Origin of the sequence: Lentibacillus daqui (genome assembly GCF_027186265.1) — a bacterium.
Lineage (GTDB): Bacteria > Bacillota > Bacilli > Bacillales > Amphibacillaceae > Lentibacillus_C > Lentibacillus_C daqui.
Window position 1 is genome coordinate 2,594,425 of the sequence record NZ_CP114176.1, and the last position, 57,671, is coordinate 2,652,095.

Consider the following 57,671-nt stretch of genomic DNA (forward strand, 5'->3'; position numbering starts at 1 on the left):
ATTTTTCAAACTCCCTTCTTAAAAAATCACGCCTGATTGAAGGATAATATTTGCAAAAGGTGTATTTTATCCTGTACGAATAACTGCTTTTGCATCTAGTATCTTCTTTTTCAGCAACTCGCGCGAAATGTATGCTTTCGGTATTGCGTCACGACTATCCAGCACTTGTACATGCAATGATTGATTTTCTACTTTTATTTCGTCTGCCATAGTCATTTTTTCAATCTCCATATCACCCATCACCGCTTGCAATACAGATAAAAAGTTCGGTTCTCCTTGTGTAATGGATAAATCTATACACCACGTTCCATCTGGTATGGGTATAGCCCACAATCTGCTATGATAATACTATCCGTGTGGCCCATTTTTGCCAATACCGCAGCTATTTCTCTATTTAATATTCCTTTCTTTTTCATCAGCATCATCTCTTCTCCCCGCTATAAATCTCTCTAGTTGTATTCGTGTTGGCATCCCGTTTTGCGCGCCGATTTTTGTTACGGATAAAGCAGCGGCAACCGCTTGATTTGCACCCTTGCCTCCAGGATAGGTAGCAAACGACCTGCCTAAGACAGTTTCTCCTTGTATTGGCGCCATATCGGCTGTAGTAGTCATATTCATATTTATACTACCTACCACACGTATATTTGGGGTTCTCATTTTAGTTTACCTCCTTGCCGATTGACGTTCGATCAATGCTGCCTTGAATTCAACCGAACCCATCATTTTCTCTGGTTGATTAATTTGTTCCATCAACATTTCTGCAGCTCTTGCCCCCATATCATAAATGGGCTGTGCCATTGTCGTTAATGACGGGGTTGTCGTTTCCCCCAGGGATATGCCGTCGAATGCAATAACGGATAAATCTTCCGGCACTCGTATTCCCAGCGATTGTGCTGCTTTTAATACGCCAACTCCCATCAAATCGTTAGCTACAAATATACCATCTGTTTGTGGGTTGGCAGTTAACAAATCAATTGTTGCTGAGTATGCTTCTTCAAATGTATAATTGCCCGACTTGACATGCGTCTTTGTAAACCAGCTTTCCTTCTTGACAACGGCCAAGTAACCCTCCATCCGTTGCACAGCATTTCGAACATTTTTCGGACCGCTGATATGGGCAATTTTCGTGCAGCCAATAGCTTGTAAGTAATGAACCGCTTCCCGTGCACTATCGTAATTATTCACGGTAACAGATGGGAAGCTATCGTTGATTTCCCGATCAACTGCAATAATTGGAAAATTAGCATTGACCACATGTTCGTTTGTCATCGTGCTGGATACAATAATAATGCCATCTATTGATTTTTGACTTAACGTATTCAAATATGCCAGTTCTTTTTGCAGATCATCATCGGTATTGCATAAAATGAAAGTATAGCCGTGTTTTGTTGTGATATCTTCCACTGCCCGGGCTAATTCGGGAAAATATGGATTCATAATATCCGGAACAAATAAAGCAATCATTTTCGACTTACCTTTAAACAAACTCCTCGCCACATCGTTTGGCCGGTAGTTCAACTTTTCAATTGCCTTTTGAACCCGGTGTTTGGTACACTCATTAACATTTGCCGATTCATTTAGCACGCGCGAGACGGTGGCAACTGAAACCCCCGCTAGTGTAGCAACATCCCTTATTGTAGCCATGTATCCAACCACTTTCTATTTGAATGATAAACGTAGTGTAACCCGTTACATAAATAGTAAAAAACAAAACGGGTTAGAAAACATGTAACCCGTTAACACATAGAATAAAACGTTTTCATTCCGTTTGTCAATACTTTTTTTATGTATGAGGATGATCATTTATAATTGTCTCTTGGACAATTTCCCTGAAGACATCCTGTTTTAATAACAGTATCTCTGGAACAGCTTCGATAACGAGGTCAGCAGTTGAAACGCTTGCAATACTAGTTGGTGTTATTTACCCTTTATATTTGCATGTCGTTCTTTGAGATCGTTCAGATGATATAACCAAAACAAAGGACTGTTTTTTATACCTACGGGCGATGCTTATTTCTTACTAAATAATTACAACCCGTCAAAAGAGGAAGACAGCTTAAGAAAGTAATCCCTCATAAACCGGCTGTGGGATTGTTTATTGTGGGTATTATCGGAAACGATAAACATTCTGGTTCATCACCATTACGACTCCCCAATCATCTTATTAATATTGTCCTGGTTATCATCGATCCACTTTTGGGCAACTTCTTTTGCATCCGCCCCATCATAAATTTTGTTGGTTAGGGGTACAGTGCTTGTCCAAGCGAATACACCAAATTTAATCATCCCTTCATCCTTACCATCGTCTTTTGCTTCGATATCTGTTGAATACAGGTAGCGATTAATAATAACAGTAAGACAATGATAAAGCTGCCTATGATTTTTCTTTTCACAATGATCATCCTTCCAGAATAATTGTAACTTTCGCTGTCCGAAAACCACAGAAAAAACACGAGAATATGTTTTTCTTTTTTAGGCAATGATTCCATCTCACTTGGAGCTGTATCTTTTGTGATAGTTAATTTTTGAAGGAAGAAAAATACAGTTTTAGTGGATAGCGGAAACAGTTGATGAGAATGGGTGCCGGGGAGGTAAAACATTTGGTTAGACGTAAAACGTATTCTAAACTTGGCTAAGGTGTCTGACCCCAAACTCGTAAGGCTGGAAACTTGGAATAATTTCATATATAATGGATATAGATAAAGGGAGAAGCGCTATCAACACTTCTCCCTGCAACTACTACCCTCCGGGGGGGTGGTTGTCAACAATTATTTACATTTATTGAAAACCACCCTTTTTCTTTCGACGGAGCAGGGTGGTTTTCTCCTTTTCAAGAAAAGCCTTCTTAAAGAAGTGCGTACTGATTGCACGAACAATTCCTTTTAGAACTTCTCTGAAAAAGTCGAAAAACGTTTCCATGATTATCACCTCCTTTCCGATCGATAATGATCAGGAAAGAAGTGCGACAACCAACCACCCTTACCATATACAGTTGCTACTTTATTTTATCACACATTAACATGGTATCATTTAATCATTTTTCGACAAAACATGACATAGTTCAGAAAGCGACAGGCGCCCTACAACATTAAATGCCTTTTTGGGGATCATATAAGAAAAACCGGGCAAACGCCGCCAGGTCCTTTTCTATCCACCAAGACTAGAGAAAATCTGTAATTTATATTCCTGTCCATGTATGCCTTTATAATACACTGGATACATTTCTCCCCCACATTGTTCACAGGTGAATCTCGGTGGTGTAGTCTCCTCCATCCATTAAGTCATAAGGAATTTCCTCCTCATCATGACACGTCAAACAATGATAATTGACAAACGTCTTCTTGGGACGCAGATGGTCGCTTCCTTTTTGCCGTTGAATCATGGTCTCCACTTGGCAGAGCGAAGTATTTGTATGATCCGGTACTGATGCAGATCGGCGAGAAATATAAAAAATTAACCGTTTCATATACCTCTTCAGCATGCACTTTGTATACGCCCAATCCCAATTGTGGGATCTTTATGCTATTATTTACTTGTTTTTTCGTTTGCATATCCATCATGGTTCCCTCCCTATTTTCCAGTTATCGTATCAATGACCAACTTCCACTGCACTCGACCGTTTCTTTATTGGTAAATCCCTTCTTAAATGCCAAATGAATCATTTTCTGTGTCTTTTTGCTAATCGCTTTTGATAAATCGTTTGGTTTATACACTATTTTAATCCTCCGCTAATTTATGAATCCTTGTTCAGTATGCGGGATACACGATTTAAAGTAAGCACCTTTCATAAGGTTGATAAAAGCAGACAAATGAAGCTAGAACTATTATGATAAAATATTACAATTTGATTACAGTTATGTCTTATCTATTCAATATATCTGAAATTTTGCTACAATTAATATATATTCATATCGGAGGTGTCCACGATGAATCCTGTCATATCATATATTAAGCTGACCCAAGAGTTCAAACACAAATTAGGGAGAGACTTAACAAAAAAGGAAAGTGATTTCATAAAGTGGATGGTACATCAAGAACTGGAAAAACAAAGGAAATCCGGGGAAAAATACCCTTCGTAGTCGAATACTGCAAAAATAAAGCAATGATAGGAATGCATCTGCCCCTTTATCAAACTTTTATGACAGGAAGGGATAAAAGGATTGACTCTATGATAGATTGTTACATGAAAACTATACTCCCCTTACAATACAATCGTCACAAATGCCTCATTACATAGCGCTGTCTGTGGATCCAAATATTTTGGACAGATTTTTTAATTCTTTGGCGTCATTCTGTCACGCCTCTGTTTCCCGACAGGATTCCCTCATTGCTAAGAAATTTTCACTCCTTAAACCCAATGCTATTAATCAACTGGGCAATTCGTTTTGGCGACTCATCCATGCCGTTTGCAACCCATTGTTTTATAACATAAATGCTCCCGCTGATGAGAAAGGTTATCGCATATTCGGAAATATCTGCATCTACATCATCGTTGTTAACCAAACTTTGAATCAGAAAGGACCGAGCAACGTCCATCACTCGTTGTTCAAAGGAATGAGCGGTATGTTCATTGAGAAGTGTTTGGATTATTTCATATTTGGAGACAAGATATTCTAGGAGTTTTTCGGTCATCTGTAGTGCTTCTTGTTCCAGCTCGAAATTATATTGATTTAAATAAGCGTTAAGATCCGTGATGATTTCTTCTTCTATTTGCTCGAGCAAGTCAAATTGATCTTTGTAGTGCGTGTAAAAGGTAGAACGGTTAATATCAGCCTGTTCGCAGATTTCTTTAACGGTGATTGCGGAAATTGGTTTGCTCTTCAAAATAGCAATTAAACTATCCTTTAAGACTTGTCGGGTATATTTCTTTCGTCGATCGAGTTTTTTGTTCATCAAATTGTCACACTTTCTTTTTACTTTTTGCCAACATAATTACGGCATGTGTTGGCTTTTATACTTAAATTACAAAACTGTTTGTTGTAAATCCAACACGGTGTCGTATATAATATTATCGTATTTGAACAAATGAAGCAATAAAGTGAAAGGATGAACATAAGACCACAATGACAGAACGTATTATAAAGCATAAAAAATCGATTGTCATCACCTTTATGGTTTTGACGATTGTCAGTGTGGTGGTGCAGTTTGGCGTCCCGGTCAATCATGATATGGTCGACTATCTACCGGATGATGCACCATCCATGAAGTCTATGGATGTGATGGATAAGGAATTCGACGATGACGTGGCCAATACACGGGTTATGATAAAAGACGTCAGCATCCAAGAGGCCCTGGCATACAAGGAAAAATTGGAAGCCATTGATGGTGTTTCCGGCGTCATGTGGCTTGATGATGTGATCGACATCAAGACACCAATTGAAATGGCCGATACGGATACCGTTACATCGTACTATAAAGATGGCGATGCACTGTTCTCCTTTGAAATTGAAGATGGAAAAGAAGTGGAGGCAACAGATGCCGTCTATGATTTAATCGGCAAGAGCAACGCGATGTCGGGGGATGCACCGGATACAGCACTCTCGCAGAAGATGACGGGCGAAGAAGCGATGAATGCCGCATTAATTCTCATTCCCATTGTGATTTTGATTCTGCTGCTATCAACAACATCATGGATGGAACCGATCTTTTTCCTGACAGCCATAGGAGTCTCCGTTCTAATAAACATGGGGACGAACATTTTTATTGGGGAGATTTCCTTTGTGACACAGGCTGTCGCACCAATTCTGCAATTGGCCGTATCCCTTGACTATGCCATCTTCCTGCTCCATAGCTTTACCGATTATCGGCAGACGGCTAAAACTCCGGAAGAAGCGATGAAACTGGCAATGAAGCGGTCATTCCCAGCCGTCGCAGCGAGTGCATCGACTACTGTTTTCGGGTTTATGGCGCTGATGTTTATGAAGTTTGGGCTTGGTGCGGATTTAGGCCTGAACCTGCTGAAAGGAATCATACTAAGCTTCATCAGTGTAATGATTTTCCTCCCGGCACTCACGTTGATCTTGTACAAATGGATTGATAAAACGCAGCATCGACCGTTCCTGCCCAGCAAATATAATATTGGGAAATATATTATGAAGCTGCGTATTCCGGTCTTATTGATTGTGGCAATTCTTATTGTACCAGCCTTTTTGGCGCAAAGTCATACGAACTTTCTTTATGGAACCGGAGAGCATCCGCATGATACAAGGGCCGGTCAAGATGCTAAGAAAATAGAAGATGTATTTGGTAAATTTACACCAATGGTTCTATTAGTTCCAAAAGGAGATCTGGCACGAGAAGAAGAAATGGTGCAGGATCTTGATGAACTGGATGACGTGAAAAGTACAGTTTCCTATGTCAATACCGTTGGTGCAGGCATACCACCAGAGTATCTCGATGAGTCGGAAACCGAACCATTCTTTTCGAAACATTTCAGCCGGATTACCTTAAATACCACAACGGATACGGAGGGTGACGAGGCATTTGCCCTTGTCGATAAGGTTAAAGAAATTGCCGCTGATTATTATGGTAATAAATACCATGCTCTGGGAGAGAGCGTTACCCTATACGATATGAAGGATATTGTGGAAAAGGATAATACATTGGTCAACTTACTGACGGTGATTACAATCGCTATTGTTTTGCTTATTACATTTCGGTCCATTTCCTTCCCAGTTATCCTATTACTAACGATCGAGACGTCAGTATGGATTAATTTGTCATTTCCATACTTTAGCGATTCACCGCTTGTTTTTATCGGGTATTTGATTATCAGTACGGTTCAACTGGCGGCAACGGTTGATTACGGGATCCTATTCACCGAAAACTATACGCTGCTCCGTAAAAAAATGAGTGCTATCGATGCCGTAAAGAAGACCATTAATGAGAAGATTTTCTCCATTGGAGTGTCCGCATCTATCCTGTCCAGTGTCGGATTTATTTTGTGGGCAACGTCATCCGATCCAATTGTCTCATCGATTGGTCTGTTGCTCGGACGTGGTGCATTATTGGCGTTTCTACTTGTTGTGTTGTTACTGCCAGCACTGTTGCTCGTATTTGACCGCGTGATTGAAAAAACAACCTGGAAACCAAATTTTTACAAAAGGAAAGAAGAGTGATTCGATGCGATTCAAACAAATAGCAACTGTAATGATGGGTACCGTTCTGGTGTTTGGCTCGCTTCCTGTTTCTGTATTCGCCAAGGACAATGAGAATGGAGATACGGGATCCGGCAAATACTCCACAAAGGATGAAGCCATTTACGGCAATTTGGGAGCAAATGGAACGCTGGAGAATATGTATGTGGTAAACACGTTTCACGTCACAAAACCTGGCAAAATTACGGATCACGGTAATTATACCAATGTTCGCAACTTGACTAATTTATTGGATATCAAACAGACAGCTGACAATAACGTCCGTTTTCAGGCGGAAAAAGGCGATAATGACTTTTATTATCAAGGTGACATGGTCAATCAGCCATTACCATGGAATATTGCTATCACCTATAAGCTGGATGGAAAAGAAGTGGATCCGGATAAATTGGCTGGAAAAGACGGATCACTGGAACTCCAGATAAAAACCTCCGGCAATGATGATGTCGATCCAACTTTTTTCGAAAACTATATGATGCAAATCTCTCTGACGCTTGACCCGGCTAAATTTGCGGATATCCAAGCCCCGGATGGAACCAAAGCCAAATCCGGTAAAGATACGCAAGTGACATTTACCGTCATGCCCGAAAAAGAAGAAACCTTCATTGTATCTGCTCATGTAAAGCATTTTGAGATGGATCCGATTGACATTTCGGCAACGCCCGCTTCCATGCCGATTGATGATCCAGATTTGGGCGATGTGAAAGGTGACATGCAGTCATTGTCTGATGCTATTAAGAAGATTAATAGTGGTGTCGGCGATTTGAACAGTGGTATTTCGAATCTGAATGATGGGGCGGCGGATTTGAGCAACGGTTCGAGCAGCTACCTGAATGGCATTAATCAGCTGGACCAATCATCAGGAGAACTGGTTAACGGGTCTTCGGAAATTAATGATGTTCTCCAGCAAGTAAGCGAGGCGGTGCAGGGTGCTCCTGAAGATGCTCCGGACATTAGTCAGCTTGAACAATTGCCTGATGGGATTCGTAAATTAGCAGACGGCTTGGAGCAATCTGCTGACGGACTTGATCAATTGCGTGATAACTATCATAAAGCATACAGCAATTTGGATGATGCCATGAACGAGATTCCAGCTGGCGATATTGATGAGGGCCAATTGAAGAAACTACTTGGAAGTGATGTCGATCAGGAAGTCGTCAACCAATTGATTGAAACCTACAAGGCGGCCCAAAAAGCCAAAGGAACGTATCAAGCGGCTTCTGAAGCATTCGGTGCAGTGACGGAAACATTGGATGACGTTTCTGATTCAGTAAGGGAAATGGCTGACAAAGCAAAATCCACTGCAACTGAAATTGAAAACGGCATGGACAACATGAATGGGTTGGATGCGCTGAAAGATCTGCAGTCGGGAGTATCGAGTCTCGCATCCCAATATCAGTCCTTCCACGATGGTTTAGTGCAGTATACGGATGGAGTTAGTGAATTGGCAACTACCTATCAAGATATTAATACCGGTATCCAAGGGCTGGCCGATGGTACTTCCTCTCTTAAAGATGGCGCTGGTGATCTGAAAGACGGTACAGAAGAACTGGAAGATGAGACCAGTGATTTGCCCGGTGACATGCAGTCCGAGGTAGATGAAATGATGGATGAATTTGATACATCTGATTTTGAACCGAAATCGTTTGTATCTGACAAAAATACAAACGTCGACGTTGTACAATTTGCCTTGAAAACCGAACCGATTGAGGTAGAAGAACCAGATAAGAAAAAGGAAACAAAGGACGAGGAAAAAGGTTTTTGGGAACGATTCATGGATTTGTTCCAGTGAAAGACTCCAAAAAAACAGCCATGCTTCATTCGTATAAAGTAAATTGATAAGGAAAAAATGAAGTGTTGAAAAACAGGAGTGGGTTCTATCCTCACTCCTGTTTTTTCTACTTTTCTACTAAAAAATCTCTGCCAAATCAATAGAAAACCTGCTAAAAACTTGGATGTGATTTCCCCCGTCCCGCATTGTACGTCATTCGGATCGCAACTCAATATCATAAGGTGCCGGAAATAACTCGCAATCCCTTCCATCAAGAAAGTTCCCGAATGAAAGCTGCAACTTACTGGAAATCCGCTGGTGTTTCGTCGATGGTGATGGGGACATATAAACGAGTCCATCAATATATTCCAGCAATGCATCATCTTTTTTGCGAATTTGCCAGTATTCATCTACTGTCATCGGATCATTGCGATACAGATACATACCCTTTTCACACTCCTTTTCCCTATGAAGTTTTGAGCATCCTCTGTGTTACTTCCCTGCTTGCTTAATAATCTCAATCACCCGATTTTTAGCTTGTTCACTTTGATACTTTTTCATATAATCGATCATGATTGGTGCCTGTTCTTTTAGACGGAGCAGCTCTTGAACCAGGTTATCCGCTGAAATTCGTTCTTCTTCCAATACCCGGGCATATTTCTTCTCATGGAACGATCTGGCGTTGACAATCTGGTCCCCCCTGCTTGCTTGTCTTGACAATGGAATCAATAGCATCGGTTTCTGCAATGCCAAAAATTCAAAGATGGCATTGGATCCGGCACGTGATAACACAAAATCGGTAGCGGCAAACAAATCCTTCAACGCTTCATTCACATATTCAAATTGGACATATCCATCCCGGTTGATGCTGGAATCAATTTTACCATTTCCGCAAATGTGAGCAATTTGAAAGACTGGTAACAAGTCGTCCAAACTCTCCCTTACTGTGTTATTGATTTTTTCCGAGCCACCACTGCCGCCCATGATAAGCAACACTGGTTTCGAGCTTTTAAATCCACATAGTTTTAGCCCATTTTCCCTGTTGCCCTGAAATAGTTCATCCCGGACAACGGCACCAACGTATTCTGCTTTCTTTTCCGGCAAATAGTTCATGGTTTCCGGGAATGTTGCCAAGACTTTTTTGGCAAATGGAATAGCCAGTTTATTCGCAAGCCCCGGCGTGTAATCCGATTCATGGATGATTGCTGACACACCGCGTAATTTAGCAGCCATGATGACCGGTACAGAAACAAATCCGCCTTTGGAAAAGATAACTGATGGCTTTCGTTTACCAATAATCCGCCATGCCTGCATCGTTCCTTTTAACACTTTAAAGGGGTCTTTCAGATTTTCTTTGGAAATATAGCGACGTAATTTTCCCGTGGAAATCGGATGATAGGTTACACCTTCCAATTGTTCAATCAAGGTGCGTTCGATCCCTTTTTTTGATCCAATATAATCTATGTCCCATCCTTCTTGCCGGAACACAGGAATCAATGCCAGATTCACAATAACATGTCCGGCAGTCCCCCCACCGGTAAAAAGGATCCGCTTCTTTTTCATAAAAATGTCTTCCTTTCTAAAGAACAAAGGTGGAAGCGCCCGGTTAGCAACGTACAAACTGGAAGACTCCTGACGAGATAAAGGAAACACGATGAGCGATCAGCGAATCGATGTTGACTTATCGTAGGAAGGCGTCTGAAGTTTGCTAGTTGCTGGGCGCTGGAGCCAGACGAGGCTCGCCCTGTTCTAAACTGAGTAAAGCGCAAATTTTCATATTTTCTTTTCTAATCTTAAAACGAATATGCTGTTGCGATCATCTTTAATCCTACTGGAAAATCAACAAAAACGGAAGAAAATTAACCCGTGCCAGGCACGCGAACATTCTGAATAGTTTCGGTTCCTGGCACGCATATATTTATCGCAGTGTAACTGGCTGTAAGGCTCTCACTTCAAGAATAGAGAAAATATAAAAATTCTAAGTGAGAGATCCAACAGCCAGTAACGGCCCGATTGGTTAGGAAGTTTCACTTTATAAGAATAACCCGGCAACGGTTGCTGATAAAATGGAAGCAAGTGTTGCTCCAACCAACAATTTCAGGCCGAATGACGAAACTTGCGCTGCCTTTTTTTGATCAATACCTTGTACAGTACCGGCGATAATTCCAATCGATGAAAAGTTAGCAAAGCTCGTCAGGAACACCGTTACAATCCCGATTGTTTTTTCCGACATTTGCCCAAGCATCGATTGGAAATCAAGCATGGCAACAAATTCATTGGTAACAATTTTGGTTCCCATCACGCCACCAGCTTGAATGACCTCACTTGGCGAAATACCCATTAAAATCCCGAGCGGTGAAAGTATATAACCAAGAATTTCTTGCAAAGTGACACCCGCGAAAATGAGCTGGATCAGCCAATTCACCAGGTCTAGTGACGCAATAAAAGCAATCAGCATGGCAGCAACGATTAATGCTACCTTCCCCCCGTCCAGTGCACCATTTCCCATTGCTTCAAAGATACTTCCATCTTGGGAAACATCTTTCACATCAACCTTATCCTCGGCTTTAGGTACCTTGACCGGTGCAATAATTGATGCGATCATCACTGCACTAAACATGTTTAGCGGCAATGCAACCAGTACATATTGCGCCGGAAGAATTTGAATGTACGAACCAACAATGGATGCCGACACCGATCCTATCGCCGAAGCACTGACAATATACAACCGGTTTTTATCCAAATGATGAAACTGCGATTTAATCGCCAATAGCGCTTCTGACTGACCGAAAAAAACACTGTTTACCGCGTTAAACGATTCAACCTTTGGTACTCCGGTAATTTTAGACAAAATTCCGCCAATATATTTAATAATCAATGGCAAAATTTTCAAGTAAGTAAGAACAGATAAAAGGGTAGAGAAAAATATAATTAATAATAGAACATTAAAGAAAAACACACCACCCTCTTCCAAATTAAAACCACCCACAACAAAATTAATGCCGTCTTGGCCAAATTCTATCAACTTATTAAAACCGGCAGAAATACCATTAATGATTTTTTGGCCCATTCCCGTTGAAAACATAAACCAGGTGATCAGCAGCTGACACACTAACATAACGATAATTCCTTGGTAATTAATATTCTTCTTGTCATTCGACATCAAATATGACAAACCAAGAACGACAATAATTGCAACAAGTCCCAGCAGAATATCCACGGGGCAACCTCCTCCAGACTAAAAATAATTGTAGAATACACATACAATTGTAAATGCTTTGGTTTACACCGATCGACAAATTACAACCCCATACGTTTCCATTCAACATTTTAACAAGATATCCGCCACTAGGCAACTAGAAAGTGTAAACGGTTCCTTTCCTCCAAATCATTACAGCTTGTTTTCTCCTCTTGGTACGGACTATTTGTATTGCTCAGCTCAATCAAAATGAATCACTCCTATAGATAATCCTAGTGCGCTGGGAAGAAAACCATTTGCAGGACAAAGATGACCCCAAATAGGTAAAGAATCCAATGAACATCTTTTCCTTTGCCACTTACCAATTTCAATAAAGGGTAGGTTATAAATCCGATCGAGATCCCTGTAGCAATGCTTGACGTCAAAGGCATTGTCAGGATAATTGCAAATGCCGGAAAAGCTTCGTCGAACGATTTCCAATTGATTCGTGCCAGCCCTTCCATCATGAAACAACCAACAATGATTAATACCGGAGCAGTAATCGCAGACAAGTCGGCAATCGCACCAATAATCGGCGTAAAAAATATCGAAATAGCAAACAAAATAGCGACAACAACCGAGGTTAACCCGGTTCTTCCCCCTGCTGCTACACCTGACGTTGATTCAACATATGCCGTGGATGGACTTGTCCCAAACATGGAGCCGATGGTTGTTGCCGTTGCATCAGCCAATAGTGCTGATTTGGCTCGTGGCAGCTTGCCGTTTTTCATAAAACCAGCCTGTTCAGCGACCCCGATTAACGTGCCCGTCGTGTCGAAAATTGTGACAAGTAAAAAGGCAAAAACAACTGTATAGAGCCCATTACTAAACACACCGGCAATATCTATATCGAAAAACACGGGAGCTGGTGGCGCAGAGATAAATCCATGAAACGACAATTGCCCAGTAAAAAAGCCAATAACACCGGTTACGACCATCCCGATAAACAAGGCTCCCGGTACATTCCACGTCATTAGAATTAATGTGATAAACAGCCCTGCCAATGTTAATACAGTTCCGGGAGCATGTAAATCACCAAATGCCACCATTGTTTCTTCATTAGGTACGACGATTCCGGACATTTTCAATCCCATAAAAGCGATAAACAAGCCAATCCCGGAAGTAATACCGAACTTCAATGATAGCGGAATGGCTTCGATTAGCGTTTCGCGCAATGTCGTCAAACTTAAGATAATAAACACAATACCCGCCAAAAATACAGTTCCAAATATAACCTGATACGATAAACCTTGCGTAGCTACCACACTGGCAAAATAAGCATTCATTCCCATCCCTGGTGCAATGGCAAACGGATAATTCGCAAAAAGCGCCATGCATAACGTACCTATGACAGCTGATATAACGGTAGCCATAAACACTTGATTAAACGGTACGCCCGCAGCTGATAGAATAGCCGGATTGACAACGATAATATAAACCATCGTCAAAAAAGTTGTTACACCGCCAACTATTTCAGTTTGGATATTTGTATGATTCTGTTTTAATTTAAATAATCTTTCCATCACACACACCTTCATTTACGAATGATTATAACAACTATTTAATATAATATTCGTTTTCCGCGATTTATGCAATAGACATTTCAGAAAAAATAGTCAAAATTGAGTTTTGACTATCTTTGACATCCGGAAACCATTATTTTCCTCTGTTGATTTTACAAATTTGAACTGGGTTAATCCTTTCAAAATGGCATTTCATCAAGATGACTAATTCCTTAAACATGCTATAATAGAGATAAATATTAGAAAAAAGGAGGCTCTAAAAATGCATGAAGATATTCAACTAGTTTTAACAGAAATAAATAAATTAAACAGTAAGTTCGATTCACAAGAAGGTAAGCTGGATTCCCTTGAAAAACGGTTTGACGTCCAAGAAAATAGGTTTGACTCACTCGAGAAACGTTTCGATACCCAGGAGGATAAATTCGATTCACTCGAGAAACGTTTCGATACCCAAGAGGATAAATTCGATTCACTTGAAAAACGTTTTGATGCCCAGGAGGATAAATTCGATTCACTTGAAAAACGTTTTGATGCCCAAGACGATAGGCTAGATGCAATTGATAATCGTTTTGATGCCCAGGATGATAGATTTGACGCAATCGATAATCGTTTTGATGTCCAAGACGATAGGTTTGATGCAATTGACAATCGTCTTGATGCTCAGGATGGCAAGTTTGACAAAATTGATAGTCGTTTTAATGCCCAGGATAGCAAATTTGACGCAATTGAAACGAAAATGGATTCACTCGAGAAAACAATGAATAGCGGCTTTAAAAACCTCAAGGAAGAAATGGCAATGAATCATTCACTCCTCAAAACAAATCATAGTATGGAATATAACCTTCTTAGACAAGTCCATCACGATGTTAAATATACAAAAGATCAGGTTGGCAAAAATACAGAATTAAAGGCAGATGTGGATACACTAAAGGAGACGGTTTCTGACATGCAATCTGATATCAAATTACTTAAAAGAGTAACTACAACACAGCAATAATCCTCCATTCATTTGACATACAAAAGCCCCGTCATGGTATTTAACCAAGATGGGGCTTTTATATTTACATTAGCCTTCTAACAATAAATCATATGGGTCTTCTAACATCTGTTTAATGCGTACCAGGAATTGTACGGCTTCCGCGCCATCCACAACACGGTGGTCATAGGATAGGGCAAGATACATCATTGGCCGCACTTCAATGGAACCATCCGGCATTGCCATTGGTCGTTTTATAATGTTATGCATTCCCAAGATACCTACCTGTGGTGCATTTAGAATCGGTGTTGACATCATCGATCCGAATGTACCGCCATTTGTGATTGTGAATGTACCACCTTGTAAGTCTTTTAATGACAGTTCTTTATTTTTGGCCTTCACACTGAGTTCACCAATCGCACGTTCAACACCGGCGAAATCAAGACGATCGGCATCACGAACAACTGGTACGACCAATCCCTCTTCTGTTGATACAGCAATTCCGATATCGTAAAACTTCTTCAATACCAGTTCATTGCCTTGAATTTCCGAGTTGATTTCCGGAAATTCTTTTAGTGCCCCAACAACTGCTTTGGTAAAGAATGACATAAAGCCAAGTTTAACATCATGTTTTTTGATGAAATTCTCTTTCCGTTCACTACGCAATTTCATCACTGCGGTCATATCGACTTCATTAAAAGTTGTCAACATGGCAGTTTCATGCTGTACAGCAACAAGATTCTTGGCAATCGTTTGGCGACGTCTGGATAGCTTGATGCGCTCAACAGGCTTGTCAAATTCCGTCTTTTCGGATTGCTTTGTTGCTTCTTGTTTGGCCGGCTTTTGCTCTTGTTTTGGCTCATTTTCAGCCTTGGCTACTGCTTCAACATCTTCCGGACGAACCCGGCCCAATGGATCGCGAGTACTAACCTGGCTCAAATCAATGTTTAATTCACGCGCGCGTTTTCTAGCTGCAGGTGAAGCAACCACATCTTGTTTGTTGTCATCTGCCTGTTGATCTTTTTGTGGTTCCGCTTGTTTTGGTGCCTCTTGTTTTGATTCTTCCTGTTTCGGCTGTTCATCTGCTTTCGCTTTGTCTTTTGTTTCGGATGAAGACGTGTCTCCAGAAGCTTCCCCATTTTCGTCAACTTTGGCGATCACATCTCCAACTTCGACATCATCACCTTCATTGGCGACGATTTCGGTAAGTACCCCAGCGGAATCAGCATTAACCTCCACGTTTACTTTATCTGTCTCCAGTTCAACAACGGCGTCACCTTTTTCAATCTTGTCACCTTTTTTTACTAACCATTCGGCGATTGTTCCTTCTGTAATGGATTCTGCCAGCTCCGGTATTTTAATCTCTTTCACGGGTATCTCCTCCTTGTGGTTCTCTTATTGCTTCTTGGACGACTTGGTTTTGTTCAGTTTTATGCACATTGGGTTCTCCAACTGCTGGAGCAGAACGGTTTGGACGACCAACATATCGGATGGACTGGCCTTCTTTCACCAATTCTTTCAGATATTCAACAACAATGACCCAGGCACCCATATTTTGCGGTTCTTCCTGGACCCAAACGATTTCTTCCAGGTTAGGTAGCTGCTCCAGTTCTTTCACCAATTCTTTTTTTGGAAATGGATAGATTTGCTCCAATCGCAACACACGGAGCCAGTCAAATGAGTTTTCAGATTTATCGATTGCGTCCTCAATGTCGACCATGACTTTTCCGCTGCCGATCAGTAGTCGTTTAGCATTTTTCTTGCTTACTTTCAAATTAGGCTGTGACCGAAGCGGCTGGAATTTACCCTCTGTAAATTCCTTCGCTTCTGATGCAACACGCTGATTTCTTAATAAACTTTTTGGTGTCATTAAAATCAATGGTCTAGCTTCCTCACGCCCACGCATCGCTGCTTGACGACGGATTAAATGGAAAAATTGTGCTGACGATGTCACGTTGGCGACAATCATATTATTTTCTGCAGCCAGTTGCAGAAAACGTTCCAATCGTGCACTGGAGTGTTCTGGACCTTGACCTTCATAGCCATGTGGCAGAAGGACAACCATGTTTGATTTTTCGCCCCATTTAGCACGGGAGGCGGAAATAAACTGGTCAAAGATCACTTGTGCGGCATTCGCAAAATCGCCAAATTGTGCTTCCCATAAGACCAATGTGTTTGGTGATTGAACGCTGTAGCCATATTCAAAGCCCAATACGCCAGCTTCTGAAAGTGGACTGTTACGAATATCAAATGATGCCTTTGCCTCATCCAAACCATGCATTAAGCAATACGAATCACGTTTTTCGACATCATGCAATACAACATGACGGTGTGCAAATGTTCCACGCTCGGAGTCCTGACCGGTCAAGCGAATTGGAATACCGTCCTTTAAAATGGAGGCATAGGCCAATGCTTCCCCGGCACCCCAGTCGACCTTATTTCCTTTATCCAGCATGCTCTCACGCCGCTTTAAGATTTTCTCCAACTTCTTAAAACCAGTAAAACCCTCTGGACGTTTTAGCAACCCTTCATTTAATTCCTTTAATTGGTCAAGTGGAACTGCCGTTTCAAAGCGGTCAATACCATTGGTCAGTGCTTTTGGCATGCTTTTTGCTTCTGCATGGCCATTATCATTCTCTTTCATACCTTCAAAGATATCCCGCAAATCACCTTGTACTTTTTCTTTCATTTGCGACAAGGCATTGTCTTCCAAAACACCTTCTTCTTGCAAAGCATTCGCAAACACAGTAGCAACAGTCGGATGTTTATCAATCTCCTGATAAAGCTGCGGCTGGGTTGTTCTTGGTTCATCCATTTCATTATGGCCATAGCGGCGGTAACCTACCAAATCAATTAAAAAGTCTTTATGGAATGTTTTCCGATATTCATAGGCAAAGTTCATAGCTGAAATACAGGCAATCGGATCGTCGGCATTAACATGAATGATCGGGATCTCAAACCCTTTTGCCAAATCACTTGCATAACGAGTAGAACGTCCGTCTTTTTGATCAGTCGTATATCCGACAAGGTTGTTGGTAATTAAATGCAAGGTTCCACCAGTTCGATAACCTGGCAATCCGCTCAGATTTAAAGATTCCGCAACGACACCTTCTCCAATAAAAGCGGCATCCCCATGAATTAACACATTAAATGCTTTGTCCAAGTCTTGTTTTGGATAACCCCTTTCACTCCGATCGTCTTGTGCCGCTCTGGTAATCCCTTGAACAACCGAATTGACAAATTCCAAGTGGGACGGGTTATTTGCCAATGTAATGCGTGTCGACTCGTCGTCACCATCTCTGACCTCCGTTGTTGCTCCCAAATGATACTTCACATCACCAGTCCAGCCATAGTTAATCCCCATCGATCCTTCAGATGGAATCAACTCCTTATCTGGTGAATGGTGAAACTCGGAAAATATTTTGTCATATGGTTTTCCCAATATATGTGACAAAACACTCAGTCGACCGCGGTGTGCCATCCCCATCATAATATGATCAATTTTTTCATCTGTCGCATGCTTGACGACCTGATCAAGCATCGGAATCATTACTTCCAGTCCTTCGATGGAAAAACGTTTTTGCCCAACAAACGTTTTTTGTAAAAATTCCTCAAAACCTTCTACATGTGCAAGCCGTTCCAATAGTTGTTTCTTTTCCTCAGCGGATAACGATAATAAGAGATTTCCTGATTCGATACGTTCCAGCAACCATTTTCGTTCGTCATCATTATTTACGTGATCATATTCAAACGTGATCGTACCGGAATAATATTTCTTTAATTGTTCAACGACATCAAGTCCATTCTCGATGTGGCCCGGTGCATCTTCCCATAACCAGGAGGCAGGAATACCTTTTAAATCTTCCTCTGTTAATCCGTACGACTCTGGCTCTACAAGTTCTGACTTACGTTTTCTACTTCTTCCGACTGGATAAATGTCGGCTTCCAAATGACCGTAACGACGAATAGCCTCCACAAGTTTCATTGCCGAGGTCAATTTTTTAACGTCATTAATGGAAGTTGAAGCTTGTGATATCGGTGCAGCACCATTGGTATGATGCGGCAATTCGGGAGCCCCATATTGATCAAACATTTCTTTTAAAGATGCATCAATTGCTTCCGGATCCTCTTTGTATATCTCATATTGTTCTTCAATATACCCTAAGTTTGGTCCAAAAAATTCTCCCCAGAATCTTTCATGAGATTCTTCACTTTGTGCCACGTTAATATACCCCCATTAGCAGTTAACTGTACCGTTAAACAACGGTATTTTCAAATTCCGTATCCATTATAGACCGGTCAGGTGACTACATCAACTAATATACCCTATTTTATGAGGTAAAACAACATCAGTTCCAAAGTGAAATAGGAGTTATGATATTTGTAAAATAATGAATTTATTGCATAGTAAATTAAATTAGCTGTGCGCAACTTTTAAAATGTAAATACTGACAGGACTTTCATATCTTTTTTTCTTATGGTTCACATCCGGGAAATTTTTCGCTATAATTAGGTTATAATCTAGGAAGAGGAGTCTGTTACATAAAAAAGGAGGCACCACACATGAAGTTGGCATTATTAATGGGGGTTGTTGTTACATTTATCATATCTATTTTCACTGCGGGATATGATGCAAAAGCAGGAAAGCCCAGAAAACAATAGTCAAAATGATGAAAGCTGCTCCATTCAACATGGAACAGCTTTTTTTATTACTTACTGCACAGTTCCGCTCGTGCCGAAATTTCAAACGAGCGGAACCAGTTTATTTTTAATGCAAACCGTAAAAACCCTGTTGTCGCAATGCTTCATAAACGATGATCGCCGCTGTGTTTGATAAATTAAGCGAGCGGACCTTATTGGAATTAGACATATGAATACGCAAACAATGGTCTTCTTTTCCCACTAACAAACTTTTTGGAATACCAGTCGTTTCCCTGCCAAACACGAAAAACAATTCCGTATCCGGGTCGCTAAAATCGAAGTCCGTGTAATATTTTGTTCCAAAGTTCTCAATATAATAAAATTCACCATTTGGATATTCGGCATAGAAGGAGTCCATCGAATCATGTTCACGTACATCAACATGTTGCCAATAATCGAGCCCTGCCCTGCGTACCATTTTATCGTTCGTTGAAAACCCTAGTGGATGGATTAAATGAAGTGTTGCATTCGTTGCCAGACATGTTCTGGCAATATTTCCGGTATTTGCTGGAATTTCTGGTTGATACAAAACGACATGTAAACTCACAATTTCTCTTCTCCTTATATAATGTGTTCAAAAGGAGGATAAAAAGGACCGAGAAGTTCAAGGCGACGTAGCTTTGAGCACCGGAGTGTACAAAAAGGTACATGAGGAGCGGAAAAGCAAGCCAACGAACTTCTTCAAAGGAAGGCCGACTAAAAACGGGCTTGCGCTCAGGCGTCGGCATACCCCTTTTTGCAGGGGCACGTCATTTTTACCGGACTTTTTGAACATCCTTATTTTTTATAAATACGAAGAATAGTATACCACTACTCACCAATACGGAAAAACTTATAGGTGATATTGGGCGTCCAAGCGGTTGAATCCTCGTAGGACCAGTAACGATTGCGCGAATTCTCGGTATGGGCATTGACCAGTGGCATGCCGTATGCATCTTTGGCGACCACAATCGTGTTATGATCGAACCTGCCATCCCCTTCAAAATCGTAACAAATCACATCACCAGGTATTAACTCATCGGCTGATTCCAGTTCCCTGCCTTTCAATCCCTGTGTTGAGCCGCTCAAATACCAACGGAGGGCATGAGCTACTGCCCAACTATAGCTCCAATTATCGTTTTGATACCACCAGCCTTTTCCCCTGTTTGGGGCACCACGCATTGGAGCACCACCGGCATACAGACATTGTGAAATATAATTCGTGCAGTCGACCTGAAATTTACGAAACGCCGGATTATAATCGTTCCACCACCGCTCCGCATACTTTACCGCAGCAAGACGATCATAGTTAAAACGATATCCGGCAGTGTCATGAATATCTGCAAGCTCCGAAGAAATACTTTCAACATGTTTTTCCGGTTGTACATCAAGCTTAATATGTTCAATCTGTTCATTACGCACGCGGAATTTTAGTGGGAGAACATGCTCTTCCTGATAAAAATAACCCTTTTGTTTCATTAAAAAGGATAAGTGCAGGAGGTATTGAAAGGTAGATTGCTGATCGTACCGTAATTCCTCGAATACATGTCCGTTCCCCCGAATTTGGGTTACTTCCACGCCGCGATCTTGACATAATGCTTTTTTTCTTTCCCACCATTTTTCACGACCAGGTTCCGCTTGAAAAAAATCCAGCCACCAGTTAGCTAACCTATCCATCAAAAATCCCCTCCACTACATCTATATGAGGGGGAAGCCCATTTAACGCATGATTTTTCATGTTTTGATCAATTTTCGATCGATGTCAGGCAATCTAATCGACGCCTATCACAATTCTGTTTTGCGCACTACTTCAACTAACCTGGCATTCAATCAGTAATCACTGCACTTCTACCATGCTTATGGGCTCGCTCGTGCGTCAACAAGTATTCCTTTTTATCAAGTCCGCCGTTATATCCGACCATTTTGCCATTAGCACCAATCACCCGATGGCATGGGACAATAATCGAAAATGGATTTTTATTGACCGCACCGCCAACTGCACGAACAGCTTTAGGGTTACCAATTTCCACTGCAATATCTTTATAAGTCCGCGTTTCTCCATACGGAATCGTATCATATAAAGCTTGCCATACCCGTTTTTGAAAAGGAGTTCCATAAAACACAAAATTAATCGTGAAATCCATCTTCCCATCTTCAAAATATTGCCGGAGCTGTTGCTTTGTATGTTCGACTTTTTCCGGATCGTTAACAAATACGGAATTAGTAAAATAACGTGCTCCCCATTTCGTCATGGACGGTTCCAAATCACGCATCGTTCCATAATCAAGCCGAACCAGTTCTTCTCCATTACTGAGCAATAACAATGGACCGATCGGGGTTTTTATTTCATCATAAAAAAGCGTTGTCTCAGTCATTTCCCCCACTCCCTCATGCTAAAAGTTGATTGGGCCTGCCTCGTCATTTTTACCGGCTGTTTGAACATCCTATTTCATTGTGTATTAACCTTTGATTAATGTCATCGCTTCAGCACGTGCAGATGCATCTTTTTCAAATATACCCCTTACTGCAGATGTCACTGTTTTTGATCCTGGCTTTTTGACACCTCGCATGGTCATGCACATGTGTTCTGCCTCCAGGACAACGATTACCCCGTGTGGTTCCAAAACTTCCACAATAGAGTCAGCAACCGTTGTTGTAAGTCGCTCCTGTAGTTGCGGCCTTTTAGCGACTGACTCCACAGCTCTTGCCAATTTGCTTAAACCCGTTACACGCCCTCCCCGAGGGATATAACCTACATGAGCCATTCCATAAAATGGGGCAAAATGATGTTCACACATGGAATAGAAGGGAATGTCTTTCACTAGGACCAATTCTTCATGATCTTCACCAAAAACAGTCGCTAAATATTCCCTTGGATCCTGTTTTAGTCCTTGAAAAATTTCCTCATACATGCGCGCAACCCGTTTTGGCGTGTCAAGCAGGCCTTCACGTGTCGGGTCTTCACCAATTGCTTCAATAATCATTGTAACAGCTTGTTCTATTTTTTCATGATTCACACTCACAGTGTAAACCTCCAATCAAAATTATATTTTTAATAAGCATAAAGGAATTATATCACGTATCGTATCCCAATTTAAAAGCTTCACATCCCATTATAAATACTTACCAAAGAAATAGATGTAAAGCAAATATTATATTCCGTCCGTTTCAGCTCGGGATTGGTGCTGATCTCATCAATTTCTAATCTCCTTCACAACCTGCATTCAGAATGAACACTTATAGTAGAGACATCAAAGGAAAGGAGGTGAGGAAAATGGCGATTGAAATATTCAAAAGAAGAGAACAAAAATATCTGCTGTCAAAGGAACAATATGAGCAACTACTCATTCAAACTTCGCCTTTCATGCGGCCAGACAGAAATGGGATAGATGGGCATTATACAGTTACCAGTTTGTATTTTGATAGCAAGGATCAAACCATTTATTTTGAAACGAAGAACAAATTAAAATTTCGCCAAAAACTTCGCTTACGGATATATGATGAAGCAGATATCTTTAGTAATGCATTCTTTGAAATCAAACAAAAGCACAAAAATGTTGTCAACAAGAGAAGGATCGTCCTTCCCCTTATGGAGGCTTACGATTACTTATTCCATGATGCGAACCCTGTATTGGAAGATTATCATACATCCAACCTTCAAGGTTTTCGGGAAATACACCATTTCATGCAGCTATACAAATTAGTTCCAGAAATGGTGGTCAGCTATGATCGGCATGCCCTTCATTGTATGGATGATCCAGATTTAAGGATCACATTCGATTCTAATTTACGCTGTCGCAAAGATGATTTGTGGGTTGATCATGGTCCGTACGGCGAAAATTTTATTAACCCAGATATCATCATTTTGGAAGTGAAAGTTAGTCATAGTGTTCCTTTATGGCTGACACGAATATTACAAAGTCTTGATTGTCAGCAAAAAAGCATCTCAAAGTTTTGCACAAGTCTGGAACTGTTAAAAAGTGAAATGGTTCCAGATGAGCGTTTAACGGAACTTATGAAAATAGGAGGCATGTAAAGATGGATTTTATTAATGACTTTTTTACAGGCAGTGGCGTCGAAAGTGAAGCAAATATCTTCATGGGTTTGTTTGCTATGGCCCTGGCGGCAGTTCTTAGTTTAATCATTACCAAAGTTTATCAGATGACATTTACCGGGGAACGATATTCGCAATCATTTGTGCATACCATCATTATGATGAGTGTAGTTGTGTCGGTTGTAATGAATGTTGTCAGTGGAAATGCCGGTGTCGCTTTTGGATTATTTGCGGTATTTTCCCTGATCCGATTTCGAAGTGCAGTCACGAATGCAAAAGACATTGCTTATATTTTTTTCGGGCTTTGCGTTGGAATGACATGTGGCCTGTACCAATTTGGTCTGGCGGTTGCCTTAACCATATTTCCTTGTGTCATTTTCTACCTGCTGTATAAATTTAACTATGGAAGTGGTAAAGATACGCAAATTTTAAAAGTGACGATCCCTGAAAACTTAAATCATGAGCACCTATTGGACAAAGCTTTTGAAACCTATACATTAAGCCATCATCTTCGGCAAATCGAAACGACCAACCTTGGTACAATGATTTTATACACGTATGCAATCAGAAGCAAGGATACCACGAAAGACAAGGAATTACTGGATCACATTCGCGAAAAAAATGCAAATTTGAAAGTCACCATATCCTATCTGCAAACCGAGGAGTAACGGGTGGATCAAATTTTTAATAACAGGGGATCTTCAAAAATGGAACTTCTACAAAAAACATCTCCTAAATCATAGATTCGGGAGATGTTTTTCATTTTTTCATTTTATAAATTTAGTCATCATCATCGTCATCTTCAAATGTGACGGAGAGAACTTCACCGGTAAATGCCTGGATCACAACCTCGACATCCCCCTCATTTGTCTCTATCTCGACCTCATATACAAAGGATCCATCGCTTTCCTCTTTATCAACATCATCAATGGATCCCGGCACCTCTGATAAGGCAATTTTTTTTGCTTCTTCCACGGAAATAAGGGTTTGAGGCATCTCTGTCTCGTTGGTTTGAGCTTCGTCTTCTTGATCATTTTCTTCCTGTTCATAGAATAAAATATTTCCGTTATTTCCATTCACTGTTAACTCAACCGGATCCTTATTGCTTCTGGCATGGATCTTGTAAACCGGGATGCCGTTTTCCGTCATTAAATGGATCTTTGAGATTTTTCCGTTATCATCCATTCGATCTAATGCTATCTTCTTTGCCTGTTGTTCATCAATTTTGGGTTCAGGTAATCCTTCTTGAACGTTCTTATTCCCTTTTTGCTTCTCTACCAGTGAAAGGTCCAAAATATTTCCTGTATCTTTGCTTAAGCGAACATGATATTTACCTAATGTATTTTCCAGATCAATTTCGTAAATATCATCGTGTAGCGCGATTTTTTTTACGTTACCGGCGTATTTTGCCTCGGCCGATTCAATTGCTTCAGACTTAGTCAAAGTTTTATCCTTTTGGGCAGCCAATATTTGCTTCGATCCAACAGCAATTCCGGCAATCAATAACGAGACGGCCAAAACAGTTAGCCATTTCTTTTTCATTTCAATCCCCCTTGACGTTTGATGTTGAACCAGTTTTTAAGGCTGGGAAAAAGACGGTCACTTTTGTTCCTTCCCCCACTACGCTATCAAGGTGAACGGATCCGTGGTGAGCCGCGACAATTTGTCTGGCGATTGCCAATCCCAGTCCTGTACCACCGCTTTGACGACTCCTTGCTTTGTCAACTCGGAAAAAACGGTCAAAAACTTGGTCTACCTCATCTTCCGGGATACCAATACCGTGATCCTGTACAGCCAAAAAAACGTTTTCCCCCTCCCGACCGACCATAATTTGAATCACCTTGGAGCTGTATTTCAATGCATTATCCAAAAAAATAAACAGAAGTTGTTTTAGTTTCGATTCATCCGCCCAAGTTAATGCTTGTTCCACTGCTGATTGCACGCGTACCTGCCGATGCTGGGCTTTTTCAAACATTTGTGCTGTTTTCTCACAAAGATCCACCAGATTTACACTTGAAAATTCCAAATTAAGGTCTTCGGGATTTTCTGCCAGCTGTAACATTTGATTGGTCATTTCCTTCATCCGGACGGTCTCGGAATGGATCGCTTCAATTGATTCTTCCAGCACATCCGGACTTTTCATTCCCCAGCGTTTCAGGATACTTGCATAGCTTTCAATAATGGTTAACGGTGTTTTCAATTCATGAGATGCATCAGAAACGAATGCTTGCTGTTTTTCAAAATTGGATTCAAGAATATCCATCGTATGATTAAACGTGTCCGCCATTTTATACAATTCGTCCTGGTGTTTGTGTCCAAGCGGGATTTTCTTGAATGTACCGCTTTGTTGGATCTCTTTCATCGTATTAATCATTGAATTGATCGGCTTTAAAAGAATATTGCCCAACAGCCGGCCGCCGAGTATGGAAGGGATTATCACAACTATAAAGGCGATGATTAATACAATTTTCAATTCATTCAATGTTTGATTCATTTCAGCAAGATTTTCGGTGACTTCCAGAGAAACTACCTGACCGTTTTCCCAAATAATCGGCAGCGACACGACCCCGTATGTTTCACCGTTGATATGATGGATTTCTGATGATTGTGAATTTTTAAACTCAGGCGTATAATCTCTCATTTTAGTATTCTTTGTTGTAGTTACAATTGAATGTGAGTTTCTATCAACCACGCTAATCATCCCATTGGCTGGCAAATATGCACGAAGCAGCTCCTTTGTGTCTACATTGTTATCCGGGCTGACAGCTGACACAATATTTTCCGTTTGTGCCAACATGCGATCGAGCTCACCGTTCGTTGTAATTTTATAAAACAATAAATAGATAGCGATATTTACAATGAGCAGGGTAATGAGCAACCACACGGTGGAGAAAAGATAAATCAATCGTCGAAGTCTCATTCATTGCTTCCCCTTTAATGTGTATCCCACGCCGCGTACGGTATGAATAAGTGGTATGTCAAAACCTTGGTCTATTTTTTTCCTGAGATATCTAATATACACATCGACTACATTTGTATCCCCAAAATAATCAAATCCCCATACATTTGTTAAAATTTGTTCCCTGGTTAACACCTGCTTTGCATTTCCCATGAGATAAATGAGCAGGTCAAATTCGCGTGGTGTTAGTTCAATGGCATGCCCTTTCCGAATAACTTCGCGTGTTTTTCTATTTACCGTTAAATCCTCTATTTCTAACACATCATGATTGTCTTCCGTGAACTTGTCATGTGTTCGTAAACAAGCACGAATTCTTGCAAGAAGCTCTTCAATTTCAAATGGCTTGGAAATATAATCATCCGCACCTTGATCGAGTCCGCTGACCTTGTCTGGAGTTGAATTTCTTGCCGTTAAAAGGATGACAGGTAATGTATTTCCGGATTTACGAATACGCCTTAGCACCTCAAGCCCATTTAATTCTGGTAATCTGATATCCAGCAACACAAGGTCATGGTGGTTTTGCTTAACCTTGTCAAGACCTTTTCTACCATCTCGAGCAATTTCCACCGTATAACCTTCATGTTCCAATTCCAATTGAATCACGCGGGCGATTTTTGCCTCATCTTCAACGATCAAAATACGTTCAGCCACCATCAAGTCCCCTCCCGTTCATTAATCCCATCTTAAACGAAAGATTGGCTACTTACAATTCCGGGAATTTCATCTATCAAAAAAACGGATGCCTTGCTATGCACCCGTTTACCCAATCATCTAATTCCATCTCGATGGGTTTTTTATTTTTCATCTGTATCATACCTGAGGAAAATGAAAACCAAATAAGAATAACATTAAAATTCGATGAGAAACACTATTGAACAGCTCTTGTCTTTGTATTAAGGAAAAAGCAATCAAACTGATTGAACCATTTCCAATCCTTTTTCCATTTCAAATAATACCTGGTCATCTGTTTCCTTCACCTTGGCCTCTCTTAATGCAGCGATTGCTTTTTCTGTTCCAATTTTACCAAGGCTCCATGCTGCAGTTCCACGAATGACCGGTCGTGGATCATTGTCCATGACGGCAATCAATTCTTCAACAGCTGTTTCATCTTTAAAATGGGCAAGTGCGATGATCGCATTACGCTGGATTGGCTTTTTGCCGCGCCAGGATCCGGCCATATGACCAAACGTTGCTTTAAATTCCCGGTTGGACATGCGCAACATTGGTTTGAGCTTCGGTTTAGCCGCTTCTGGTTCCGGTTCTATTTCCGGATGAAGGTGAAAATCCATATGCTTGTTTTTAGGACAGACTTGCTGGCACGTATCACAGCCATATACCCGATTACCCAATTCAACTCGAAATTCGTCCGCTAAAAATCCTTTTGTCTGGGTTAAAAAGGAGAGACAGCGCTGGGCATTTAATTGACCGCCTTGGACTAGCGCCCCGGTTGGACAGGCATCCAGACACTTCCGGCATTCCCCGCAGCTATCCTCTACCGGTGTATCTGGGATAAATGGAATGTTCGTTATTAACTCGCCAAGATACACGTACGAACCAAATTCCGGAGTAATAATGGCACAATTTTTCCCGCTAAAACCAATGCCGGCTCGCTCTGCCACGGCACGATCGGAAAGTTCACCTGTATCGACCATCACTTTTGTCTGCGCTTCAGGAACCTTTTCCAAAATGAATGCCGACAATTTCTTTAGCCGTTCCCGTAAAACCACATGATAATCAGTGCCCCAGGATGCCCGGCAGAAAATGCCCCGTCGTTCTTGTTTGGTTCCTTTTGGTGCATGTTTCATTCGGGAAGGGTAAGCAATGGCGATGGACAGGATGGATTGTGCTTCCGGCAATAATCGATTTGGTTCCGTGCGTTCCTCAATCGATCCCTTCTCAAAACCCGACTGGTAGCCAAGTTCCTGTTGGCGTCTCAGCCGTTCTTTCAATTCGCCAAACACATCAGCTGCTGCAAATCCAATCCTGTCGATGCCGATTTCTTTACTGTAGGCGATGATATCCTGTTTTAATTGCTCTACATCCATTTGATTCACTTCTTTCTATCGCTCGGGTATGTGGTGTCTGTTTCTAAACTATCAAAAAGGAGTCGTCGTCAGCTAATTTTGAACAATCCCTACCTACTAAACTTTGTGTGCAAAATTTATCAGCGGCTTTCATTATTTTATCGGCGAGCTCTGCGCTTTTATCGACGATCCCCCAAAAATGGTAGGACAAGGTGCCCCCTATCCCACTTTTAATGTCCTGATCCGGTTCAAAACGGCGGCAATTTCATATTTCCGTGGGCGGGCAATATCTCCTGGATGCTGGTTGGGAAATGTCGTGAATGAAGCCAATCCGTCCGTATCCATTTTCCATTCCAAATCTGCAAGCAATTCCGCTAATGTACCAGCCTTTTCCAAACCATTTGTCCGATCCAGATAAGCAATAATTTCGGCGATCATCCGCGTTTGCGAGGCATCTACCAATTGTTCGGTTTGATCAAACGAAATTTCTGTTCGACCCATCAGAATTGTTGTTAATCCTTTGGCCTGTGTCTTGGATCGCTTGCCTTTTTGTGTTTGCAAACTGTTCTGTTTCAGGTGACGCTTGGCGATCTTGCCAAATGCACCATCTTTAGCAGTATCACGCTCTATTGGGTAGTCTTCCATAATGGTTCGTGCCTTTTCGGTTACATTGTATGGTACATATTCATCCATCATAATCACCTCGTCAGCAACAGCAAAATAATCACCGGAACCGCCCATCACCAGGATCGTGGACACATCAAGCTGATCACGCATTTGTTTTACCTTGTCAATAAATGGAGTAATCGGCTCTTGTTCCTGTTTCACCAGTTGTTGCATGCGGTGGTCACGAATCATAAAGTTAGTTGCACTGGTATCCTCGTCAATCAGTAATGTCGTTGCGCCAACTTCCAATGCTTCCATCACATTGGCTGCTTGTGATGTGCTGCCGCTTGCATTTTCCGTGGAGAAACATTCGGTATCCTGTTTATGCGGCAAATTAGAAATAAACGGAGAAATATTCACCCCGGTAATTTGCCGGCCGTCTTCTGCACGAATTTTCACAGCATCGGGATCGGTTAAAACAAATTCACGCCCGTCTCCTTTCGTATGCGGATAAACCCCACGTTCCATCGCCTCAAGAACCGTACTTTTTCCATGATAACCGCCACCAACAATTAATGTGATTCCCTTTTTGATGGCCATGCCGGTAATTGGTTCAGCGGAATGCGGCAAGTCAATCGTCACTTGGTTTTCCTTGGGGCTTTGAAATGGAACTGCCTGTTTCAATGGTCGATTGCTTACCCCGCTTTCCCGTGGTAAAACCGCTCCATTGGCAATAAAGGCAATCCAGTCTTGTTTTTTCATTTCTGTTCGAATTGCCTCTTGCTGATCAGCCAACTTTACAGCCTGCTCAATTTCTTCATCTGTGATGGTAAAGATCGACTTTTTTACAATAGCCGGAATAACTGTTGCAAATAATTTCGTTGCTTCTCGTCCATTAATACGCCGGCCATTCGCAGGCAATCCAACCGAAATGCAAATGGTTGTCCCGGTTTTATCGACCTGTACTGCACTGCGCTCCAAAATTTCCTGTCCCGGGGTATCAAACATAACCGCCCCACTTTTGCCGGAACCTTTTATCTGAAAGTGACTACCTGCGATCACTTTCCCGACAGATCGGGCAATCACATCTTCAGTCGCCACTTTGCGATAATCATGCACCATCCATTCCTGTTTAATCGGACGCTGCTGTTGTGGCACCGTGACACGAATTTTCGATGGTGAAGCAAACGGATCTCCTTGTACATAATCAATATGCAATGTAAACCCCTCATACTGATAATTTCCTTGTAGATCTTTATATGCTTTATAGCCTTTTCCATCCAATTGTTTTAATTGTTGCAGTAAATGTTTCATGCTATCCCTCAATCAATTTAATTTTACTTTCTTAAGAATACTATTTGACAAGCTTTTCATTCAAGAAATGTGATAAAGTGTAACTTCAAGCGGTAGGGTATTACTGCCCGTTAATGCGTGATAAACAGGTTGGAAAAGATAACGTGGGGAAATCTTTATTGGCGGTTACGAGTAGTGTTTGAAACTTGCGCGTATGAAAAAACGCAACGCCTCGTGGATCACCCGACGAAACACTGCGTTAGGACATATGTATGGAGCGGATGAAGGGAATCGAACCCTCATCATCAGCTTGGAAGGCTGAGGTTTTACCACTAAACTACACCCGCTTTTTGTAATGCATTTTTTTATTATAGCAATTGTCTATCTATGAATCAAGAGAAAATTGTCGATTTATAGAACAAAGGCGTAAGCGCCCGGTTAGCGGCGTACAAACTGGAAGGGTTCTGACGAGATAAAGGAAACACGGTAAGCTGGAAGCGAACCGATGTTGACTTATCGTAGGAAGAAACCTGAAGTTTGCTAGCCGCTGGGCGCTGGAGCCGGACGCAGCCTATTCTGGCATAAGCTGAACGGAGGCTGGATTTTTATACTTTCTTAGCTATCGAAAAATGTCAACTTGTCTTTCCCCTTACAGTACGCAATTTTCCACGCCACAGTCATCGCAAGCAATCAGTTTTTTTAAATATTGCATGTCTTTTATAAAAAAATATTTATTATCATTTGTGATGATGCCTTTTTCTTTCCACTTATTCACAATCCGGCTTACGGTTTCCCGGGAAATGCCAATATATTTGCCGATATCACGAATCATGACTGGTTTGGTTATCTGTACCCCGCCTGGTCTGACTATCCCATACATATTTGCGTAACGAACAAACATGGATGCCACTGCTCCTTCCGATCCAAAGGCCAAAAAGTCACGCATTTGTGCCTTACTTGCTTCCAAAGATTCCGCAACCCATCGCATAAACTGTAAACATAGGTGACCATCGCTTGCCAAAATAGATTCAATGGTCTCCTTTTGAATGGAAAGAATAACACTATCACTTGCTGCTTTTGCCGTATTCGAATATTTTTGTCCGCTAAAAATGCCAATTTCCCCAAAACCATCCTGTTCTCCCCGAGTGAATATGGTAATCTCCCGGTCATTACCCAAGTTCTTAAAAATACGAATCTCACCAGTTTCAATGAAGTACAAGTTCCCTGCCGTACTGCCCTCTTTAAAAATGGTTCTTCCTTTTTTGACATACAATCGTTTCGTGTTGGCAATCAGTCTTTCACAGTCACCTTCATCCAGTCGTAGTAATAAAGGTTCCATACCCTCACATCCCTTTTTATCGGTTATCTTAATCCTATCGAGTGGACAATACCTACACACATACTGTTTCCGATTAATACTATTATATAAGGGATGCACATTGTATACTGTGATATTTATCACTAAAACAGGTATTTTTCCATATTTTTGCGTTCTTATTCATGTCAAATTGGAGCACTAGCGAATGATAATTAGGAATTATTTGTGTTTACATTATTTGCGTGAAGCGATAGAATAAGCTTATGCTTTAAAGAGGAGGCGAACTCAGATGTCAACAAAATATCCGATTATCATATCACAAACAAAATTCATGCACCGGGACACACTGCATTATCCATTCGAGGAACGGGGTCTGCAGTTTGGCGATGGGGTGTATGAAGTTATCCGAATCTATCATGGCGCGTACTATTTGCTTGATGAACATATCAATCGATTATTCCGCTCGGCAGCTGCTGTAAAAATTACCCTTCCATTTACGAAAGCGGAAATAACCGATTTGCTACATGCTTTACTGCTTAAAAATGATGTTAAAACCGACGCAAAAGTTTACTTGCAAGCTACACGCGGATCCGCACCTAGAGAACATACATTTCCTAGCAACGTGACAGCAAATTTCTATGCGTATGTGACCGAGCAGCCTAGAAACAAGGCAAATTTGGAAAATGGGGTGCAAACAATTACCAAACGTGATGTGCGCTGGGAAAACTGTTACATCAAAAGCTTGAACCTGTTGCCAAATGTCCTGGCCAAGCAGGAAGCAAAAGAGCACGGCTGTTATGAAGCAATTTTGTATCGGGATGGTCTTGTTACCGAATGCAGTTCATCAAATGTTTACCTCGTTAAGGATGGAAAAATCTATACTCATCCCGCTACCAGGCAAATTTTGCATGGTTGTGTGCGAATCCGTGTTGAACAATTTGCCAAAAAGCTGGGAATTCCGTTCTCTGAAACCGGTTTTTCCCTTGATGATATTGCTACAGCAGATGAATTATTCCTGTCCAGCAGTACATCGGAAATCATGCCCATCATAGCGGTCGATGATAAACCAATCGGCAATGGCAAACCCGGAAGCATTACCAAACAACTGCAAGCGGAATACGAACAGGACGCAGCCATCACACCGGAACATACAACTATATGACAGCAAAATTGTTTTAAGAAGCATTTTATAGATTAAAAGAGGAGCTGACACTAATAAGTGCCAGCTCCTTTTTTAAGAGGGTGTGAGCTTGGTCGATATTGCACAAGTTTTGGTTGATACTGAGATGTATTCGGTTGATATTGAAACACTTCAGGTTGATTCATATGCCTTTTCGGTCGATTATCCGGTCAAGTTGGTCGATTCAGGAGTATTTCGGTTGATACGCTAAAACTCGGGTTGATCTCCAAGACGGTTGCTATCATCATTCCATATATTTCCCCAAAAACCCCTTCAGTTTTTCTTTATATTTATCTTGGGCAAGTATAAAGGATTCGGCATGACCAGCACCGTCAACAATCATTAACTCGGCGTCACTTTTGGTATTTTTATAAAGTTCTTTTGACATCGACGTTGGTACGAATTTGTCGGCATTGCCGTGTATATAAAGTATTGGTGCTTTCGCCTTTTTCACCTGATCCAATGCCGAAGCTTCCGCGAATGTGTAACCGGCTTTCAGCTTTGTTACCAGACCAGTTGTTGGTATAACCGGGAACGATGGAAGATGGTACATGCGTTTCGCTTGATAACGAAACAAATCCTTAACACTCGTATACGCACTATCGGAAACAATCGCCTTTACATTGTCCGGGAGGTTTTCTCCGCTTGTCATTAACAGGGTAGCCGCTCCCATGGAGACCCCGTGCAACACAATTTGCGTATCCGGTCCAAGTTTATCGATCATTAATTTGACCCAGTCTGCATAATCCAGGCGATCATGCCAGCCAAAACCAATATAGTCGCCTTCACTTCCCCCTTGACCACGGGCATCGGGCATTAATACGTTGTAGCCAAGCTGATCATGATAATACCGTGCATATAATCCCATATCCTTACCATTACCAAGGTATCCATGAGCTAAGATAACCGTTTTCGTTGTTGGCTTGTTTGCCGGTAAAAAATAGCCTTTCAATGTCAAACCGTCAAAGGACGTCATTTGGAGTTCTTTAAAAGGCTGTTTGTCTACCCAGGCATGCCAATCCCCGTCCACAAACTCGTCCATAGCTTCTGCGGATACTTCCAAATCACTGTTCCCCACCAGGAAGTCTTTCGGTCCACGATTAATGACCAAACGATAAAAATAAAAGCTTGCGACAACATCTATAATCAATAAAATAATTATTATTCCAAGAAAAATTTTCAAACCTTTCTTTCGCTTCAAACTGCACCCCTTCCTTCTATATTATTATAACAAATAAACCCGACCTATTTTCTGGTACTTCTTAGCATAATAGGGACAGCCCCCACCATTAATATGGTGCCAGACTGTCCCCGATTTCCAATGTATCTTTAAATACCCGAATTTGCAAGTCATCGTTTTAAACGCAGGAATATTAATGAAATAGCCCTGATTCACGCGATTTTTTCATCATGATATTGGTTCGCTTATTAATCGTTGCTTTCAGGAATGTTCCCAGCAGTAAAAAGATGAGCGCAAAAATTCCCAAGCAAATGATGTCATGGTAAACGCGTTCCCAGACAATCCCCCCGACTGCTTCACGCATCAAATCATTGGCATACGTAAATGGCAGGAATGGACTGATCGTTTGGAAAAACTTCGGTAATAAGACGACCGGATACGTACCCCCTGATCCTGCGATTTGTAAAACAAGAAATACAATCGCCATTGCTTTTCCGACATCACCAAAGATGGATACGACGGTGTAGACAATCGACATAAACACTAAGCTAATAAATAAGCCAAACAAGACAAACCAAATTGGTTCTTTTACATATGCATCAATCAAGAAAATATCGCCAAATGTAACGATTAAAGTCTGAAGGATTCCGATTGACATAAACGTCAAAAGTTTGCCAAAGTACGTTTGTCGGACGGTGAAATTTTCAGGGTTTTTAACATCTGTTGCCAACAAGGAAATCAACAGTAATGCCCCAACCCAAATGGAAAGCACGGTATAAAATGGCGTCATTCCCGCACCATACGTTGGTATCGGAAACAGCTTATTTTCATTTAACACAACCGGCTCGGCAAAAAAGCTACGCTCGGCTTCCGGATCATTCATCAACAACTCAATAATGTCATTGATGTCTGTTTCCCCCTGGATCTTTCGGATTCGATCCGCCAGCTGGTCAATTTTATCATGAATATATGGATATTCTCCAAGTACTTTTTCCAGTGCATCTTTTCCTTTGCCAAGATTGCCGTCTGTCCGATTTAAAATCTGCTCGACTTCAGGGATCGTGGATTGAATTTCCACCAAAATTCCCCGCGCTTTGCCCAATGTATCCTTGGCATTTTGTACCTCTTGCAAGACGGTAGGTTCGATATTTTCCTTGTAATCTTTAACAAAGGCATCGATATTTGTTGATGTGTCCGCCGTAATATCCTGTAAGTTGGCAATTGTTGAATCCACTTCTTCTTTCTTGTCATGGATAAACGATTTTACTGTTTCCGCATTATCCTGCGCTTCCTCAAGTCCTTCTTTTAACGTTTCCAGTCGCTGGATCGCGTCATCGATTTTTTTATTTTGTTTTTCCACATTATCTGTTTGTTGCCCATCGTTGTTTTCTTCCTGTTCATCATCTCCCTGTTCATCATCTTTCTGTTCCGGCTCTTGACCGCTTAACTGATTTTGTTCCTTCAGCTGGTTTAGTACATTCACGATCGAGTCGATTCTGCCAATGGCTTCGTCTGTTTTCCCCTTTAATTGATCACTGATTTCTTTGCCCTTGCTAAAATCTATGTCTGCGGAATCGACCTGACTGATAAATTTATTCGCATCAGAGGCGACCTGTTGCACCTTTTCCAGATCCTTCTCAACCTTTGGCGCCATTTTATTCAACCGATCTTCGGCCTCTTTGAGAAATGCGGTCGTGTTATCAATTGTCTGCAAACCGTTTTTGGTTACTTCTTTTGCATCAGGCATTAATCCTTGGGCCTGATGAACAATTTCTTGTGCATGGTTTGCATCAGTCAAAGACTCATTTAACACCTTATGAATCTCCGGCAGTTTTTTCTCCATCGTAAAGATATAATCCTCAAATCGTTCAATATCAGGAAGACCTTCTTCCAGCTCTACGCCAATATCATTGAACATATCAAAAATAACACCGTTGACCGTGGAAATAAAATTACTGCTTACCTGATCAACAATCACGCTTGCGCCTTTCTCCGTGATTTTGGGCGAAATCGCATTGATTTTTTCGTTAACGTAATATTCGACAGAAGCTTTTTTAGGATTATCGTCCAAAACGGTTCCGAGTTTTTCCGAAAAATCTTTAGGAATCACAATTACAGCAAAATAATCCCCATACTCGACTTTATCCATCGCCTTATCCCGACTGACAAAGTGCCAATCCATGTCATTACTCTTCTTTAACGTCTTAACCAACTCGTCTCCAACATGAATCTCCTGATCTCTTACCGTTGCACCTGTATCTTCATTCACGATACCAATCGGGATTTGATCCGTCTGACCGTATGGATCCCACGAGGCTTTGATATTAAACCACGCGTATAAAGACGGCAAAATAATCAGTCCCCCGAGGATTATAGCCGCAACCCAATTTGTTCCAACATTCTTCATGTCCGTTCCAAAAATTTTAAAGATGTTTCTCATATTTTCAACCTCAATCCGAAAAATGAATCACCATTCAGTATTCCTGTTACAAATCAGTATTATATCAATTATGATTTGGTAATTCCATTTTTTTAAACAGCATTTATGATTTTCGCTATAAAGTGAAACTTCAATCAGGAATTTATTGGAAGTATATTCTCACCTTTCCTTCTTGAGTTACCCTCAAATCTTCAAGTGGGGATATTACTGCCCGTTAATGCGTGATGGAAATTTCAAAATGATTTTTCAGTGAGGCATATGAAATTTATTATTGGTTTTTCTATTCGATATCGTCTAAGAAGCGGGTTATGGTGGGGAAAAAGTCAAAGTCCGGTACTTCTGATTCACATATAACAAAGATATAATTCGAACTCCTATGAATATTTTACCATTTTTAAATAATTACAAGCTTTACCAATTTATTTATTGTATAATGGTGGGGACAGGTATGCAGGGTGGAATTTGGCGGGGGCTGCTTAGGGAAGCTTCTCGATCGGCGGCTTTTATCCCCTAGGAAAGGGGCTGAAGTGATTGATACCTGTAGATAGAGTGATTGAGTTGATGGTGATGTTTTCAACTCTTGTATTGTTAATTGTCAATAGCCGAGAAAAAAAGTAATCACCCCTGTCGATGCTGTGAAGGGATAATTACTTTCTTGGTCTTCCTAAACAAAGCCGCCGCGCCTTGCAGGACTTGTCAATAGTGAGTTGAGTTGCAAGTTGCCGCTTGCAACTCACCTTTTTATTCTATTCCAATCTTATTTAAAAAACAATGAAAACCGCAAACAATTTAAAATTGAGCTATTCTACCCAATATCTATATGTAAGACAATCATATCACAAAATGCCTGAATCCAACGTTGGATATAGGAAAGTTCATAAATATGCCAAAATACTGCTCCACGCATTCACTTTGCCGGTGAATGACTTCGTATAGCGACCAGGAATTGGACTTGTTGATGGTAATTTGATCACGTCAACATATTCCAAATTTACCCCACCGTAGAACTTTTTAAACGTGTTTAGCGATTTGGTGCCATTACAAGCAATCAATCGAATACTGGGATGTTGCTGGATAAGTTTGGGGATATCGTTTGGTTGTTCATCTGTAATTTTCGCATCCGAACTCCCCTTCCGATAGCAGGTTTTGATCGTATCCCATAATGCAATATCATGTTGTTTTACAAATTGAATTTTATCCTCATAAGTACTAAGTGGTGTCTGCCCGAATAAAGCGTAAAGGATGTCCCAAAAGTGGTTTCTTGGATTACCGTAATACTCCTGTTTTTCGAGTGACATTCCCCCTGGCATTGAGCCCAGAATCAGTACTTTGGGACACTTGGGAAGAATAGGATTCATGGAATGTAGTCGATCCATTCGTTATTCACCTTCATTTTTGAGCTTTTTTTCATCATACCAATTGGTGGGGAAAACGTAAATTGCAAATAACAAAATGGAAGTGACCCGTTGGAAGCAGGGGGTCCTTCCATATGCCGAACCCTAAGGCATTACCGTAAATTCAACAGTATATTAAACCCGAAAAAGAAAATTCCTACAACCGTGATCGCACCGCCGATGGTTGCGATTGGAAAAAAGATCGGACTTACGCCTAAAACAGCCAGGGCAATACCAATCATCATGATTGGCAGACCGATATTATGCAGCCAAAAATGCACCCTGGCAGCGGTAGTATGACCAAGATTAGGAAATAGGACATAAAAGACTCCAGCAAGTGCAAGGGACATCCAACCAAGCAAATTAACATGCACATGGACGGTTGCCAGGCTGAAAACATGCATCGAGGACATATACAGTCCAATCAAGATACCAATCATAAAATAGACAACAGCAATTTTAATTAATTTTATCCCCATGCTACGCCTCCTTTCTATAGGTATATAGTAATATTTATATGCTACAGTTAGTAAATATGCCCTTGAATCTTTTTACTATTTAGACTATATTCTTATTGTGCCTATTTACGATTTGGAGAAGGGAGGCTGACAATGAAGGCCATATTAATCGGCGGCGTTATTTTTTTCGGTAACCTTTATTTTAAACCGGGCCATGGAGCTTGACGGTGGTAGTTGGGTATGGAGCGCTTCATTAAGATTCTTATTCATGCTGCCCATGCTGCTGGTCATTGTTGGCTACCAGCGAAATGTAAAACCCGTGTTTCAACACATATGGAGACATCCAGTCCCATGGTTGCTTTGGAGCACAGTCGGATTTGGTCTGTTTTATGCACCACTAACCTTTGCCAGCATTTATGGTCCTGGTTGGCTTGTAGCAGCAACTTTTCAACTGACCATTATCGCCGGATCCCTACTCGTTCCCTTCCTAAGTAAAGAGAAGGTCAAGCAAACAATTCCAATACAACAAATCCTGATTTCACTAATCATTTTATTCGGCATTTTCGTTATGCAATTGGAACATGCAACGGTTGTACCATTCAAAAGTGTTCTGTTATGTGTGATTCCCTTAATTGTTTCCGCGTTTAGCTATCCACTCGGAAATCGAAAAATGATGCAGCTGGTGGATGGTGAGTTAAATACCTTCCAGCGGATTTTGGGGATGACGATTGCCAGTATGCCATTTTGGTTTATACTGTCCATTTACGGCATGATTTCGCATGGGTTGCCCAGTTCCGGCCAAATGTTACAAACGTTCATTGTAGCAGTATCCTCGGGAATTATTGCGACCGTTTTATTTTTTTATGCAACCGAACTGGTCCAACATGACAATCAAAAGCTGGCTGCAGTCGAAGCTACACAGTCTGGAGAGGTTATTTTTACTTTATTGGGAGAATTAGTCTTTTTGCATGCGCCATTACCACAGGTGTTTTCATTTGTTGGGATACTTCTGGTTGTGATAGGGATGATTTTACATAGCGTCATATCCGCATTGGAAAAACGCAAAAAGGTAGTAGCGTATCAAAATGTTTCAGGTAGTGGGGATTAATGAAATCAGGGAGGGATTCAAGGCGAATTGTCGGTGATAGTTATTTGATCAAGCTGGGTTTAGCTTGGTCATGAATGCATCCATTCTAAAAATTCCAATCGATTTCCAAAAGGATCATACAGATAAAAGCGATTGGCGCCCGGTAATGAATCATCCAATTGGGGTTCAACTCCCTTATTCCGTAAATATTGTTTCATTGCTTCGATATTTTTCACATGAAAAGCCGGATGTGCTTTCTTAGCTGCTCGAAAATTCTCCTCAACACCAACATGAACATGTACGGAACCAACTCGAAACCATGCTCCACCTCTTTTTCTTAAGGTTTGCGGTTTTTCTATTTCCTCAAACCCCAGTAAATCACGATAAAATTCGCGGGCAAGGTCTTCTTTGTTACTGGGTGCTGCAAGTTGAACATGGTCAATTTTTTCAATGTAAAAACTCATAGAAACTCCTCCCTTCTTGTATATTTAAATCCTAACATTTTTAATTGAAACCGGATAATACATAATTGTGATCAATGATGTAATGGTTTGCTTATAAGAGTAATCCGTTAACATCTCAATGTTGTCTGAGTAGCGAGATTCGGCGAAATACCTCTGTGTTCAATGATTTTTATCGAACAACGAAATTTGTCGTTTTTCAGCGAAACCATACAATTACTATTGTTTTAGGCATATTAAAAGACCAGCCCCACTTGAGGACTGGTCTGCCATATTCATATTCAACAGCCACAATTGCCGTAATTTCAATATAAAAAGTTTTAAACCACCACTCAACCAAGTGGGTGTTCGCAAAAGTCTTCCTGCCTTCCGCTCCATTCGGCGGCACGGCATTAGAACTTTTATTTAAAACTCCCTATTATTATCTTAGAGGTTAAAACTTATTATCATTACGCACAATGTAGCTTGTAAATATATAGTACATCGAAACTGCCAAGATTGCAATGGTATTTTTGCCCAGTTCATGATGACTCTGATTACAAACACACGCTTGCCACAATCACCCATTCTTCACAAATACCGCTCTTCAAACGAATTGTTTACGAAACACGACTTTCCGCATCTCAACGCACGGGCCTGAATCTTTGTTTTAAAAAAGTAATTCGTGTACTTCGTTAAGTTCTTTTACGCGTATATCGTTTTGGACGTTTTTGGCGTAATGAATTTCTCTATCCAAAATTCTATCCAGATAGACCATTTCATCGTCCGTTAATGCCTTAACAAATGCACCTTCACCCGAAAAGTGACGGGACTCGAGCTTTTTAATTATCTGCCGGCCCATATCATCTTCTGCGTAATTCGCTAATGACTCACGCAGATAATCTAATGTATGATCGATTGGTTTCACCTTCTATATTTTTGTATTGCGTTTTTTCGCCTTTTGTTCCAGCTGGGATTTCGGTCGCTGATTGGTAGTATCCTCCGTAAGTCCTTGTGGATTAACACTATTGGTTACGCGTTGTTTACTCCAATTATTTTCTTTTTCACTCATTGCAAACACCTCCATTTCTATTGTTTTCCGTCAGATAATCTTTATACACCCAAGCAAAAGGGATGAAGCGACATTGCCCCATCCCTGCAAATTATTGCGTTAAATCCTCATACTGTTCACGCAATGATCGTTTTAACACTTTCCCGCTTGGATTTTTTGGCAGTTGATCGGTAAACGCTACATACTTCGGAACTTTGAATGTGGATAGTCGTTCCTTACAAAATGAAATCACGTTCTCCTTGGCCAAGTTTGCTCCTTCTTTTGGAACAATAATGGCAGTGACCGCTTCAATCCAATATGCATCAGGGATACTGACGACTGCTACTTCGGAGACCCCGTCCATTTGATATATTGTCTCTTCTACTTCCCGACTTGAAACATTGACACCACCCGTATTGATCATATCTTTTTTCCGGTCAACAATCGTGACATACCCTTCCTCATCCATAACACCGAGATCACCACTGTGGAACCATCCATGACGAAATGCTTCACTCGTTTTCTCCGGATCGTGTAAATAGCCTTTCATCGCATGTGGTGTACGATGAACGATTTCGCCAATTTCGCCACGAGGTACCTCTACGTCTTGTTCATCCACAATTTTCGTTTGTACATTCAGCGTTGGTGTTCCGGCAGATCCCAGTTTGCGTAATTGGTCTTCGGGTTGAAGTGCGGTTGCCAGTGGTGCTACCTCAGTTTGTCCGTAAAAATTCCAAAACTTAGCATTTGGTAACCGTTCCGACAGTTCTTTTAAAACCTCCCGTGGCATGATCGCTGCCCCATAATAGCATTTTTCCAATGAAGATAAATCACGTTTGTCAAAATCCGGGTGACGCAGCAAAGCAATCCAAACTGTTGGTGGGGCGAATAACTGTGTAGCTTTCTTTTCCTCAATGGTTTTCATAATCAGCTTTGGGTCTGCCGCTCCCAGAATAATTCCAGTTGCTCCAACATATATGCTCGGCCCTAAAAATACATGCAACTGAGCACTATGATAAAGTGGCATTGCATGGATGGCCACATCGCGAGCCTCCATATTGCCGTCAATAATGCTTGAGACATATTCACTGATCAAACTTTTATGTGTTAACATGACCCCTTTTGGACGGGATTCCGTGCCACTGGTGTACAAGACATGGGCTAAGTCGTCATCATCAATATGTGCTTCAACAAAAGTTGCCGGCTGTCCTTCACGAATCTTGGCGATGGCTTCCCATGATGCAAGCTCCTTTGTCGTCTCAGGTACATCCATTACATAACGATGCTTTACATCCATGCCATATGCCGCCTGGTCAAGCACTGGCGCATATTCAATCGAAGCAATCAATCCGGTTACGTTGGCATGTTTCAGAATATATTGCACATCTTCTACGGAGAGCATATAGTTGATTGGGATCATCACAGCCCCGATTCGTGCCAGCGCAAAATTGACGACAACGAAATCCAGACTGTTTTTGGACATGACGGTAACCATCTCGTCCTTTTTCATTCCCCGTTGTAAAAAGGCATGGGCGCTCTGGTTTACCAAGTCATCTAATTCAGCAAACGTAACCTGCTTACCCTGATACATCATGGCTAATTTGTCCGGAGTCCGATCACGGGTCCTGACCAATAAATCACCTAATGTGTTTCGTCTTGCCTGTTGTAACGTGGAAGTAAATGCTTTGTTATCATTTGTAAACCCTTTCAAAATTATCACTCTCCCTTTTCGCGCGTTTTGATTTCTATCTCTTATTTTATTTTAGATAATTCAAAATAGAAACTTTTTATCGAGCAGGAGACCACAGTAATACGGCAAATGCTCTTTTTGCCTTTAACTTAATTGTGAACTTCAGCGATTTTGTTGTGAATTTCAGCTACTTTTTGTCGAATTCCAGCGAAACGGTGTCGAACTTCGGCGAAATCATGTCGATTTTCGGCAAAACGAGACACTGAGTAACCCAGCCACAAATAAAAGCAGCCACCCAATAGAGCGACTGCCTCTACGCTAAAAATAATGCACCATATATTAAAGCACCAAGAACCACATAGACGGGACTGACCCCGCGTTTTTCCAGCAAAATGTAACCAGCAACAATCAAAATAATCATATGTACCCAGCCAATTTCTACATACGAGTTATGGAAGAATTCAACTGTCATCACAGCAAGCAGTACTGCAATCGTCGGACGGATAATTTTTGTCAGCCGCTTTACCTTAGGCGATTCTTTATAGCGCATTAATAATCCTAGCAACGCGATCATCATTACCATAGACGGTGCTACTGAGGCAAATACGCCAACAGAAGCCCCGAGGATGCCGCCCACATCATAACCGATATAGGCCGCCAGTTTTGTCGCAATGGGACCCGGCAAACCATTACCAAGGGCAACCATTTCACTGAACTCCTGTGTGGTAAACCAATGATATCGGTCAACCACCTCATGTTCGAGTAGTGGAATCGTTGCCGGACCTCCACCATACCCCAGAATATTCGAGGTAAAATTCGCTAAAAATATTTTCCAGTAAATCATGATTGATCACCTTGCCTTTTTCGACTGGTGTCTTTGGAAAATAAAGCAAAGAGAATCAAGACAATGATCAGGATCGCAGGATGAATCCCCAATAATTCCATCACAACGACACTTACAACGGTGAGAATAATGGTTGCCACCCAGCCGAGTAATTTTTTTGCCTTTTTGATAAAATCCCAAGCCAAAACGCCAATCATCACCCCGGCGATCGGTAGCACACCTTTTGACATTCCTTGCACCCACGGGACATCCTTGTATTTATTTAATACGGTTAGTAATAGGATCATTAAAAAAGCAGTTGGCAGCACCGTGGCGATAATACACGTCATCAATCCCCAAAAACCTTTCAGCCGCCAGCCAATATAACCGGACAACTTGGTGTTAATCGGCCCTGGAAGTGTATTCGCAAGTGCCAGTATATCGGAAAACTCATCATCATCCATCCATTGATAGGTCTTGACCACTTCCTTATGCATCAGCGGGATTGCCGACAATCCACCACCATAGCCAAGCATCCCGGCGCGGAAAAAAGCAATAAACAAGTCCTTATGCAATCGATCATCTCCCAGCGTTCAAAACTATTTTTGTATTGTTTGAAGTTTCCTGCCTTATGTTATCGCACCAAATTGTCGGAAGCTTATCTTTGTATAGTTGATAAGTTACCCTAACCTATATTTACACTGTTTTAAACTTGCGCCAACAATTCGGTGAGTAGTCCTTCCTTTATTCAATAAGTTCGATTGCTTCATAATTTAAAATAATCTACAACGTAATCAATATATTCTTTATCGGTTAAGATAACACTAATTTCCTCTTTTGCATTCGATTGGGACGCGTCATTAGACAGCCAATTATGGGATCCAATAATCAAATACTGTTTATCAACAAGTAGTAGTTTAACATGTAAAGGAGGTCTGTATTCTAAACCACCTTTCAGCTTCTTTCTTAAATTAATTACAGCATTAACATAACTACTTTCATCAACAAATTTTTTATTCACATCCGTATGATAAATACTTTCTATTCTTTCTAATGTTGCACCCCGACGTTTGTTATAGCCAAAAATAATATGAATATCGTTTTCTTGTCCCATTGCATATGTCAATCCTCTATTAAACTGATCTCCATTAATAAGATTCGAAGCTAACCAAGGACTTATAATATCAATGCTTTTTTCGGATTTGGCCAGTGCATTTATCAATGTATAATAATGTGACTTGGCGCCGATAATTACATGATTAGGAAACTTTTCATACAAAAAGCTGCCAAATTCAGATGGTTTGTCAATTTTACTTGCTGCAAACATTTGAAAAACCTCAACCTTATATGTTGTGTCAGAAATATTCAGATCTGTATTAAATAAAGAAAATGCTGCCCCATATTTTTTTATCATATTTAACAGGGAGGACAGATAATTCCCACTTCTTAAGGCGGCTTCAAAATTTCCCACAAATATGAATTGCTCTTTCCCTCTTGTTATAGCTACATTCAGCAAATTAGGTTCGCCGCCAACAAACTCTATTAGCTTTTCATTTACAACAGAGGTAAATATAATATATTTTTTCTCTTGCCCTTGGAAAGCATGTACAGTTCCAATATCTACATCTTTTATTATCTTTTCGAGGTATTTCTTTTGGTTTTTAAATGGTGTGATAATCCCAATTTCATCTTTGATAGTCTCCCCATATCGTTCGATCATTTTTTTTACAATTTTACCGCATATGGTTGCTTCTTGCTTATTTACGTTGCTACTTTCCTGTTTTCCCCTGATGTCTATTCCTATAAGGTTATTACCAAACAACTTATCGTTATTGTCTTTCTTCACAATCTTTAACCTATTGTTGTATACTTTATGATTCGAAAACGCCGCAATTGCTGGTTCACAACGCCGGTGTTCTTCTAATATGATACCGACTCGCTGTTTATCCATTATTTCAAACACATCTGAATTTTGATCGGCATAATGCTGTGCGCTCTTTTTAGTTATATCAAATAAATTCCAGTTATCTTCCGGGATATTCGATTGTTCTATAATATTGTTCATCGTTGGCCTAACAGGTGCGATCTGCATAATATCTCCAACAACTAAAGCCCGCTTCACCCTATATAAGGGGCCGACTAAATAATGCGGCAAAACCTGCCCGGATTCATCTACCAGCAATAAATCAATGTAGCCTTCCAACATGTGAAAGTTTGTACTTTTAAATGAATGCAAAGTTGTTGTAACTACTGGAAAGCAAATGAAAAAAGTTTCCCATGCCACGCGAAGTTCATTTTCCTTTTTTGAATGGAATTTTTGCGTCTTACTATAAAAAGGTTGAAAGAGATAATCCTTACCAGAAATATATTCCAAATTATTCAAAATTTCCTCACGATGTTTCCAAATATAATGTTCAATTACTAGTAGGGATTGTTTAAATAATACATGCCGTTTTTTTGCGATGATGTCATTACTATGAATTAAATCGTAAACACTATCATATTTTTCCGGATCCAAATCTAATTTCAATTGTTGCACAAGTTGCTCTTTTACAAGTTCCAAACGTTTTAGTAATCTTATGTTAGCTTGTGTTTTATTCAGTTGTTCTTTTAACAAATCGTAATTTTCACTTATTTCGCTAAACTCTTTTTCTAAAGATTGAATATTATGTTGAATAGATAATACGGACTGCTTACACTTGTCCAGACGACTCTGTTTGTTAAAATAGGCACTGTCCAATTTTTCAATGCGCTCACGAATAAACAATTCAGATGGATAGTTCTTAAAAAACTTCTTTCGTTTGGGCAAAAAAGAAAGCCATTTTATTTTGCTATAAGAATGGAATTCTTCTAATGCACTATAATATTCTTTTTGTTTATTTTCTATTTCAAAAATATCCTTTTGCAACATTTCTTGTTCTTCTATTCTAGCAAAAGCATTGTTTTGATGACTTTCTACTTTTTGACTTATTTCATCCTGTTTATACCTTAGCTGTTCCATAGAAATGGACAATTGATCTTTCTGATGTTCCAATTGTTCTTGAGATCTGGATTGCCCATACTTTTTGTCCAAAAGTCCTTGATTCAGGCAATCCTTTGTTATTTGTAGATAGGTACTAATTGTTTGCTCTATGCTTTCCAAATCAGCTATTGTTTTGTTAAAGTTTGTTAAGGTTTGTTCTTCCTTATCTTCGTAATTTATCAAATCAGTACTTTTCAAACCATTGATTAATGGTTCCAAAATATTTCTTCTGAATTGATCAACATTACTTTTTTTACCTAGCCGAGCGCACATCAACCCTTTAATGGTTAAATCATCTTCCGCCATGTCCTTCACAAACTGGCTGAAATATGAAACCTCTGACATCAGCTCCTCACCTATGTTATCGACAGCTTTATTATTTGTGCTGGTAACTACAATAGAGTGATCATTCTTCCCTTTCATAGGCGATATGTACATCTTTCCATTGTCCGTTGGCTCCCATTTTTCATCCCAAATCCCAACTAATTGCTGTGCCTTCTTAACAATTGTATCTGCAATTATCTCTTTTAACAGGGTAGTCTTGCCTGTTCCAGGTGGTCCATTTACCGAGAGTAAGTGAGAATTGTTAAGCGCCCCAAGTATATGCCATTGTTTTTCATTGATAGAGTAAGCATCTGTATAACTTCCTAAATGAAAATGATTTTGCGGCTTTATTCTATCAAAAGGTACTGAATGGTTATTTCCTAATAAATAACTGTTTAAAGGATTTGAGTTTAACGTTGGTTCACCTTTATCTTTTAAATTCCTTTGCACCAGCTCAATTTCTGTTCTAAACGGCGGTTCATTAAATTTCTTAAAACTCTCTGTAGTAACAAAAACAGTTGATAATCTGGACCATCCTTCATATTTTTTAAATTCTCCAACGGCAGAAAACAAATTGGGAAATTCACCGTTAATAACGGTGATTGCGGAATACAGTGCCTCGTCCATCTTCTCTGGGACGTGTAAATTTTCAATTTGCCGTAATACTGACTCTATCTTTTCCCCGTATGCATGGGTTACTTCGCTTGTTGCAGTATTGGTAAAACAAGCAATATATAGTGATAATGCATTTAAATTGGCATGAATGGTTTTTACAGATATTTCACCATGCAATAAAGTGGCTTCAAATACAAAAAGTGGATGGTAGTTCTTATCCTTTTCCAAAACAGGATAACAAATATAACAACTCTGGTCGTCCACTATTTTACGTAATTCTATTATAAATTCTTTTTCAGTTTTATCATTTTTAAAATCTAATGCTGTACTTAGCAATTCTTCCTCATGTCTAGATATGATCTGTTTAATTATTTCATTAAGTTTTTTATCCTCTCGATACTCATTTTTCCTACATATGTGGCTTTTTTTACTATTTATTATTTCTGTTAAGTAATTTACTTTCTGTTGTAATAGCCCCTCTTCCAAACGTTCAGGATTTTCCAACACTTCAATTGAATAATCATAACCTTTTACATCGCGTAAACTGCTTTGCTGAAATTTAATTTCACTCTCGTAATTTTGAAAGTATTGTAAAATAGAATGGATATCCATGTAAGCACCCCACTTCTACACTTTGGTTTTAATTTTTATAATTCTGACTCTATTCTAACAGAACACCTGTATATAATGCAAAATTTCCCATTTTCAACTGATGTGCGCAAAACGTATAAAGATAATAACTTCAAAATTATCGCGATTTAGCCTATTTTTCATTCCAAAAGAGATTAAGGGTAAACTAAACGTTCATACCCTTACCACATCGTTTTCACGAATTTTCTTGTCCATGGAAATTTACCACCGGTACTTTTCTAAAAAACCGTTTAATTAAGATTGTTTCAACGGAATCCAATAAAGCTAAATGCTTAAAACTGCACACTAAAACCTTTAAATTCATGAATTCCTGTACCAAATCTAATTAGTTTTTTCTCTCTCAAAAACTTGACCGCTGATTTTACTTCATTTAAAATTTCAGGATCGAGCCCTACTGTATGATGTGAACCAAAAACCTTTGAGGCATTCGATAACCCTGCTATTTTCTCCAGTGAATTGACCAAATCAACAGGGTTTGTTGACGGATAAAAAGCATATATTGGTGTCTCATCATAAAGTAAATCTCCCGTAAACAAATATCGATTTGACTCATCAAAAATGGCTATATGCCCGGGAGAATGCCCTGGCGTATGATAGATAGTTAATATTCGATTCCCTAAATCAATTACATCACCGTCTTTTAATAAGCCTGTCGGTTCCCCTTGAAAAGGTTGATATGTATCGGGATTAAAGGTTTCCGGCACAGGTATTGTTATATCCCTGCTTATATTTTTTCTTATTTGATCGATGGACAAGCCACTGATTCCATTCACTAACCAATCTTGATCACCTTCATGAACATAAATTCTTTCAAATTCTCCATGACTTCCAATATGATCAACGTGAACATGGGTAGTAACGACATCAATCGGTAAGTCAGTCAATTGGTCTGTTATTCTTTTTATATGATCAATGCCAAGACCAGTATCAATCAGTGCCGCTTTTTCCTCTCCCAGTAATAAGAATGAATGCACTTTTTCCCAGTGCCCGTATTCACTAATCGCATATGTATTTTCATTGATTTGTTGAATGGTAAACCACGGATCCTCCATCATTAAACACTCCATTTTATTATTATATTGACGAAATTGAAATTCTTGTTCACAGAGAATTACTTCATCATGTTAACGGTTAACTGACCCTACGCAACTCTTATTAATCCTTTGCAAACAATTTAGCATTCGCATCCCTTAGTTGAATACCTTCACTAATTCCTTTTAACCATAGTAATAAAATCAGCAACATCAGTTTTGAACTTGTCTTGCTTTACAAATCCGATTTGTTCATATAAATGAATGGCTCTTTTATTAAACGTTGCGACTGATAACCTCATGGGAACTCCCGTGTAGTTTTCTTTTATATATTTAAGAATAAATGTCATAAAGTCATAGCCGTATCCTTTACCTGTATAATCAGGGTGCATACCTAGACCTATATCTACAAAGTTATCTTTATATACACCATAATTATTACCAACTGGTATTTGGGCCGATTTCCCTGTACATAGGAAGCCAAAGACCTCACCCTCATCGTCTGTTATAGCCCGATATGTACCAGCGAGAAATTCTCTCATCCCCTCTTCGTTTACTTCATTGTTATAAAAATCATAGGGGGGCTCATATTTCCAAGTAAGAATCTTTCTTGCTAAATCTTCGTCCATATTTTTAATGATTAAATTCATACTTTTCTTCTTTTCCTAACCAAAATCGCTTACTTCCGGCACGTTCATGTCGCACCACTTTTGATATAAAACACGGTTCTCACGACATCTTGATAATCCAAGAAAATCAAGAACAATTCCCCATCCACTTTAACGCATTAGCATAATGGGAAACTGTTCACCCTAAACGAACCTTATATAACCTTCCCCGGATTCAAAATACCTTTAGGATCGAGTGCTTGTTTAATCGCACGCATGACTTCCAATGAAGCGCCATGTTCTTTTTTCGCATATTTTCGTTTGCCGATCCCGACACCATGTTCACCTGTACAAGTACCACCACGAGCAAGGGCATAATTGACAATATGTTCGTTTACGATGTTCGCTTTATCAATATCGGTTTGATCATTTACATCAACCATTAACAAGATGTGGTAATTACCATCACCGACATGGCCGACAATTCCACCGTCAAGTCCCGATGTTTCTACTGCTTCACGGGCATCTTTTATTGCCCCCGCAAGCTCTGAAATCGGCACACAAACATCGGTTACCATTTGTTTCTTGCCGGGATTGCCGTGAATATAGGCGTATGCAACGTTATGTCTTGCTTCCCACAACCGGTTTCTGCCCGCCGTATCGGTTTCAAACTCAATATCCTGACAGTTATGATCCATCACAATCTCCCGGGTAAAATCGACATCCTGCTTAAGCCCTGCTTCATTTCCGTGAAATTCCAAAAAGACGGTTGGCACTTCCTGATATTCAGTCTCGCTAAACCAGTTCATTTGTTTAATCGATTGGGCATCCGCCAGTTCGACCCGGGCAATCGGTACACCTGCCTGTAAAATGGCAGTGACCGCTTCTACTGCATCATCAACACTGTGAAAGGAAGCCCTGGCTGCCATCGTATATTCCGGAATACCATAAACCCGTAATGTTAATTCGGTAAAACAGCCAAGTGTTCCTTCAGATCCAACGAAAAGACCATTTAAATGATAACCAGATGAAGATTTCGCTGCCAGATTGCCTGTATGAATGATCGATCCATCGGCGAGAACCACTTCCATATCGCGGACCTGATCACGCATAATCCCATATCGGACAGCCGTTGTGCCACTGGCATTTGTTGCCGCCATCCCGCCAAGCGTGGCATCAGCGCCAGGGTCAACAGAAAAAAACATGCCATACTTTTTTAGTTCCTTATCAAGCTGTGAACGGGTAACACCAGGCTGCACTTTGACAAGAAAGTCATTTTCCCTTATTTCCAAAACCTTGTTCATCAAGGAAAAATCCACAACAATGCTCGATTCATAGGGAATAACATTTCCTTCCAGGCTGGATGCAACACCAAATGGGACAACTGTCTGCTCGTACTTGTTTGCCAGTTTAATAACGCGACTCACTTCCTCGGCCGTTTCCGGAAAAACAACAACTTCAGGCAAATGTGGTGTATGATAGGATTCATCACTGCTATGCTGTTCCAATACGGTTTCATTTTTCGTCACGCGATCCGGTGCAAGTTCCTGCTGTAATTCTTCCATTAAATTCATATGTAATCTCCCCTTTAATTTGGAAAAACGAAAAAGCTTTTTATCAGTATGACTTTTTCGAACTATAATACTATTATACTATCACAGTTTTTCCAATGATAAAAAACAAAGGTGCAAGCGTCCGGTTAGCGGCGTACAAACTGGAAGGGTTCTGACGAGATAAAGGAAACATGCCCCTGCAAAAGGGGTATGCCGACGTTGGCCGCAAAGGCCGTTCTTAGTCGGCCTTCCTTTAACTTACGAACCGATGTTGACTTATCGTAGGAAGAAACCTGAAGTTTGCTAGCCGCTGGGCGCTGGAGCCGGACGGGGCCTATTCTGGCATAAGCAGAACAGAGCCTGAATTTTTGTTCTGCTTAATTTCTAAATTACAGCAAAGTTTCTAAATCGGATATTCGCCCAAAATCCTGGTTTCCTGTACCGTCCCGGGTTTAAATGAATATAGTGACATTGACTAGTTTAAAGGGAGGAACATAAATCAATGGAATCATCAGAGCGCAATCGGCCAAAGCATCTCGCTTGGCATGAAACACTGGAAGTACATGAACTTGTTGCCTTTCAATCAATTGGGTTAATGAAATTGAAACATGCGATAGGAGAAGTAAGTGATGACATGCTGCGGAATCTTTATCTGCAATGCATTAAGGATATGGAAAATAACTTGAAGGAACTGACTCAATTTTATTCCTTGGCACCTTGTGAAACAGAGGAAGATGAAGAGGATTTTCGCAATCTTGGGGACGGTTTTTATGCTGGCGACCTATTAGTATTAACAAAAAGTTGTGTCAAGAATTATGGTGCCTCCATCACTGAAATAGCTACCCCTGTGTTACGAGATACATTAAATAAACATTTGCAAAAAGCGATTGAAACACACGGGAATGTCTTTGCCTATATGTTTGAGAGGGGTGAATATCCGGCATATGATTTGAAAAAACTGTTGCAGAATGATTTAAAGAATGCAAATAAAGCCTTGAAAATGGAATATAAATAGCTCTTCCGGATAACAGCAAAAGCTGGCGAATCAACCCATTTTTAAAAGTGTGATGTGATAAGACCTATGTCGAATATACGATAAAAACGGTCCAGCATGGGTGACGGACCGTTTTCCTATTTACATATGTGAGAAATTAATTCGTCTTGGTTGTTTGGATCGTTTCATCCTCGGTGTCTTATACCCATGCTCAAAAATCCGGCCTTTTTCCATTTTACAGTGGGCAAGTAGTGAGTCCAGCAGACCACCATGCTGATCAACTGCCTGTTGAAAAATTTTTGCCGCGACCCGAGCATCCTCCAAAGCGTGGTGATGTTCAAACGTAATCCCGTGATGAACAGCGACTGTATTCAATTTATGATTCATTAGTTCCGGCCATACCCTTCTGGAAATATTTGCAGTACATAAATAATCCATTGACGGATATGGCATGTTAAAGTAATCCAGCGTATTACGGATTACGCTCATATCAAAACTGGCATTATGGGCGATCACCAGATGATCAGTAAGGTATTCGTTTAGAGTTGGCCAAATTTCCGCAAATGTTGGCTGGTTTTCAACATCACGACTTGTAATTCCATGTACTTCAATATTGAATGAATTAAATTGCATCAACGGATTGATTAACGTATAGTATTCATCGATAATCTCATGTTCATTGGCAACCACAATCCCAACCGCGCACGGACTATGCCGTTTCGCATTCGCCGTTTCAAAATCAATCGACGTAAATATCATATGTACCTCCCCTTTGCCTTCATCATATCACAAAACCCTAAGAGTGCGCGTCTAACTTTGCTCACTTATCTGGCTAATTGCGGTGTGGAAAGCTTTCCCTGCATGAACTCTCAATAAGGATCCCAAATGTAGTTTCATTTTATCGGCGGTTTTGATATCGGCGATTTTCACTAATTTTATGGCGGATTGGTGAAATTCATCGGTGATTCCCAAAATTTTCAGGAATGGTATCAATGCTGAAACAAACTTGCCCAACATCGATAGCTATCCCTTTGCACTTTTTCAGCGTAGTTTTATTGTCTGTCTTGCTTGACTTTTCAACCGGAAAATTGTATTGTATGGATTAATATTTAAAATTATATAATTGTTTCTTATCCAGAGAGGTGGAGGGACTGGCCCTTGGAAACCTCGGCAACAGACTTGCGGAATTACAATCCCAGGTACTGTGCCAATTCCAGAAGCGTGATGCTTGAAGATAAGAAGAGTGCCAACGATAATGCAACAGTCTCTTCTTATCTTTAAGTAGAGACTGTTTTTATTCTTTACCAGGAGATGATGAGATGACTAAGAGAAGTATTGAAACAAGATTAGCACAACTGGGAAACAACAGTGATGCGTCTACAGGGGCTATTAATCCGCCTATTTATCTGTCAACCGCCTATAAACATCGGGGGCTTAACCAGTCAACCGGGTATGATTACACCCGGACAAAAAATCCGACCCGCTATCTATTGGAAGAAGGTATCGCCAATCTGGAAGCGGGTGATCAGGGGTATGCCTGTAGTTCCGGAATGGCAGCAATTCAGCTAGTGTTTTCGCTGTTTCATTCCGGTGATGAACTCATTGCAACTGAAGATATCTATGGCGGTACATACCGGCTGCTCGATCATTATGCCGATCACTATCAGATTCAGACGTCTTATAGTGATTTTACCGACCTGGGCCAAACCGAGAGTCTCATCACGAACAACACGAAGGCGATTTTAATTGAAACACCGACCAATCCATTGATGCAGGAAGTTGATATCAAACAGATTGCCAAGCTAGCGAAAAAGCATCAGCTATTATTAATTGTGGACAATACATTTCTCACCCCGTACTTACAACGCCCATTGGAGCTGGGGGCAGATATTGTGATTCATAGTGCGACCAAATATATCGGCGGGCATAATGATGTGTTGGCCGGATTGGTGGCAGCAAAGGGTAACGAGCTTTGTGAACAATTAGCAACCATTCACAATGCCTCAGGGGCGGTGCTTTCCCCATTTGATTCATGGTTATTAATACGCGGGTTAAAAACTCTTTCGCTAAGGATGGAAAAACATCAGCAAAATGCCAGGGACATTGCTCATTTTTTACGCGAACAGGATGAAGTAGTGGATGTGCTTTACCCTGGTAAAGGTGGTATGCTATCGTTCCGTCTCCAACAAAGTGACTGGGTGGATCCTTTTTTACAGCAATTACAATTAATCACATTTGCCGAAAGTCTAGGAGGTGTGGAAAGTTTTATTACCTATCCGGCAACACAAACCCATGCCGACATACCGATTGAAGAGCGGGTGAAGCGAGGTGTAGACGATCGGTTATTACGTTTCTCTGTTGGGATTGAACAGGCAGATGACTTAAAGCAGGATTTAAAACAAGCATTATCCGCTTTAGTCAAAGAACCGCAACTTGGATAAAGAGAAATTTCTTTCGGTTCTGGTTTTCTCTTAAAATAGGACAGACGGATCCTATCATCAGTTAATACAGAATAAAATTAACAGCCTGCAAACATTGGGTGCAGGCTGTTTTTATATTGGCGTTTATCCAGTCAGGCAAGCAAACATTAGACTGGCGGTAGTTATTTTTTTAATAATCTCACGCTTTACTCTTCAATAAAACTCTTGTCAACGAAGGCACTAAAATCCGGTTGTTCCTTAAGAAACTGCAAATCGAAGGAAGAATCCCCAAATTCCTGAATCGTATCTTCATCAACGTCATACACGAAATTCGTGCGTTTCCAGGCGCTTTCCATCACATCACGTTCCATTTTTTGTCCGGTAATGTCATCAATACTTTGAATGGTTATATCAATCGCTTCGTCCTGATGCTCATTAATATAATCAATAGAAGCTTTATGGGCATCAACCATTTTTTGTACCAATTCCGGATTTTCTTCTTTCAATTCAGAACTAGTTACAAACACTGCGGCCGGTAATGTTTCTCCAAACGATACTTCATCGAAATCAAGTAGAACATTTGCCTCTTCCTTCAGTTCCAACATTGATCCCCATGGTTCCGGAGCTGCGGCAATGTCAACTTCCCCTTTCTCAAACATCGTCGTATATTGGGCTGGTTTGCCAGTAACATGTTTCATCTGGCCGCCAGTTCGGTTTGAGGTAATCCCCGCTTCCTTCATATAGGTTTCATACTGGACATCATGTGTACAACCTATACCCGGAGTAATAAATGTAGCGTCCTTAATATCATCTACGGTCTTGATGCCACTGTCTTTTCGGGATAAAACGACGGTTCCACCAGTCGATGAACCTGCAACTACCTCGACGTCCACTCCGGAAATGTAATTATTCATTGCCGGTCCCGGTCCAACAAGCCCGCCTTGGATTTCCCCGGCTGCCAGTGCGGTCATAAATTCTCCACCATCCGGAAATGTCTGGTATTCTACATCCACATCATCACCAAGTTGTTTTTCATATAGCTGTTTTTCAATAGCAACCATTGCCGGTGCGTGATTTAAGTTTGGAAAATAACCGATGACAATTTTCTGTTTATCACCAGAAGATCCAGATGCAGAGGAATTGCCGCCGCATGCACTTAATAACAATAAAAACGCCCCAATGACGAAAACAGTTAACGTCTTTCTCATTTAAAGTCCCCTCTCTTTGTGTGGTTATCATGTTTTTTCGATGTTCATCCTAAAATCTATTATGCTGCTTTTTCCAACCCCCATCGTTTTAGTACTTTGTTTTCAATCCGCTGAAATAGCAGCTGATCCGCTACTGAGCCAATGATGCCAATAATAATGATAATACCAATAACCAAACTCATATTATTGAAATCAGATGCGTAGGAAAGGGTATATCCCAATCCGGGACCAGTACTTAATAGTTCGGCTGCCATTAATGCCCGCCAGCTGAATGCCCAGGCCAGGCGAACACCGGTTACGGCATGCGGGATCGATGCTGGTACAACAACTTTTAAAAATAAATCGAAGCCACTTGATCCCATCGTTCGTGCTGCTTGTAAATAGATGGGCGATACGTTTTTTACACCAGTTCGCATATTCATCGTCATCACAAAGGTTCCACCAATAACAACGACAAAAATAATCGATGTCTCCCCAAAGCCAAACCAGATAATCGCAAGCGGTACCCAGACAATACTAGGAACACTTTGGAGCGCCAAAATCATCGTGCCTAGGGTTTCATCTGCTGTTCTCACTGTTGCAAGCAGGAATCCAAGCCCGGCGCCGATTAGAATCGAGATGATCAGGCCGATGAATAAATGCCGAAAACTTGCCAATAAATCATAGACAAGCGTCATATCTAGTAATCCTGAATAGATAGCATTGAATACAGAAAGCGGACTTGGTATCATCGATTCAGGCCAAATGCCAAGAAGGACAATTCCCTGCCAAATGAAAAGGAGTAGAACAAAAAAGATGATTCGTTTAAAAACTACCGGCATAATCAAGTTCCTCCCGTATGACCTGGTCAATTTCAGTCTTCAAAATCCTCATGATTTTCTTTTCCCATTTCGCCATATCCTCCTGTCGTCTCGGGCGGTCAAGCTTGATCTGAAAGTCTTCAATCATCCTTCCCGGTCTTGCTCCCATCACCAGCACCCGGTCAGACAGTTTAATCGCTTCCCGGATACTATGGGTCACAAAAATAACCGTTTTTTTCGTTTCCAGCCAAATTTTTTCGACCTCGTCTTGCAAGACACTTCTCGTTTGCTCATCCAATGCAGCGAACGGTTCATCCATTAACAAAATTTGCGGATTCATGGCCAATACTCTGGCAATCGCCACACGCTGCTGCATTCCGCCAGAAAGTTCGTGTGGATAATGATCGGGAAATTTGCTGAGCTGTACCATTTGCAAATATTTATTCGCGATTTGCGATTGCTCCTGTTTAGCGAATTTTTTTCGTAACGGGAACATGACATTCTCTTTGACACTTAGCCAGGGAAATAAAGCTGCCTCCTGAAACACCATCCCCCGATTCGGATCTGGTCCAATAATATTGTTCTTATCCAGGAAAATCGACCCTGATGTAGGTGTTTGCAGTCCGGCGATCAATGACAACAATGTCGACTTGCCACACCCGGACGGTCCGAGTAAAGAGACAAATTCTCCTTCATTGATGGTCAGTTGAATATTGTTTAATACAAGTAATGGTTCATTTTGTTTTTTTTGAAATTGTTTGGATACCCCATCGACATGTAATTCCACCCTGTAATGCCCCCCCCTTTTTATATAGTTTATAATTCTGATAAAATTAGTATGTTTAATGAGAATTAAAATGATTGTAGCATGGTTTTTATATTTTTCCAATAGGTGACTCGCCTATTTTTCAAAAAAACAGATAAAAATACTGTGAATTTGCTTGAAAAATTGATATTATAGAGTAAACCACTAGGAATTAAAGGGACAAGGAAATGATTCGGATCTTATCGTCAAGGCAACAGTTCGATTGAAATGCTGTTATTGATCGAGTGTGCACCTGGCTCGATCGAGTTTTATATGCTCTCGATCAACTTTGCATCTGGGT

54 protein-coding genes, 1 tRNA gene, 1 other RNA gene, 1 pseudogene and 1 riboswitch (1 of these 58 running past the window's edge) are annotated in these 57,671 nt (G+C 40.6%); of the genes and pseudogenes, 10 read left to right on the plus strand and 47 right to left on the minus strand.

The window, feature by feature from the left end:
• The 10 genes and pseudogenes from O2S85_RS13155 to O2S85_RS13195 all read right to left on the minus strand — a co-directional run.
• Nucleotides 1-2, minus strand: partial view of a sugar ABC transporter ATP-binding protein gene (locus O2S85_RS13155; protein ID WP_269409770.1) — a 2-nt sliver only. Its footprint begins 1,504 nt before the window's first position; a 2-nt sliver of its 1,506-nt coding sequence is all that appears in the window; its start codon straddles the left edge of the window (only 2 of its three bases are visible, at nucleotides 1-2); its stop codon lies beyond the left edge, outside the window.
• 64 nt (nucleotides 3-66) lie between these two features.
• A pseudogene (gene rbsD / locus O2S85_RS13160) lies at nucleotides 67-416 on the minus strand (D-ribose pyranase).
• Nucleotides 391-657, minus strand: coding sequence for a PfkB family carbohydrate kinase (locus tag O2S85_RS18935; protein ID WP_439649402.1), 267 nt, complete (start codon nucleotides 655-657; stop codon nucleotides 391-393). Before O2S85_RS18935 ends, rbsD begins: the two are co-directional and overlap by 26 nt.
• 6 nt (nucleotides 658-663) lie before the next feature.
• Complete coding sequence (locus O2S85_RS13170; protein WP_269409771.1) at nucleotides 664-1,644, minus strand: LacI family DNA-binding transcriptional regulator; 981 nt, start codon at nucleotides 1,642-1,644, stop codon at nucleotides 664-666.
• Nucleotides 1,645-1,783: 139 nt separating this feature from the next.
• Nucleotides 1,784-1,921 (minus strand): 3-hydroxyacyl-CoA dehydrogenase NAD-binding domain-containing protein, encoded by a 138-nt coding sequence (locus tag O2S85_RS18830; RefSeq protein ID WP_367746264.1) that lies wholly within the window; start codon nucleotides 1,919-1,921, stop codon nucleotides 1,784-1,786.
• 221 nt (nucleotides 1,922-2,142) lie between these two features.
• A complete protein-coding gene (locus tag O2S85_RS13175; protein WP_269409772.1) occupies nucleotides 2,143-2,442 on the minus strand; it encodes a hypothetical protein in 300 nt (99 codons plus the stop codon).
• Between the two features lie 336 nt (nucleotides 2,443-2,778).
• On the minus strand, nucleotides 2,779-2,919 hold the full coding sequence (locus O2S85_RS13180; RefSeq protein ID WP_269409773.1) for a hypothetical protein: 141 nt from the start codon (nucleotides 2,917-2,919) through the stop codon (nucleotides 2,779-2,781).
• A 383-nt stretch (nucleotides 2,920-3,302) separates the two neighbouring features.
• Nucleotides 3,303-3,560 carry a hypothetical protein gene (locus O2S85_RS13185; RefSeq protein WP_269409774.1) on the minus strand — a complete coding sequence of 86 codons (258 nt, stop codon included), beginning with the start codon at nucleotides 3,558-3,560 and terminating at the stop codon, nucleotides 3,303-3,305.
• 21 nt (nucleotides 3,561-3,581) lie between these two features.
• Nucleotides 3,582-3,713, minus strand: coding sequence for an aspartyl-phosphate phosphatase Spo0E family protein (locus O2S85_RS13190; RefSeq protein WP_269409775.1), 132 nt, complete (start codon nucleotides 3,711-3,713; stop codon nucleotides 3,582-3,584).
• A 628-nt stretch (nucleotides 3,714-4,341) separates the two neighbouring features.
• A complete protein-coding gene (locus O2S85_RS13195; protein ID WP_269409776.1) occupies nucleotides 4,342-4,893 on the minus strand; it encodes a TetR/AcrR family transcriptional regulator in 552 nt (183 codons plus the stop codon).
• A 170-nt stretch (nucleotides 4,894-5,063) separates the two neighbouring features.
• On the opposite strand from O2S85_RS13195, the gene O2S85_RS13200 reads away from it, so the two are divergent.
• Both O2S85_RS13200 and O2S85_RS13205 read left to right on the plus strand, forming a co-directional pair.
• Complete coding sequence (locus O2S85_RS13200) at nucleotides 5,064-7,118, plus strand: efflux RND transporter permease subunit (protein ID WP_269409777.1); 2,055 nt, start codon at nucleotides 5,064-5,066, stop codon at nucleotides 7,116-7,118.
• Nucleotides 7,119-7,122: 4 nt separating this feature from the next.
• Complete coding sequence (locus tag O2S85_RS13205) at nucleotides 7,123-8,946, plus strand: methyl-accepting chemotaxis protein (RefSeq protein ID WP_269409778.1); 1,824 nt, start codon at nucleotides 7,123-7,125, stop codon at nucleotides 8,944-8,946.
• Between the two features lie 192 nt (nucleotides 8,947-9,138).
• Here the strand turns inward: O2S85_RS13205 and O2S85_RS13210 are convergent, their stop codons facing one another.
• The 4 genes from O2S85_RS13210 to O2S85_RS13225 all read right to left on the minus strand — a co-directional run bounded on the left by O2S85_RS13210 (nucleotide 9,139) and on the right by O2S85_RS13225 (nucleotide 13,686).
• Complete coding sequence (locus O2S85_RS13210) at nucleotides 9,139-9,369, minus strand: Uma2 family endonuclease (protein WP_269409779.1); 231 nt, start codon at nucleotides 9,367-9,369, stop codon at nucleotides 9,139-9,141.
• A gap of 48 nt (nucleotides 9,370-9,417) precedes the next feature.
• Nucleotides 9,418-10,488, minus strand: coding sequence for an undecaprenyldiphospho-muramoylpentapeptide beta-N-acetylglucosaminyltransferase (gene murG, locus O2S85_RS13215; RefSeq protein ID WP_269409780.1), 1,071 nt, complete (start codon nucleotides 10,486-10,488; stop codon nucleotides 9,418-9,420).
• 469 nt (nucleotides 10,489-10,957) lie between these two features.
• Entirely contained in the window at nucleotides 10,958-12,145 is a 1,188-nt protein-coding gene (locus O2S85_RS13220) for a NupC/NupG family nucleoside CNT transporter (RefSeq protein ID WP_269409781.1), read from the minus strand.
• Nucleotides 12,146-12,396: 251 nt separating this feature from the next.
• A complete protein-coding gene (locus tag O2S85_RS13225) occupies nucleotides 12,397-13,686 on the minus strand; it encodes an NCS2 family permease (RefSeq protein WP_269409782.1) in 1,290 nt (429 codons plus the stop codon).
• Between the two features lie 262 nt (nucleotides 13,687-13,948).
• On the opposite strand from O2S85_RS13225, the gene O2S85_RS13230 reads away from it, so the two are divergent.
• The gene (locus O2S85_RS13230; protein ID WP_269409783.1) at nucleotides 13,949-14,683 is read left to right on the plus strand and encodes a coiled-coil domain-containing protein; all 735 of its coding nucleotides are present in this window, start codon (nucleotides 13,949-13,951) and stop codon (nucleotides 14,681-14,683) included.
• Nucleotides 14,684-14,752: 69 nt separating this feature from the next.
• Here O2S85_RS13230 and odhB read toward each other — a convergent pair whose 3' ends face one another.
• From odhB to folE, 6 genes are all read right to left on the minus strand, one after another.
• Nucleotides 14,753-16,033 (minus strand): 2-oxoglutarate dehydrogenase complex dihydrolipoyllysine-residue succinyltransferase, encoded by a 1,281-nt coding sequence (gene odhB, locus O2S85_RS13235; protein WP_269409784.1) that lies wholly within the window; start codon nucleotides 16,031-16,033, stop codon nucleotides 14,753-14,755.
• The gene (locus O2S85_RS13240; RefSeq protein ID WP_269409785.1) at nucleotides 16,020-18,884 is read right to left on the minus strand and encodes a 2-oxoglutarate dehydrogenase E1 component; all 2,865 of its coding nucleotides are present in this window, start codon (nucleotides 18,882-18,884) and stop codon (nucleotides 16,020-16,022) included. The genes odhB and O2S85_RS13240 overlap by 14 nt, the downstream gene beginning before the upstream one ends.
• A gap of 546 nt (nucleotides 18,885-19,430) precedes the next feature.
• Nucleotides 19,431-19,910 (minus strand): tRNA (uridine(34)/cytosine(34)/5-carboxymethylaminomethyluridine(34)-2'-O)-methyltransferase TrmL, encoded by a 480-nt coding sequence (gene trmL, locus O2S85_RS13245; protein ID WP_269409786.1) that lies wholly within the window; start codon nucleotides 19,908-19,910, stop codon nucleotides 19,431-19,433.
• Nucleotides 19,911-20,173: 263 nt separating this feature from the next.
• The gene (locus tag O2S85_RS13250) at nucleotides 20,174-21,019 is read right to left on the minus strand and encodes an amidase domain-containing protein (RefSeq protein WP_269409787.1); all 846 of its coding nucleotides are present in this window, start codon (nucleotides 21,017-21,019) and stop codon (nucleotides 20,174-20,176) included.
• Between the two features lie 149 nt (nucleotides 21,020-21,168).
• A complete protein-coding gene (locus O2S85_RS13255) occupies nucleotides 21,169-21,717 on the minus strand; it encodes a methylated-DNA--[protein]-cysteine S-methyltransferase (protein ID WP_269409788.1) in 549 nt (182 codons plus the stop codon).
• Between the two features lie 84 nt (nucleotides 21,718-21,801).
• On the minus strand, nucleotides 21,802-22,365 hold the full coding sequence (folE, locus tag O2S85_RS13260) for a GTP cyclohydrolase I FolE (RefSeq protein WP_439649403.1): 564 nt from the start codon (nucleotides 22,363-22,365) through the stop codon (nucleotides 21,802-21,804).
• Nucleotides 22,366-22,616: 251 nt separating this feature from the next.
• On the opposite strand from folE, the gene O2S85_RS13265 reads away from it, so the two are divergent.
• Together O2S85_RS13265 and O2S85_RS13270 are read left to right on the plus strand one after the other, a co-directional pair.
• Nucleotides 22,617-23,378, plus strand: coding sequence for a polyphosphate polymerase domain-containing protein (locus O2S85_RS13265; protein WP_269409789.1), 762 nt, complete (start codon nucleotides 22,617-22,619; stop codon nucleotides 23,376-23,378).
• Between the two features lie 2 nt (nucleotides 23,379-23,380).
• On the plus strand, nucleotides 23,381-24,064 hold the full coding sequence (locus O2S85_RS13270; RefSeq protein ID WP_269409790.1) for a DUF4956 domain-containing protein: 684 nt from the start codon (nucleotides 23,381-23,383) through the stop codon (nucleotides 24,062-24,064).
• Between the two features lie 112 nt (nucleotides 24,065-24,176).
• Here the strand turns inward: O2S85_RS13270 and O2S85_RS13275 are convergent, their stop codons facing one another.
• From O2S85_RS13275 to O2S85_RS13305, 7 genes are all read right to left on the minus strand, one after another.
• Entirely contained in the window at nucleotides 24,177-24,938 is a 762-nt protein-coding gene (locus tag O2S85_RS13275) for a PepSY domain-containing protein (protein WP_269409791.1), read from the minus strand.
• Nucleotide 24,939: 1 nt separating this feature from the next.
• The gene (locus tag O2S85_RS13280) at nucleotides 24,940-26,316 is read right to left on the minus strand and encodes a HAMP domain-containing sensor histidine kinase (protein WP_269409792.1); all 1,377 of its coding nucleotides are present in this window, start codon (nucleotides 26,314-26,316) and stop codon (nucleotides 24,940-24,942) included.
• Nucleotides 26,317-27,009 carry a response regulator transcription factor gene (locus tag O2S85_RS13285; RefSeq protein ID WP_439649404.1) on the minus strand — a complete coding sequence of 231 codons (693 nt, stop codon included), beginning with the start codon at nucleotides 27,007-27,009 and terminating at the stop codon, nucleotides 26,317-26,319.
• A 254-nt stretch (nucleotides 27,010-27,263) separates the two neighbouring features.
• A complete protein-coding gene (gene queG, locus O2S85_RS13290) occupies nucleotides 27,264-28,400 on the minus strand; it encodes a tRNA epoxyqueuosine(34) reductase QueG (RefSeq protein ID WP_269409793.1) in 1,137 nt (378 codons plus the stop codon).
• 198 nt (nucleotides 28,401-28,598) lie between these two features.
• Complete coding sequence (locus O2S85_RS13295) at nucleotides 28,599-30,299, minus strand: ABC-ATPase domain-containing protein (protein WP_269409794.1); 1,701 nt, start codon at nucleotides 30,297-30,299, stop codon at nucleotides 28,599-28,601.
• A gap of 252 nt (nucleotides 30,300-30,551) precedes the next feature.
• Nucleotides 30,552-30,625, minus strand: a tRNA-Gly gene (locus tag O2S85_RS13300).
• 302 nt (nucleotides 30,626-30,927) lie between these two features.
• Nucleotides 30,928-31,617: a Crp/Fnr family transcriptional regulator gene (locus O2S85_RS13305; RefSeq protein WP_269409795.1), complete on the minus strand. Its 690-nt coding sequence runs from the start codon at nucleotides 31,615-31,617 to the stop codon at nucleotides 30,928-30,930.
• Between the two features lie 268 nt (nucleotides 31,618-31,885).
• Between O2S85_RS13305 and dat the strand changes: the two genes are divergently transcribed.
• Nucleotides 31,886-32,758, plus strand: coding sequence for a D-amino-acid transaminase (gene dat, locus O2S85_RS13310; protein WP_269409796.1), 873 nt, complete (start codon nucleotides 31,886-31,888; stop codon nucleotides 32,756-32,758).
• A gap of 88 nt (nucleotides 32,759-32,846) precedes the next feature.
• Nucleotides 32,847-32,987 (plus strand): hypothetical protein, encoded by a 141-nt coding sequence (locus tag O2S85_RS13315; protein ID WP_269409797.1) that lies wholly within the window; start codon nucleotides 32,847-32,849, stop codon nucleotides 32,985-32,987.
• A gap of 33 nt (nucleotides 32,988-33,020) precedes the next feature.
• Here the strand turns inward: O2S85_RS13315 and O2S85_RS13320 are convergent, their stop codons facing one another.
• From O2S85_RS13320 to O2S85_RS13335, 4 genes are all read right to left on the minus strand, one after another.
• Complete coding sequence (locus O2S85_RS13320) at nucleotides 33,021-33,977, minus strand: alpha/beta hydrolase (RefSeq protein ID WP_269409798.1); 957 nt, start codon at nucleotides 33,975-33,977, stop codon at nucleotides 33,021-33,023.
• Between the two features lie 172 nt (nucleotides 33,978-34,149).
• Entirely contained in the window at nucleotides 34,150-36,396 is a 2,247-nt protein-coding gene (locus tag O2S85_RS13325; protein ID WP_269409799.1) for a YhgE/Pip domain-containing protein, read from the minus strand.
• An 875-nt stretch (nucleotides 36,397-37,271) separates the two neighbouring features.
• Entirely contained in the window at nucleotides 37,272-37,772 is a 501-nt protein-coding gene (locus O2S85_RS13330) for a DNA-deoxyinosine glycosylase (RefSeq protein ID WP_269409800.1), read from the minus strand.
• 131 nt (nucleotides 37,773-37,903) lie between these two features.
• On the minus strand, nucleotides 37,904-38,269 hold the full coding sequence (locus tag O2S85_RS13335) for a cytochrome-c oxidase (protein WP_269409801.1): 366 nt from the start codon (nucleotides 38,267-38,269) through the stop codon (nucleotides 37,904-37,906).
• Between the two features lie 193 nt (nucleotides 38,270-38,462).
• Between O2S85_RS13335 and O2S85_RS13340 the strand changes: the two genes are divergently transcribed.
• Entirely contained in the window at nucleotides 38,463-39,356 is an 894-nt protein-coding gene (locus tag O2S85_RS13340) for a DMT family transporter (protein WP_439649405.1), read from the plus strand.
• A 68-nt stretch (nucleotides 39,357-39,424) separates the two neighbouring features.
• Here O2S85_RS13340 and O2S85_RS13345 read toward each other — a convergent pair whose 3' ends face one another.
• From O2S85_RS13345 to O2S85_RS13395, 11 genes are all read right to left on the minus strand, one after another.
• Nucleotides 39,425-39,799: a VOC family protein gene (locus tag O2S85_RS13345; RefSeq protein WP_269409802.1), complete on the minus strand. Its 375-nt coding sequence runs from the start codon at nucleotides 39,797-39,799 to the stop codon at nucleotides 39,425-39,427.
• 278 nt (nucleotides 39,800-40,077) lie between these two features.
• Nucleotides 40,078-40,266: non-coding RNA, 6S RNA (gene ssrS / locus O2S85_RS13350), on the minus strand.
• 179 nt (nucleotides 40,267-40,445) lie between these two features.
• Nucleotides 40,446-40,703: a sigma-G-dependent sporulation-specific acid-soluble spore protein CsgA gene (locus O2S85_RS13355; protein ID WP_439649406.1), complete on the minus strand. Its 258-nt coding sequence runs from the start codon at nucleotides 40,701-40,703 to the stop codon at nucleotides 40,446-40,448.
• Between the two features lie 3 nt (nucleotides 40,704-40,706).
• Entirely contained in the window at nucleotides 40,707-40,847 is a 141-nt protein-coding gene (gene sspL / locus O2S85_RS13360) for a small, acid-soluble spore protein L (protein WP_269409803.1), read from the minus strand.
• A gap of 91 nt (nucleotides 40,848-40,938) precedes the next feature.
• Entirely contained in the window at nucleotides 40,939-42,537 is a 1,599-nt protein-coding gene (locus O2S85_RS13365; protein WP_269409804.1) for an acyl-CoA synthetase, read from the minus strand.
• Nucleotides 42,538-42,829: 292 nt separating this feature from the next.
• On the minus strand, nucleotides 42,830-43,360 hold the full coding sequence (locus O2S85_RS13370; RefSeq protein ID WP_269409805.1) for a chromate transporter: 531 nt from the start codon (nucleotides 43,358-43,360) through the stop codon (nucleotides 42,830-42,832).
• A complete protein-coding gene (locus tag O2S85_RS13375; protein ID WP_269409806.1) occupies nucleotides 43,357-43,914 on the minus strand; it encodes a chromate transporter in 558 nt (185 codons plus the stop codon). Before O2S85_RS13375 ends, O2S85_RS13370 begins: the two co-directional genes overlap by 4 nt.
• A 191-nt stretch (nucleotides 43,915-44,105) precedes the next feature.
• Nucleotides 44,106-47,912 carry an AAA domain-containing protein gene (locus O2S85_RS13380; RefSeq protein WP_269409807.1) on the minus strand — a complete coding sequence of 1,269 codons (3,807 nt, stop codon included), beginning with the start codon at nucleotides 47,910-47,912 and terminating at the stop codon, nucleotides 44,106-44,108.
• A 311-nt stretch (nucleotides 47,913-48,223) separates the two neighbouring features.
• Nucleotides 48,224-49,006 carry an MBL fold metallo-hydrolase gene (locus tag O2S85_RS13385; RefSeq protein ID WP_269409808.1) on the minus strand — a complete coding sequence of 261 codons (783 nt, stop codon included), beginning with the start codon at nucleotides 49,004-49,006 and terminating at the stop codon, nucleotides 48,224-48,226.
• Between the two features lie 152 nt (nucleotides 49,007-49,158).
• Nucleotides 49,159-49,632 (minus strand): GNAT family N-acetyltransferase, encoded by a 474-nt coding sequence (locus tag O2S85_RS13390; RefSeq protein ID WP_269409809.1) that lies wholly within the window; start codon nucleotides 49,630-49,632, stop codon nucleotides 49,159-49,161.
• A gap of 173 nt (nucleotides 49,633-49,805) precedes the next feature.
• Nucleotides 49,806-51,164, minus strand: a complete 1,359-nt coding sequence (locus tag O2S85_RS13395; protein WP_269409810.1) for an FAD-binding oxidoreductase — start codon at nucleotides 51,162-51,164, stop codon at nucleotides 49,806-49,808.
• Between the two features lie 481 nt (nucleotides 51,165-51,645).
• Between O2S85_RS13395 and O2S85_RS13400 the strand changes: the two genes are divergently transcribed.
• Nucleotides 51,646-52,158, plus strand: coding sequence for a spore coat protein (locus tag O2S85_RS13400; RefSeq protein WP_269409811.1), 513 nt, complete (start codon nucleotides 51,646-51,648; stop codon nucleotides 52,156-52,158).
• 120 nt (nucleotides 52,159-52,278) lie between these two features.
• Here the strand turns inward: O2S85_RS13400 and O2S85_RS13405 are convergent, their stop codons facing one another.
• Nucleotides 52,279-52,896, minus strand: a complete 618-nt coding sequence (locus tag O2S85_RS13405; RefSeq protein WP_269409812.1) for a 3'-5' exonuclease — start codon at nucleotides 52,894-52,896, stop codon at nucleotides 52,279-52,281.
• A gap of 51 nt (nucleotides 52,897-52,947) precedes the next feature.
• Nucleotides 52,948-53,154: a hypothetical protein gene (locus O2S85_RS13410; RefSeq protein WP_269409813.1), complete on the minus strand. Its 207-nt coding sequence runs from the start codon at nucleotides 53,152-53,154 to the stop codon at nucleotides 52,948-52,950.
• A gap of 110 nt (nucleotides 53,155-53,264) precedes the next feature.
• A riboswitch (SAM riboswitch) is annotated at nucleotides 53,265-53,378 on the plus strand.
• Between the two features lie 78 nt (nucleotides 53,379-53,456).
• Here O2S85_RS13410 and O2S85_RS13415 point away from each other — a divergent pair.
• Nucleotides 53,457-54,578 (plus strand): methionine biosynthesis PLP-dependent protein, encoded by a 1,122-nt coding sequence (locus O2S85_RS13415; protein ID WP_269409814.1) that lies wholly within the window; start codon nucleotides 53,457-53,459, stop codon nucleotides 54,576-54,578.
• A gap of 185 nt (nucleotides 54,579-54,763) precedes the next feature.
• Here O2S85_RS13415 and O2S85_RS13420 read toward each other — a convergent pair whose 3' ends face one another.
• From O2S85_RS13420 to O2S85_RS13430, 3 genes are read right to left on the minus strand one after another with little or no spacing between them, the layout of a single operon-like run.
• Nucleotides 54,764-55,765 (minus strand): aliphatic sulfonate ABC transporter substrate-binding protein, encoded by a 1,002-nt coding sequence (locus O2S85_RS13420; RefSeq protein ID WP_269409815.1) that lies wholly within the window; start codon nucleotides 55,763-55,765, stop codon nucleotides 54,764-54,766.
• 59 nt (nucleotides 55,766-55,824) lie between these two features.
• Nucleotides 55,825-56,586, minus strand: a complete 762-nt coding sequence (locus O2S85_RS13425) for an ABC transporter permease (protein WP_269409816.1) — start codon at nucleotides 56,584-56,586, stop codon at nucleotides 55,825-55,827.
• Nucleotides 56,570-57,352, minus strand: coding sequence for an ABC transporter ATP-binding protein (locus O2S85_RS13430; protein WP_269409817.1), 783 nt, complete (start codon nucleotides 57,350-57,352; stop codon nucleotides 56,570-56,572). Before O2S85_RS13430 ends, O2S85_RS13425 begins: the two co-directional genes overlap by 17 nt.
• Nucleotides 57,353-57,671: the final 319 nt, after the last annotated feature.

What these genes read in the sequence shown, in the direction of transcription:
- O2S85_RS13420 (WP_269409815.1), bottom strand. Translation starts at nt 55,765, where the DNA reads ATGAGAAAGACGTTAACTGTTTTCGTCATTGGGGCGTTTTTATTGTTA.
- O2S85_RS13405 (WP_269409812.1), bottom strand. Translation starts at nt 52,896, where the DNA reads ATGATATTTACGTCGATTGATTTTGAAACGGCGAATGCGAAACGGCAT.
- O2S85_RS13415 (WP_269409814.1), top strand. Translation starts at nt 53,457, where the DNA reads ATGACTAAGAGAAGTATTGAAACAAGATTAGCACAACTGGGAAACAAC.
- O2S85_RS18935 (WP_439649402.1), bottom strand. Translation starts at nt 657, where the DNA reads ATGAGAACCCCAAATATACGTGTGGTAGGTAGTATAAATATGAATATG.
- O2S85_RS13305 (WP_269409795.1), bottom strand. Translation starts at nt 31,617, where the DNA reads ATGGAACCTTTATTACTACGACTGGATGAAGGTGACTGTGAAAGACTG.
- O2S85_RS13210 (WP_269409779.1), bottom strand. Translation starts at nt 9,369, where the DNA reads ATGTATCTGTATCGCAATGATCCGATGACAGTAGATGAATACTGGCAA.
- O2S85_RS13200 (WP_269409777.1), top strand. Translation starts at nt 5,064, where the DNA reads ATGACAGAACGTATTATAAAGCATAAAAAATCGATTGTCATCACCTTT.
- O2S85_RS13330 (WP_269409800.1), bottom strand. Translation starts at nt 37,772, where the DNA reads ATGGATCGACTACATTCCATGAATCCTATTCTTCCCAAGTGTCCCAAA.
- O2S85_RS13385 (WP_269409808.1), bottom strand. Translation starts at nt 49,006, where the DNA reads ATGATGGAGGATCCGTGGTTTACCATTCAACAAATCAATGAAAATACA.
- queG (WP_269409793.1), bottom strand. Translation starts at nt 28,400, where the DNA reads ATGGATGTAGAGCAATTAAAACAGGATATCATCGCCTACAGTAAAGAA.
- O2S85_RS13265 (WP_269409789.1), top strand. Translation starts at nt 22,617, where the DNA reads ATGGCGATTGAAATATTCAAAAGAAGAGAACAAAAATATCTGCTGTCA.
- O2S85_RS13255 (WP_269409788.1), bottom strand. Translation starts at nt 21,717, where the DNA reads ATGACTGAGACAACGCTTTTTTATGATGAAATAAAAACCCCGATCGGT.
- O2S85_RS13390 (WP_269409809.1), bottom strand. Translation starts at nt 49,632, where the DNA reads ATGAATTTAATCATTAAAAATATGGACGAAGATTTAGCAAGAAAGATT.
- O2S85_RS13370 (WP_269409805.1), bottom strand. Translation starts at nt 43,360, where the DNA reads ATGATTTACTGGAAAATATTTTTAGCGAATTTTACCTCGAATATTCTG.
- O2S85_RS13275 (WP_269409791.1), bottom strand. Translation starts at nt 24,938, where the DNA reads ATGAAAAAGAAATGGCTAACTGTTTTGGCCGTCTCGTTATTGATTGCC.
- O2S85_RS13410 (WP_269409813.1), bottom strand. Translation starts at nt 53,154, where the DNA reads ATGTTGGGCAAGTTTGTTTCAGCATTGATACCATTCCTGAAAATTTTG.
- O2S85_RS13205 (WP_269409778.1), top strand. Translation starts at nt 7,123, where the DNA reads ATGCGATTCAAACAAATAGCAACTGTAATGATGGGTACCGTTCTGGTG.
- O2S85_RS13285 (WP_439649404.1), bottom strand. Translation starts at nt 27,009, where the DNA reads ATGGTGGCTGAACGTATTTTGATCGTTGAAGATGAGGCAAAAATCGCC.
- O2S85_RS13395 (WP_269409810.1), bottom strand. Translation starts at nt 51,164, where the DNA reads ATGAATTTAATGGAAGAATTACAGCAGGAACTTGCACCGGATCGCGTG.
- O2S85_RS13230 (WP_269409783.1), top strand. Translation starts at nt 13,949, where the DNA reads ATGCATGAAGATATTCAACTAGTTTTAACAGAAATAAATAAATTAAAC.
- O2S85_RS13185 (WP_269409774.1), bottom strand. Translation starts at nt 3,560, where the DNA reads ATGATGGATATGCAAACGAAAAAACAAGTAAATAATAGCATAAAGATC.
- O2S85_RS13325 (WP_269409799.1), bottom strand. Translation starts at nt 36,396, where the DNA reads ATGAGAAACATCTTTAAAATTTTTGGAACGGACATGAAGAATGTTGGA.
- O2S85_RS13170 (WP_269409771.1), bottom strand. Translation starts at nt 1,644, where the DNA reads ATGGCTACAATAAGGGATGTTGCTACACTAGCGGGGGTTTCAGTTGCC.
- O2S85_RS13295 (WP_269409794.1), bottom strand. Translation starts at nt 30,299, where the DNA reads ATGAAACATTTACTGCAACAATTAAAACAATTGGATGGAAAAGGCTAT.
- O2S85_RS13380 (WP_269409807.1), bottom strand. Translation starts at nt 47,912, where the DNA reads ATGGATATCCATTCTATTTTACAATACTTTCAAAATTACGAGAGTGAA.
- dat (WP_269409796.1), top strand. Translation starts at nt 31,886, where the DNA reads ATGTCAACAAAATATCCGATTATCATATCACAAACAAAATTCATGCAC.
- O2S85_RS13180 (WP_269409773.1), bottom strand. Translation starts at nt 2,919, where the DNA reads ATGGAAACGTTTTTCGACTTTTTCAGAGAAGTTCTAAAAGGAATTGTT.
- O2S85_RS13400 (WP_269409811.1), top strand. Translation starts at nt 51,646, where the DNA reads ATGGAATCATCAGAGCGCAATCGGCCAAAGCATCTCGCTTGGCATGAA.
- O2S85_RS13270 (WP_269409790.1), top strand. Translation starts at nt 23,381, where the DNA reads ATGGATTTTATTAATGACTTTTTTACAGGCAGTGGCGTCGAAAGTGAA.
- O2S85_RS13340 (WP_439649405.1), top strand. Translation starts at nt 38,463, where the DNA reads ATGGAGCTTGACGGTGGTAGTTGGGTATGGAGCGCTTCATTAAGATTC.
- O2S85_RS13280 (WP_269409792.1), bottom strand. Translation starts at nt 26,316, where the DNA reads ATGAGACTTCGACGATTGATTTATCTTTTCTCCACCGTGTGGTTGCTC.
- murG (WP_269409780.1), bottom strand. Translation starts at nt 10,488, where the DNA reads ATGAAAAAGAAGCGGATCCTTTTTACCGGTGGGGGGACTGCCGGACAT.
- O2S85_RS13345 (WP_269409802.1), bottom strand. Translation starts at nt 39,799, where the DNA reads ATGAGTTTTTACATTGAAAAAATTGACCATGTTCAACTTGCAGCACCC.
- sspL (WP_269409803.1), bottom strand. Translation starts at nt 40,847, where the DNA reads ATGAGTGAAAAAGAAAATAATTGGAGTAAACAACGCGTAACCAATAGT.
- O2S85_RS13335 (WP_269409801.1), bottom strand. Translation starts at nt 38,269, where the DNA reads ATGGGGATAAAATTAATTAAAATTGCTGTTGTCTATTTTATGATTGGT.
- O2S85_RS13195 (WP_269409776.1), bottom strand. Translation starts at nt 4,893, where the DNA reads ATGAACAAAAAACTCGATCGACGAAAGAAATATACCCGACAAGTCTTA.
- O2S85_RS13225 (WP_269409782.1), bottom strand. Translation starts at nt 13,686, where the DNA reads ATGGAAAGATTATTTAAATTAAAACAGAATCATACAAATATCCAAACT.
- O2S85_RS13250 (WP_269409787.1), bottom strand. Translation starts at nt 21,019, where the DNA reads ATGGATAGGTTAGCTAACTGGTGGCTGGATTTTTTTCAAGCGGAACCT.
- O2S85_RS13425 (WP_269409816.1), bottom strand. Translation starts at nt 56,586, where the DNA reads ATGCCGGTAGTTTTTAAACGAATCATCTTTTTTGTTCTACTCCTTTTC.